Source organism: Vibrio sp. 10N.239.312.D08, from assembly GCF_041466145.1.
Classification (GTDB): Bacteria; Pseudomonadota; Gammaproteobacteria; order Enterobacterales; family Vibrionaceae; genus Vibrio; species Vibrio crassostreae_C.
This window is the reverse complement of the sequence record NZ_JBFSSD010000011.1, coordinates 71,064-128,734: the sequence shown is the minus strand read 5'-3', so window position 1 is coordinate 128,734 and position 57,671 is coordinate 71,064. Positions and strand designations below refer to the sequence as shown.

44 protein-coding genes, 2 pseudogenes and 1 riboswitch (1 of these 47 only partly in view) are annotated in these 57,671 nt (G+C 44.2%); of the genes and pseudogenes, 23 read left to right on the top strand and 23 right to left on the bottom strand.

The genetic code is table 11. From position 1 onward, the window contains the following. Positions 1 to 132, bottom strand: a pseudogene (locus tag AB6D58_RS08590) (carboxypeptidase M32) (its annotated part extends 138 nt beyond the left edge of the window); the annotation flags it as partial. Between the two features lie 1,372 nt (positions 133 to 1,504). Continuing rightward, positions 1,505 to 2,977, bottom strand: a complete 1,473-nt coding sequence (locus tag AB6D58_RS08585) for a carboxypeptidase M32 (RefSeq protein ID WP_372157000.1) — start codon at positions 2,975 to 2,977, stop codon at positions 1,505 to 1,507. A gap of 296 nt (positions 2,978 to 3,273) precedes the next feature. Here AB6D58_RS08585 and AB6D58_RS08580 point away from each other — a divergent pair, with 296 nt between their 5' ends. Beyond that, complete coding sequence (locus AB6D58_RS08580) at positions 3,274 to 3,909, top strand: LysE family translocator (RefSeq protein ID WP_017058961.1); 636 nt, start codon at positions 3,274 to 3,276, stop codon at positions 3,907 to 3,909. A gap of 106 nt (positions 3,910 to 4,015) precedes the next feature. Here the strand turns inward: AB6D58_RS08580 and AB6D58_RS08575 are convergent, their stop codons facing one another. From AB6D58_RS08575 to AB6D58_RS08560, 4 genes are all read right to left on the bottom strand, one after another. Beyond that, positions 4,016 to 5,491 (bottom strand): aerolysin family beta-barrel pore-forming toxin, encoded by a 1,476-nt coding sequence (locus AB6D58_RS08575; RefSeq protein WP_372156998.1) that lies wholly within the window; start codon positions 5,489 to 5,491, stop codon positions 4,016 to 4,018. A 559-nt stretch (positions 5,492 to 6,050) separates the two neighbouring features. Further along, positions 6,051 to 6,512, bottom strand: coding sequence for a hypothetical protein (locus tag AB6D58_RS08570; RefSeq protein ID WP_372156996.1), 462 nt, complete (start codon positions 6,510 to 6,512; stop codon positions 6,051 to 6,053). Further along, on the bottom strand, positions 6,509 to 7,321 hold the full coding sequence (locus AB6D58_RS08565) for a transcriptional regulator (protein WP_372156994.1): 813 nt from the start codon (positions 7,319 to 7,321) through the stop codon (positions 6,509 to 6,511). Before AB6D58_RS08565 ends, AB6D58_RS08570 begins: the two co-directional genes overlap by 4 nt. 370 nt (positions 7,322 to 7,691) lie before the next feature. Next, the gene (locus AB6D58_RS08560; protein ID WP_248401192.1) at positions 7,692 to 9,062 is read right to left on the bottom strand and encodes a sodium:alanine symporter family protein; all 1,371 of its coding nucleotides are present in this window, start codon (positions 9,060 to 9,062) and stop codon (positions 7,692 to 7,694) included. Between the two features lie 128 nt (positions 9,063 to 9,190). After that, positions 9,191 to 9,310, bottom strand: a riboswitch (glycine riboswitch). Positions 9,311 to 9,919: 609 nt separating this feature from the next. Between AB6D58_RS08560 and AB6D58_RS08555 the strand changes: the two genes are divergently transcribed. Together AB6D58_RS08555 and AB6D58_RS08550 are read left to right on the top strand one after the other, a co-directional pair. Next, a complete protein-coding gene (locus AB6D58_RS08555; protein ID WP_372156991.1) occupies positions 9,920 to 10,654 on the top strand; it encodes a chromosome partitioning protein ParA in 735 nt (244 codons plus the stop codon). 323 nt (positions 10,655 to 10,977) lie between these two features. After that, a complete protein-coding gene (locus AB6D58_RS08550) occupies positions 10,978 to 11,205 on the top strand; it encodes a hypothetical protein (RefSeq protein ID WP_372157008.1) in 228 nt (75 codons plus the stop codon). Positions 11,206 to 11,352: 147 nt separating this feature from the next. Here the strand turns inward: AB6D58_RS08550 and AB6D58_RS08545 are convergent, their stop codons facing one another. The 6 genes from AB6D58_RS08545 to AB6D58_RS08520 form a co-directional block, all read right to left on the bottom strand. After that, entirely contained in the window at positions 11,353 to 12,894 is a 1,542-nt protein-coding gene (locus AB6D58_RS08545; RefSeq protein WP_017059723.1) for a sodium:alanine symporter family protein, read from the bottom strand. Between the two features lie 561 nt (positions 12,895 to 13,455). Further along, positions 13,456 to 14,628, bottom strand: a complete 1,173-nt coding sequence (locus AB6D58_RS08540) for an ABC transporter permease (protein ID WP_372156989.1) — start codon at positions 14,626 to 14,628, stop codon at positions 13,456 to 13,458. Next, complete coding sequence (locus AB6D58_RS08535) at positions 14,625 to 15,929, bottom strand: ABC transporter permease (RefSeq protein WP_372156987.1); 1,305 nt, start codon at positions 15,927 to 15,929, stop codon at positions 14,625 to 14,627. Before AB6D58_RS08535 ends, AB6D58_RS08540 begins: the two co-directional genes overlap by 4 nt. 7 nt (positions 15,930 to 15,936) lie before the next feature. After that, complete coding sequence (locus AB6D58_RS08530; RefSeq protein WP_372156985.1) at positions 15,937 to 16,911, bottom strand: HlyD family secretion protein; 975 nt, start codon at positions 16,909 to 16,911, stop codon at positions 15,937 to 15,939. Between the two features lie 3 nt (positions 16,912 to 16,914). Next, on the bottom strand, positions 16,915 to 18,354 hold the full coding sequence (locus AB6D58_RS08525; protein WP_372156983.1) for a TolC family protein: 1,440 nt from the start codon (positions 18,352 to 18,354) through the stop codon (positions 16,915 to 16,917). 215 nt (positions 18,355 to 18,569) lie between these two features. Then, entirely contained in the window at positions 18,570 to 18,797 is a 228-nt protein-coding gene (locus AB6D58_RS08520; RefSeq protein WP_009846577.1) for a hypothetical protein, read from the bottom strand. A gap of 628 nt (positions 18,798 to 19,425) precedes the next feature. Between AB6D58_RS08520 and AB6D58_RS08515 the strand changes: the two genes are divergently transcribed. From AB6D58_RS08515 to gnd, 5 genes are all read left to right on the top strand, one after another. Next, a complete protein-coding gene (locus AB6D58_RS08515) occupies positions 19,426 to 21,078 on the top strand; it encodes an ATP-binding protein (protein ID WP_372156981.1) in 1,653 nt (550 codons plus the stop codon). A 69-nt stretch (positions 21,079 to 21,147) separates the two neighbouring features. Beyond that, positions 21,148 to 21,843, top strand: coding sequence for a response regulator (locus tag AB6D58_RS08510; RefSeq protein WP_017069356.1), 696 nt, complete (start codon positions 21,148 to 21,150; stop codon positions 21,841 to 21,843). A gap of 410 nt (positions 21,844 to 22,253) precedes the next feature. Continuing rightward, entirely contained in the window at positions 22,254 to 23,756 is a 1,503-nt protein-coding gene (gene zwf / locus AB6D58_RS08505; protein ID WP_372157006.1) for a glucose-6-phosphate dehydrogenase, read from the top strand. After that, the gene (gene pgl / locus AB6D58_RS08500) at positions 23,753 to 24,487 is read left to right on the top strand and encodes a 6-phosphogluconolactonase (protein WP_017066266.1); all 735 of its coding nucleotides are present in this window, start codon (positions 23,753 to 23,755) and stop codon (positions 24,485 to 24,487) included. The genes zwf and pgl overlap by 4 nt, the downstream gene beginning before the upstream one ends. 28 nt (positions 24,488 to 24,515) lie before the next feature. Further along, complete coding sequence (gene gnd, locus AB6D58_RS08495; RefSeq protein ID WP_017059712.1) at positions 24,516 to 25,964, top strand: decarboxylating NADP(+)-dependent phosphogluconate dehydrogenase; 1,449 nt, start codon at positions 24,516 to 24,518, stop codon at positions 25,962 to 25,964. 138 nt (positions 25,965 to 26,102) lie between these two features. Here the strand turns inward: gnd and AB6D58_RS08490 are convergent. Then, positions 26,103 to 26,309 (bottom strand): annotated as a pseudogene (locus tag AB6D58_RS08490) (metal-dependent phosphohydrolase); the annotation flags it as partial. 239 nt (positions 26,310 to 26,548) lie between these two features. Between AB6D58_RS08490 and AB6D58_RS08485 the strand changes: the two are divergent. Beyond that, positions 26,549 to 26,962: a VF530 family DNA-binding protein gene (locus AB6D58_RS08485; protein WP_010438513.1), complete on the top strand. Its 414-nt coding sequence runs from the start codon at positions 26,549 to 26,551 to the stop codon at positions 26,960 to 26,962. A gap of 117 nt (positions 26,963 to 27,079) precedes the next feature. Here the strand turns inward: AB6D58_RS08485 and AB6D58_RS08480 are convergent, their stop codons facing one another. From AB6D58_RS08480 to AB6D58_RS08460, 5 genes are all read right to left on the bottom strand, one after another. After that, complete coding sequence (locus AB6D58_RS08480; RefSeq protein WP_123283324.1) at positions 27,080 to 27,271, bottom strand: hypothetical protein; 192 nt, start codon at positions 27,269 to 27,271, stop codon at positions 27,080 to 27,082. Between the two features lie 226 nt (positions 27,272 to 27,497). Then, positions 27,498 to 28,256 carry a sulfite exporter TauE/SafE family protein gene (locus tag AB6D58_RS08475; protein ID WP_372106582.1) on the bottom strand — a complete coding sequence of 253 codons (759 nt, stop codon included), beginning with the start codon at positions 28,254 to 28,256 and terminating at the stop codon, positions 27,498 to 27,500. A 192-nt stretch (positions 28,257 to 28,448) separates the two neighbouring features. Continuing rightward, entirely contained in the window at positions 28,449 to 29,969 is a 1,521-nt protein-coding gene (locus tag AB6D58_RS08470; RefSeq protein ID WP_012603793.1) for a tripartite tricarboxylate transporter permease, read from the bottom strand. 10 nt (positions 29,970 to 29,979) lie between these two features. Further along, positions 29,980 to 30,480 carry a tripartite tricarboxylate transporter TctB family protein gene (locus tag AB6D58_RS08465; protein ID WP_136982896.1) on the bottom strand — a complete coding sequence of 167 codons (501 nt, stop codon included), beginning with the start codon at positions 30,478 to 30,480 and terminating at the stop codon, positions 29,980 to 29,982. A 244-nt stretch (positions 30,481 to 30,724) separates the two neighbouring features. Next, positions 30,725 to 31,696, bottom strand: coding sequence for a tripartite tricarboxylate transporter substrate binding protein (locus AB6D58_RS08460; RefSeq protein WP_108162216.1), 972 nt, complete (start codon positions 31,694 to 31,696; stop codon positions 30,725 to 30,727). Between the two features lie 449 nt (positions 31,697 to 32,145). Between AB6D58_RS08460 and AB6D58_RS08455 the strand changes: the two genes are divergently transcribed. The 11 genes from AB6D58_RS08455 to AB6D58_RS08405 all read left to right on the top strand — a co-directional run bounded on the left by AB6D58_RS08455 (position 32,146) and on the right by AB6D58_RS08405 (position 48,156). Next, on the top strand, positions 32,146 to 35,319 hold the full coding sequence (locus AB6D58_RS08455; RefSeq protein ID WP_372156978.1) for an HD domain-containing phosphohydrolase: 3,174 nt from the start codon (positions 32,146 to 32,148) through the stop codon (positions 35,317 to 35,319). A 393-nt stretch (positions 35,320 to 35,712) separates the two neighbouring features. Further along, positions 35,713 to 36,432 (top strand): GntR family transcriptional regulator, encoded by a 720-nt coding sequence (locus tag AB6D58_RS08450; RefSeq protein ID WP_372157004.1) that lies wholly within the window; start codon positions 35,713 to 35,715, stop codon positions 36,430 to 36,432. A gap of 96 nt (positions 36,433 to 36,528) precedes the next feature. After that, positions 36,529 to 37,425 (top strand): methylisocitrate lyase, encoded by an 897-nt coding sequence (gene prpB, locus AB6D58_RS08445; RefSeq protein WP_009846616.1) that lies wholly within the window; start codon positions 36,529 to 36,531, stop codon positions 37,423 to 37,425. A gap of 147 nt (positions 37,426 to 37,572) precedes the next feature. Continuing rightward, complete coding sequence (gene prpC / locus AB6D58_RS08440; RefSeq protein ID WP_102567523.1) at positions 37,573 to 38,787, top strand: 2-methylcitrate synthase; 1,215 nt, start codon at positions 37,573 to 37,575, stop codon at positions 38,785 to 38,787. A gap of 101 nt (positions 38,788 to 38,888) precedes the next feature. Next, a complete protein-coding gene (acnD, locus tag AB6D58_RS08435) occupies positions 38,889 to 41,525 on the top strand; it encodes a Fe/S-dependent 2-methylisocitrate dehydratase AcnD (protein WP_372156976.1) in 2,637 nt (878 codons plus the stop codon). A 9-nt stretch (positions 41,526 to 41,534) separates the two neighbouring features. Next, positions 41,535 to 42,707 carry a 2-methylaconitate cis-trans isomerase PrpF gene (gene prpF, locus AB6D58_RS08430; protein WP_372156974.1) on the top strand — a complete coding sequence of 391 codons (1,173 nt, stop codon included), beginning with the start codon at positions 41,535 to 41,537 and terminating at the stop codon, positions 42,705 to 42,707. 118 nt (positions 42,708 to 42,825) lie between these two features. Then, positions 42,826 to 44,730: a propionyl-CoA synthetase gene (locus AB6D58_RS08425; protein ID WP_102533675.1), complete on the top strand. Its 1,905-nt coding sequence runs from the start codon at positions 42,826 to 42,828 to the stop codon at positions 44,728 to 44,730. Between the two features lie 147 nt (positions 44,731 to 44,877). Beyond that, the gene (locus AB6D58_RS08420) at positions 44,878 to 45,324 is read left to right on the top strand and encodes a hypothetical protein (protein WP_372156972.1); all 447 of its coding nucleotides are present in this window, start codon (positions 44,878 to 44,880) and stop codon (positions 45,322 to 45,324) included. Between the two features lie 236 nt (positions 45,325 to 45,560). Further along, positions 45,561 to 45,962, top strand: a complete 402-nt coding sequence (locus AB6D58_RS08415) for a glycine zipper domain-containing protein (RefSeq protein WP_372156970.1) — start codon at positions 45,561 to 45,563, stop codon at positions 45,960 to 45,962. A 215-nt stretch (positions 45,963 to 46,177) separates the two neighbouring features. Continuing rightward, positions 46,178 to 46,657 (top strand): GNAT family N-acetyltransferase, encoded by a 480-nt coding sequence (locus AB6D58_RS08410; protein WP_017062299.1) that lies wholly within the window; start codon positions 46,178 to 46,180, stop codon positions 46,655 to 46,657. A gap of 86 nt (positions 46,658 to 46,743) precedes the next feature. Then, on the top strand, positions 46,744 to 48,156 hold the full coding sequence (locus tag AB6D58_RS08405) for an NUDIX domain-containing protein (protein ID WP_372156968.1): 1,413 nt from the start codon (positions 46,744 to 46,746) through the stop codon (positions 48,154 to 48,156). A gap of 100 nt (positions 48,157 to 48,256) precedes the next feature. Here the strand turns inward: AB6D58_RS08405 and AB6D58_RS08400 are convergent, their stop codons facing one another. Further along, the gene (locus AB6D58_RS08400) at positions 48,257 to 49,066 is read right to left on the bottom strand and encodes a Cof-type HAD-IIB family hydrolase (protein ID WP_102428957.1); all 810 of its coding nucleotides are present in this window, start codon (positions 49,064 to 49,066) and stop codon (positions 48,257 to 48,259) included. Positions 49,067 to 49,250: 184 nt separating this feature from the next. On the opposite strand from AB6D58_RS08400, the gene queE reads away from it, so the two are divergent. Both queE and queC read left to right on the top strand, forming a co-directional pair. Continuing rightward, positions 49,251 to 49,919: a 7-carboxy-7-deazaguanine synthase QueE gene (gene queE, locus AB6D58_RS08395; protein ID WP_346762947.1), complete on the top strand. Its 669-nt coding sequence runs from the start codon at positions 49,251 to 49,253 to the stop codon at positions 49,917 to 49,919. A 58-nt stretch (positions 49,920 to 49,977) separates the two neighbouring features. Beyond that, the gene (gene queC, locus AB6D58_RS08390) at positions 49,978 to 50,673 is read left to right on the top strand and encodes a 7-cyano-7-deazaguanine synthase QueC (protein ID WP_017063822.1); all 696 of its coding nucleotides are present in this window, start codon (positions 49,978 to 49,980) and stop codon (positions 50,671 to 50,673) included. On the opposite strand, the gene AB6D58_RS08385 is transcribed toward queC, so the two are convergent. The 4 genes from AB6D58_RS08385 to AB6D58_RS08370 form a co-directional block, all read right to left on the bottom strand. Continuing rightward, positions 50,633 to 52,660: a diguanylate cyclase gene (locus tag AB6D58_RS08385; protein ID WP_017062304.1), complete on the bottom strand. Its 2,028-nt coding sequence runs from the start codon at positions 52,658 to 52,660 to the stop codon at positions 50,633 to 50,635. The genes queC and AB6D58_RS08385 overlap by 41 nt on opposite strands. A gap of 162 nt (positions 52,661 to 52,822) precedes the next feature. Then, a complete protein-coding gene (locus tag AB6D58_RS08380; RefSeq protein WP_010438559.1) occupies positions 52,823 to 53,173 on the bottom strand; it encodes a DUF2750 domain-containing protein in 351 nt (116 codons plus the stop codon). 135 nt (positions 53,174 to 53,308) lie between these two features. Beyond that, on the bottom strand, positions 53,309 to 53,926 hold the full coding sequence (locus AB6D58_RS08375) for an OmpA family protein (protein ID WP_372156966.1): 618 nt from the start codon (positions 53,924 to 53,926) through the stop codon (positions 53,309 to 53,311). Continuing rightward, on the bottom strand, positions 53,926 to 55,191 hold the full coding sequence (locus AB6D58_RS08370) for a TolC family outer membrane protein (protein ID WP_372150686.1): 1,266 nt from the start codon (positions 55,189 to 55,191) through the stop codon (positions 53,926 to 53,928). Before AB6D58_RS08370 ends, AB6D58_RS08375 begins: the two co-directional genes overlap by 1 nt. A 441-nt stretch (positions 55,192 to 55,632) precedes the next feature. Here AB6D58_RS08370 and AB6D58_RS08365 point away from each other — a divergent pair. Beyond that, positions 55,633 to 57,671: Ig-like domain-containing protein (locus tag AB6D58_RS08365; RefSeq protein WP_372156964.1), on the top strand; the 2,039-nt coding region annotated here is incomplete at its 3' end.

Here is a 57,671-nt window from a genome sequence, read left to right as displayed (position 1 = left end):
GGATAGGTCACCGCTTTCAATCACTGAGTTCACATCCACTGTTTTCTTCATTGAAGCCATGAACTGAGCCGCGTACATCGCACCTAATGTGTAAGGTGGGAAGTAACCGAATGCGCCGTCCGTCCAGTGGAGAATGTGACCTGCATTTTAAGGTAGTTGCGGCTGTCCAAATTCTTGCTAACGGGGCGACTTAACTCACAAAGTACGAAAAGTGGGGGCAGAGTACAGTTCTTGACTCAAACGAATTCGCTAGTTTTTGCTCTGTAAATCGCACTGAAAGAGTCACACACATACAAGGTAGTATGAGCATAGCCTTGAACAAGCCCAAAATCCTCGCTGAGAGCGTTTGAGGCGGTCTGAGGGTTGTTTTTGGTAGCTAATTTACCCATTTACCATAATAAGAATGATGAACTCCGACTTTAATTGCATGAAACGAGAGCTATCTATTTAGTTTCACTGCTGCGACAATCTTAATTTCTTACTAAACTGGAATTAGTATTGAACTAATAAAAAAGGAATAGTTATGCGAATTGTTTTTTTTGTTTTTGCTCTTTTTTTTCTTCCCTTTCATTTGGAGGTTTTAAACCAATTCACGATAAAGCCTTAGAAGAAAAAGCACTCGATGCATTAGAAGTTCACTTAGTAGCTGAAGGTTTGATAAGAGATGATGCTGAGCTAGCTCTCGCGTATGAGGAGGGAGGGAAGAGTATTTTTTTCTTTCGAGTAAGAGAGCATGAAGGTGGGGATGAGTTATATAGGGTTTTTTGCTCAAAGGCTAGGTGCCGTTTTAGTTATAACTGACAATTGAAGTTGTAGTGGTCTAATGATCCCTGACAATCACGTAAGCGACTTTTTCTATCCTTTTAATTCATGCTTTGCTTAATTGGCAATCTTGCTAAAACGGAAATGTCCAGAGGCTTCATAAGCCTGAAGTTTTACTCGTGGCGCTTTTCTTGCAAAGTGCCTGCTAGCTCAGATCTGCCCCAAAATCACTTAGATTGAATACTCTACATCGTTTAGGATGCGAACATTTTCCCTACTAAAAGTCATCCATCCTTATGAACTTTAGTTGTGAACAATTGCTATGTATCACATCAACCATTTAGTCACTTTATCTTCACGGGCTGGGGGTAAAATCACAACAAACTGTATGATATCTTTTATATTATTTAAAGGTACAGGGAAAGTGACATGACTGAAGAGATAGTCAGCTTGATACTGATCTGCACCAGTGATACTGGACATTCGACTAAGCGAGTTGCCCTACTTCTGTTAATTCATGACTTACTAAATTAGATAAAACGCAACTCGGAAATGTCCAGAACCTTCACAGATGGCACTTCGTAACTCAGAAGTGCCCCTTTTCTAGTTAGAACCAAAGCTACCCTTCAGCCATAATTGTGACTTTTGACTTACAATACTTGTACTATGCTTTTTTCAGCTTGGTTCTACTTACACAGCAAGCTCTGCAAGTAGAACACTTCAATCTGGTTGGGCGTTTTATCTAAAGATAACGACTTCTCAAATGATCTTTGAAGTATTGCGCATTCAAGGTTTCGCCCGTTGCACCTTTCACCAAGTCATCGGTGGTCAGCAGGCTGCCTTTGCTCCAAATGTTCGATTCTAACCAAGTGAAGATAGGGGATAGGTCACCACTTTCAATTACAGAGTTCACATCCACCGTCTTCTTCATTGACGCCATGAACTGAGCCGCGTACATCGCACCTAGTGTGTAAGATGGGAAATAACCGAATGCTCCGTCTGTCCAGTGGATGTCTTGCATACAGCCGTTAGTGAAGTTACCTTGAGTGCTTAAACCAAGGTAAGACTGCATCTTGGTATTCCATAACTCTGGCATGTCAGTGTGTTTGATCTTGCCGTTGATCAAGTCACGCTCAATCTCGTAACGCAGGATAACGTGTGCAGGGTAGGTGAGTTCATCAGCATCGACACGGATGAAGTCTTTCTTCACGCGCGTGTAGATCTTCTGGAAGTTTTCTTTCTCAAATTCTGAGCCTGAGAATTGCTGACCAGCCAAGTTCGCTAAGTGTCCAATGAACGGGTCGCTGCGGCCGACTTGCATCTCGAAGAATAAAGATTGAGATTCATGAATGCCCATAGAACGAGCTTCCCCCGCTGGTTGTCCTGCTAGGTGTTTTGGTAAGCCTTGTTCGTAACGTGCGTGGCCTGTTTCATGCACAATACCCATTAAGCTTTGAACGAATTCCGCTTCGTCATAGCGTGTTGTGATACGCACGTCTGAAGGGACGCCGCCACAGAATGGGTGAACACTTTCATCCAATCGGCCGTGTTCAAAATCGAACTGAAGCAGCTTCATGACTTCTAAACCCAGTGCTTTCTGTTTCTCGGTCGAATAGATACCTGATGGTGCGTTAAATTGCTCGCTCGATTGTTTTTCGATCACTTCATCAATTAAACCTGGAAGCCAAGTTTTAACGTCTGCAAATAGGGTATCAAGTGAAGTAGAGCTAGTGCCCGGTTCATAAATATCCAGCATCGCATCATAAGGCGTTAGATTGGCTGCGTCTGCGCGAATCTGCGCTTCTTCACGAGAAAGCTCAACCACTTCACGCCAGTTCTTTTCGAATCCAACCCAGTCGTTGTTACCGCGTTGGCTACGCCACGCATGTTCACATTTTGAACCCGATAGAGATTTCGCTTCAACCAGTTTTTCTGGAAGTAGGTTTGCTTGTTGCCACTGGCGTTTTATTTCACGAAGTGACGATTGTTGCTCAGTGTTCAGCGCTTCATTTTCAGCGTCTGCAATCCAATCGCCAAGCTGTGGTTGAGTCATTAAGCTGTGAATATGAACAGAAAGCTCGGCCATCGCTTCACTACGAGCTTGGTTACCACCTGCTGGCATCATTGAAGCTTGGTCCCAACCACAAATAGAAGCTAGGTGTTGAAAGCGTGAACATTTTTGAGAGTGTTCGACTAGTTTTTTGAATGCGCTCATTTGACTACTCTTAATTTGGTTTCTTTAAATGATCCTTAGGGCTGCGTCAGCGTTAAGGTTCATCTCGTGTACTTTGATTATGGCTTTGCTTTTTAATGACGCCGACCTTCGCAGTCGAAGATATAGCGAGAAAAGCATGAGGCGGTACGATGCCTTGAATTTACTATTTCTTAACAAATCAAACTGTTCTATTGTGCACAAAATCAGTGAGTTGTATAGCTGGTGGCAATTGTTGCTTGCGAATTGTTCAGATACACGGTATTGATGATAGATCGCTGAACAAAAATGACAATGATATGGATATTTTGAACTTTGAGGCATTTCTAATTGCCATCACTATTTTAACGCTAACGCCGGGCTTAGATACGGCTTTGGTGATTCGCAATACTAGCCGCTCTGGCTTAGCTGACGGTTGTATGACGAGCTTTGGTATTTGTAGCGGCTTGTATGTACACGCGTTTTTCTCTGCTGTGGGTATATCTGCAATCCTCGCCCAATCCGCTGAACTCTTTCAAGCCGTTAAGATGGTAGGTGCGGTTTACCTCATCTGGCTTGGCTTAAGCAGTTTGCGAGCGTTGATGAAAAACGGTGGCGGTTTGAAGGTCGGAGAACAAGCTCAGCAGGCTTACAGTGCAAAGCGTTCTTTGCGTGAAGGCTTTCTGTCTAACGTTCTTAACCCAAAAACAGCAGTTTTCTATCTGGCCTTTTTACCTCAATTTGTAAACCCTGAAGGTTCGCCTTTATTGCAATCTATGTTGATGGCTTCGGTACACTTTATGATTGCGATGGTATGGCAATGTGGTTTGGCTGGCGCTCTTAACTCGGCTAAAAATTTGCTCAAAAACGCGAGTTTTATGAAGTGGATGGAAGGCGTGACGGGCATGGTGCTGGTTGGGCTGGGTGTTAAGCTTCTGATGGAAGAGCCTGTGTAGTTCACCGTTTTCAGTTGAACATGAATATATGAAAGCCCACGATGTGTCGTGGGCTTTGTGCTTTATTACTGGTAGATCTTTGTACCGATCTTATTCAACAGCGCAGTTATTCAACGACGCTAATGTTCATCTCAGCACCTTCGAAACCTAAGTCACTCAACTCATCGGCGTTAAAGTTGGTGGTAACTTCGATGTCGCCAATGCGCTCAGTAGATTCGTTGACGGAATCAGTACTTCTTTTGCTGCGTAGATTGTTAGTAATTGGTGTTGCTTGTCCAATTTCGATAGTACCTGCAAATTGAGATTCAGCGTAGAAATCTCCAGACACGTAAGAGTGGAAGGGGCGTAAGCTTCCGCCAGTCGCGTATTGCATGCTTGATAAGCCAGCTTCTTTAATCGCCCAGCCCCAATCCCACCATTTTGTTTCACCTGGGATGTAACGGTGATCCCATTGGTAGCGAATGTCGGCAGATTCACTGCTGCCACGACCCATCGTGAAGGTATGAGCCTTGTATGGGCGGTTATCTGGATGAGAGTGCCACGCGTTGCCACCCCAACGAAGGAAGCCGTTGAATTCAACATCGTAGCTAATATCGGCGTTGAATCGGTACGGGTAAGAGATGCTTGAACGATACAACTCAACTCGAATCGGCAGCTCCGAATTCGCAGGAACCATAGGACGAGCTTGAAGTGTTACTTGTTCGCTAGTGGAGTTGCCATTTGTTTCAGCGAAGCTTTGGTTAGCCTCGAACTTAACTGTGAGCTTAGTTTCACCAACCAAAGGCCACTTGAAGGTGTTCTCTGTTTGAACGCTTTGTGAGAATCCATAGCTGTTCGTTTTCGACCAGTTTGTTGATTCGTCTACTTTTAGGTCGACCACCACTTGTTGCGCGATATTGCTGTTGTTTCTTGCCGTCGCGTAAACCGTCTTCACTAATTCACGATCTGACTCGACAACATCACCATGCCAAAAGTTGTCGTCGTTAACGGTATAGGCAAAATTGTCGACGGTGATTTTGGTTTTTTCATCACAGCGATAGCCACTACAAGAACCATTGTTATTTCCCTGTATCACCCAACTGTTGCCAGAGCGCTTTATCGTCATGTCTTCGCCAACATACTGACTGTTATTACCGCCAACCCAAGCGTAACCTAGGTTGTGGGCTAAATAGCTTAATGGGCGAACGAAATCGGTACGGTTGTTCACTAATTCATACTGAACATCGATTTCGCTGCCTTCCTGAACCGATTTGGCGGAATAGTTAGGGATTTCAGATTGGTCGTTGTTTGGATAACAGAACGTTGACCCACTGCTTGATTGTTTAATTTCGCCATGATAACCCGGCCCCATGATTACCCAGTTTCCTTTTAACCCGGTGATCTGCCAAGTGCCCATACGAGCGACCAAAGCACTCTTCTGCTCTCCGGCTTCATAACGGTCTATAGGACGATAACCAGAGCGACATACATCTTCACCAAGTTGGTCAAACACTATTTGGTCTGGGTAAATCTTCGCATTTACACCGGTTGATAGAACAGACAACACTGCGGTTGCTAAGAGACTTCTGTTTACTGTGATCATTAACAATTCCCTCATTTGTAATTTTTCTATTTTGATAATGTTTTGTGTGCCGTGCAGTTAACAAGACAAGTTCACTTTTTCATGTTGATAAATAGATAGATACTGAAAAGGGTTGAATTAAATTACCCCGTAAATTCAATGGCTTGTATTGTCATTAGTGTTTTTACGGTGAAAGAGTATGCAACTAAACGTAAATTGTTTGATGGGGCTCAAACCGTTTTTAGAAAAATGAAGGCCTATTATTCGGGCTTAGACGGCAAAACTATTTGACGTTATTTTTGACGCTTGTATGAATGGTTAATTAGAAGAACAGATATAACCATTCACAATGCTCGTAGTTTAAGGTGGGCACGTAGTGAGTGACAAGGAGTAAAAATCTAACTTGAATATCTTGATTTGCTATCTGGTTTAAAATGTAAACACTTAAAGTAAGGAAGACGGTAATAATTGCATTACTGATAGAACAATGAAAATAACCATCCGTTTTCTATGTGTAATATAGGTAAAGCTTGCTATTTGATAATAGGGTACTTGTTACTAGTGGCTAAACTATCTGTAATTATCGTTTGGCCAGAAGTTGTGTTCGGCCTGTATTACACGTTTTAATGATGGCGAATAAATCATTTGAACTTAAGATATCAATCTTTACCGTTAATGGGTCATTGTTGATTAACAGGTAAGGCGACAATCGGCTGTCATTCATTGTTATATTTATTTTTTGCACAGAGACTAAGTCGATGGTGCCAGAAATAGAAAAGAAAAGTGATTGCGAAGGGCGGGCTGTTCCTCTGAATCGCAGAACAAGTGGGTCGGGCATGTTGTCGTCTTGAACGGACATCAGGTGTAGCACCTTGTTGTTACTTATTTTCGTTAATCCGTCGGTACGTAATACATTGTCATTCACTATCAGGTCCACCACGCTATGTTGGTAGCGATGCTCTTCTTTTGGTTGGGGCGAAGGGATACTCCATATGCCAACCAATAAAACGAATGCAGAAATGAGCGCAACGATTGGCATCATAATTGACCTCTTTCTAGGAATAACGCCAGTTCGGTACTGGCTTGATCTAGTTGGGTTGGAGTGTAAAAGATGTTGACGGACTGGCGTGTGGCTTTGTTGAGAATAGAGAGCTCTGAATATTCCGCTTCTTCGCTAATGTACGCCACACAATCACATTGATACTGATAGAGAATGCTTTCTAGCTCTGGCGTCATCGCCATTTCAGGGGCTTGGAAAACTTGTATTTGACCTATCCATTGCTCTCTGAGCCGGTTAACGGGGTTGATATCGCTGAGGTTTCTCTCATTAACCTTAGCAAAAGCCAATAGCGCTGATGCTAACAGTAAGCAGCCAGTGGTGAAGTAGCACAACTTGTTTCGGCTTTCAGCTGTGGGGAAGTAAGCCGAAGAACTTTGTTTAGGGTTAGGCTTAGGTTCGACTGCAACGGCTGCACCGATAGCAATACCATTATTGCCTACAGGTATTAGGTTGCTCGCAGCAGCAAGGGGAGTTGTGGCTCCATTATTGACGGGCGAGTCGATCACCACGCACTCATCGATAAGGCGATAGCCCACCTTAGGAACGGTGACGATTGGGGTTTCTTTGATGCCTAATCTAACGAACCCTTGGCGCAGTAAACTTATACTTTTCGCTAATGACGTATCCCCTATGAACTCGTTTCCCCAAGCGAAGCTAATAATATCTTGTTTGTTAACAATATCGGGTGAGTTTTTATGTAATAACTCCAGAACTCGAGTTTCACGGTATCCTACTTTAATAGAACGTTCATCGTTATAAATACGGTTTTTAATCGGGTCGAATCTGATCATATAGCCAACGTTTTATTTTTATTATAATTCTCTCTACAATGTAGATGACTATAAACTGACTAATATATGAATTAAAGTCACATGTTTTATTCTTCTGGTTTTTTGTGTCGTTGAAACAAAAAGAAATTTAATATGTTTTTGACAAAACGCCTGACACCAACACACAATCTGTTAAATATAAGTAATGTCTAATTAAGTGTTGGTTTTATTAGTCTTCTATTGGCTATATTAAATCGCATAGCAGTCGAATTAATATTCTCGTTATTTATAAGGGCATATGTGCTGCATAATAATTGAAGACGTTTCGCTATGTGATGAAAATAAAAAGGCCCGCAGTTGAAGTGCGGGCTTGGTATTCAATCAATTCAGGTTACGCTTTAACTGCTTCACAATCTTTTGAAGAAGTTAACGGTTTGAAGAATAGCTTGGTTTCTTCGATAACAACGTGGCGCAGCAAGATAAGCCCGATTAGGTTCGGAATTGCCATTAGGCCGTTCACGATATCAGCTATTATCCAGATCATGTCGAGCTTCAAGAATGCACCAGAAGCCACCAACGCAATGAAGATGATCTTGTAAGGCAATACTGCTTTGGTACCCAGCAAGAACACAACACAGCGCTCACCGTAGTAGTTCCAACCTAAAATTGTTGTAAACGCAAAGAAGATTAAGCCAACAGAAACCAACATAGGGCCAAGGGTATCTGCATTCAGACCAACAGCGAATGCGTGAGTGGTCATCGCAGCGCCTGAAAGATCCGTCTGCCAAGCACCCGTTAAGATAAGCGCCAAACCTGTCATCGTACAGATGATGATGGTGTCGAAGAAGGTACCTGTCATAGAGACAAGTCCTTGTTTCACACATGAGTCTGTTTTAGCCGCTGCTGCAGCCATTGGTGCGCTACCTAGGCCAGATTCGTTCGAGAACACACCACGAGCGATACCTGATTGGATAGCAAGCATGATGCTCGCGCCAAAGAAACCACCGGTAGCTGCTGTGTTGGTAAACGCAGAAGTAACAACAAGAGTAATGGCATTCAGTAGTTGGTCTGCATTTGAAATCAGGACGCTTAAACACGCAACGACGTACATAACCGCCATAGTAGGAACAACTTTCCCTGCTACTTTAGCGATAGATTGGATACCACCAAGGGTAACTACTGCAACCAATGTCGTAAGAACGACAGCAGACATCTCACGAGAAGCGCCAAATGAGATTTGAGTTGCGTCTAAGATAGCGTTGACTTGTGGGAAGGTACCGATACCAAAGCAAGCAACACCGAGCGCGAAGACAGCGAACATTACCGCCAAGATTCGTGAGCCGACACCGTATTGCAGGTAGTACATTGGGCCGCCAACCATTTCGCCATTGCTATCGGTTCTGCGGTATTTAACGGCAAGTAGACATTCTGCGTATTTGGTCGCCATACCAAATACTGCGGCAAGCCACATCCAGAATAGGGCACCAGGGCCACCAATCTTGATTGCGGTCGCTACACCAACGATGTTACCTGTACCAATGGTTGCTGAAAGTGCAGTACACAAAGCCGCGAAACTCGATACGTCACCCGTACCAGATTTGTCTTTGCTGAACACCATTTTCAGTGCAGTTGGGAGGTGTCTAAACTGGAGTAAGCCTAAGCGAAAAGTAAAGTAGATACCTGTACCCACTAGCAGAATAAGCAGTGGTGGTCCCCAAACGAATTGGTTGATGGTTTGTAGTGTAGCTTGTAGGTGGTTCATAGATTCCCCTTAATAAATTAAAAATTTAAGGAGAAGAGGGAAGGCAGTGCAGATCTCAGGGATCGGGCGCACTACTTAATACATACGGATTTCTAGATAGAATTCTTGTGTTAATTAAGGCTGTTGCTTTCCACTCCTCTGTCCTTTTGCCTGAGAGTTTCACTTAGCGAATCACTTATAGATAAGTAACGGGCACTAAGCTTGCTCCTTCGGCGACCGATCTAACGGTTCTCTCCAGAGGTTCCTCCAACGACAGTCCTCACTTTTCTGGATTTCTCCAGCATAAAGCACCTGAAAGATTTACTTCTTCGGCGGGTCAATCTAACTAAATGTTAATGTTTAGTTAAAAACCACTCTCCTGCAGTCTTCATCGGAACAATTGCCTAAATAATTAGGTAATCTGTAGGCGTATCCTAGATCATATAAAATGTGATGTCAGCTACAAAATATCTGTTTGCACAAATGTTGTTCAACTAAATGATCAAACAACGAGTCTCTGACGTAACTTGCTTATTTAAATGGTATAAAATAGAGAAACAAGGAGGAGTTATGACTCGACTAATAGCGATTGTTTTTTTATTGGCTTTGGCATTTGTACTATTTCGTTACCGGACAAACGAAAAACTGCAAAAATGGGTAGTGATAGTTATCGTTAGCAGTTTCCTTTTGTATACTGCCAGCTTGATGATTTCGGAGTTAACTCGTTAAGCCTGCCTGTAAACAGGTGGGATGAATGTGTTAGTAAAGCTTAAGTGCTTCTGGCTTGAGCGATAGGTTTAACTGAGCCTTCACAATCAGTATTGGCATTCGTGTCAGTAACCGCGTAACGTTAAACAAATTTTGGGGAGTACCCGCTAGTGAACCAGCAATCTGGACAAAGCGAACAAGATGAAGTGGTTGTTATAGAAGAACGCGATAAGCGCAGTCAGCTCTATATCGGCATTGCTGCGGTTATAGGTTTAGCACTGGGTGGCTTAATTGGTTCTACAGTTACGGCTTCTAAGTGGGAGTCCACTTATCAGGTACTCGAAACTCGTTATCAAGAACTGCATGACAGCAGAGCACAGTTGCTGACATCCGTTGAAACTAAAGTGGCAAAAGTTGATACCGAAATCGATGCGAAAGTAGAAGCCGCTCTAGTGAAACAAACGGAAGAGCATCAAAAAGAGCTCCAGGAATTAGCGAAGCAGTCTTCGGTTTTAGAGAAGGCGAACTACTCGTTAGAGCAACAGCTAAATGAACAGAAGCAAACGTTAGAGCAAACTCAGCAAGACAACCAGAAACTTAATCGTCAGGCTGACATGCAATCGACTTTGTTTGAGCGTGCGCGTGAAGTTTTCCGAAAAGAATTACAGATTTCTCAAGAACTTGAAAAACTTGAGAAAGAAAGAGATCAACTCGAGCAGAATCTTGGTTCTCTTAAGAAAGCGTGTGATGTTTACTTAGATGGTACATCATGGGACGCGAAATCTGACGCGTGTGAGAAGCAAGATAACGCTAACTCTCGACTGAGCGATATCAGACAAATGATTGAAGTGCACACAATGGATCTCAAGCAGATCAAAACTCTCACTGAAGAGATGGGTCTATAAGCCGAAGGCTTTACCAGCCTAATATTGGTTTTACAGTAAATATTGAAACGCCCACATCACACACGTGATGTGGGCGTTTTTCGTTTTCTCGGGAGCATAGATCCGGTTCTTTCTCATTATTGATTATTTACGTGTTTTCATTATTTGCTTAGATATTTGTGAATAGTTACGTATATCCACAATGATATGTCACTTGTTGTCTATTAAATGACTTTGCATACATATTTTCAGATCAGAGTCGCTGCATAATGGTGGTGTTCAGGATGAACACGCAGTCGATTGCTAGCTCGCATTTGGCCGCTTTGACGACAAGGGATGGAGTGATGCCAGAGTATCTTTGTGAGAACTGCACCGTAGCTTATTGTTTCGATGATTGTCGCTCGCCAATAGCGCAAAAAGAGATGATCGAAATAGAAGAATTAGTTCGTCGTGTCGACGTTGAACACGATGATGAAAAGAGTGAAAAGAGTGAAAAGGGTGAGCAGGGCATTGAGGATAGCAACTCGCCTAATCATTCAGACATAAAAAATCCCCACAAGCCAAGCTGGTAGGGATTTTGGAAAAGTTGAAGTCCTGTTCTCGCTTTCTCAAGCAAAGGGTCTTACAAAAATTTTTAGAACAGTTTCGTTTATTAGAGCTGTGTCGTTTCTTAGAATCCAGTTAGCTACTAGTAGAGCAAAATCTCATTCCACTAAACGTTATTTCTCATACGTTTTGATTTCGCCTGATTTCACACGAGCAACGAACGATTGCAGTTCTTTCTTCACAACTGGCATCAAGAAGTACAGACCAAGAATGTTGAAGATAGACATTGCAAAGATAGCCGCATCAGAGAAGTCGATTACCGCACCAAATTGAATCGTGGCACCAATAACAACAAACACACAGAACATCACTTTGAAAATCAGCTCCGTTGTTTTGCCTTCACCAAATAGGTAAGTCCAAGCTTTAAGACCGTAGTAGGACCAAGAGATCATGGTAGAAAACGCAAACATGATTACTGCGAGAGCGAGTGTGTATTTGAATACTTCTGCCGTTTCAGTAAACGATGCAGCAGTCAGCGTTACACCCGTTAAACCAGAGCCATCGAATGGACCTACGTTTAAACCAGCGATAGTGATAACCAATGCGGTCATTGTACAAATGATTACCGTATCAACGAACGGTTCTAATAGTGATACTAGACCTTCGGTGATTGGTTCTTTTGTTTTAACCGCTGAGTGAGCGATAGCTGCTGAACCTACACCTGCTTCGTTCGAGAACGTTGCACGTTTCAAGCCTTGAATTAACGCACCAATAAATCCACCAACAACACCTTCACCAGTAAATGCACCTGTAAAGATTGCGCTGAACGCAGGGCCAACTTGATCAAGGTTAGAACCGATAACAATCAGAGCCATACCGATATACAGAGCAGCCATCCAAGGAACAACTTTTTCTGTTACCGATGCGATAGAAGGCATACCACCAACAATCACAGAGAAAACTAAAGAAGCAAGTACAAGGCCAGTGATCACACCGTATTCACTTGGTACATCAAATGCGTAAGTTAACATGGCGTGTGCTTGGTTAGCTTGGAACATGTTACCGCCGCCCAATGCGCCCAAAATACACATTAATGCGAAACCAATAGCGAGCACTTTGCCGAGTCCGCCTAAACCTCTTTCACCGAGACCTTGGCTTAGGTAGTACATTGGACCACCCGAAACAACACCTGAAGGTAGGATAGTTCGGTATTTCACACCTAAAGTACACTCACAGAACTTAGAAGCCATACCCAGAAGGCCACACAAGATCATCCAGAATGTCGCGCCAGGACCACCAATCGCAAGTGCAGCACCCACACCGGCAATGTTACCAAGCCCAACAGTACCAGAAAGCGCCGTTGTTAACGCTTGAAAGTGAGAAACCTCGCCGTCCTCTTTAGAGTTAGGATCGGTATACTTACCTTTGATAATGTCTATCGCCATGCCGACACGTTTAAATTGAACAAAGCCAAAGTAAACAGTGAAGATGATTGCAGCGAGCAACAGCCAGCCAACAATCACGGGGAAGTTAGCTTCACCAATCGGTACACTTTTAAATATCAGCCCAACGAACCAACCTGTGTATTCGTTGAAAAACCCATCAACACTTTGACTTAAGTTGCTGATAGCTTGGTTAAATGATCCTTCTTCTGCAAATGCACTGGAACTAAACAATAATATAAACCCAAAAAATAATTCACGTATGTTTTTCATGGTTTTCCCTGTCTTTTTAATAAATTATGTTTGTTGCTGTTGTGTTTGTTTTCTATTTGATTTGTATATTTCAGCGGTATATCTACTTCATTCGACGGCAACATAAACGGCTGTAGCTAGGTCGAAAAACGAAATAAATATAAGTACTGATCTTGCTTTGTATGGATATCCTTTTGGTATGTGCACCAATAAGACTATGGTAGTCGGGCTACCAAGCCCTACTGATAATCCTATACATAAAAATAATGCCAACAAAGAAATTTTTACAATAAATTTACAATTGTTCGGGTTTTGTCATCATTTGGGAATAAGTCGGTGCTTTTTAGGCTGAGAAAAGTATATGCAGTAGCTGTTATAGAGTCGGGTGAAGGAGAATTCCGAGTGATGGGCTGTAGGGACATAGAGGTAACGTAGGGGAGTTCGAGTATTCGATATGTTGTGGTGATGGTTTAAATATTCTAAGGCTGAAGGTGTATTCGGATCTGAGGATATTAAAAAAGCCCTTTATCAGAGCTTTTTTGATGAGCGGAAAGTATGACTACTTTCCACTAGCACATAAAACTAAATGGCTCGATGACTATTGTTGTTGCCAACCGCGCTTTTGCTGGATTTGTGGTAGAGCTTAAGTGCCAATAACGAACCCCATAACAAAACTTGTCCCCAGAGTAATGTCCATTGAGATGCCACTTCTTGCCAAGATGCACCCATCTGATTAAGCGCTAAGAAACCTTGGATAGCCGGTGTGCTTGGGAACAGCTGTGATAATAGAACTAACCACTCAGGCATCATTTCAACTGGCCAGATAAAACCTGAAGAGAAGATCAGTGGCATTGAACTGATTAACACTACAACCGTGACTAGCTCTCTTCGTGGTACTAACTCACCAATAAAAATCCCGATCAAACAGCTGGCCAGTAAGAAGGGCAGAAGTAAGGTTAAGATCTGTGTTGTTGAGGCGAGCTGGTTTATCCCATACATCGAAAAGCTAGCGCCGAAGTAGTACATCGACAACAAGTAATAAATGCCGACTAAGGTACAACAGCGGGCAAGCATCAGTTTCGCTGGAGAGGTTTTGCTCCAGTAGCCAAACGTTGATTGAGCATTTTGGGTCGCTCCAACTAAACCAGAAGCCATGGCTAAAGTTTGTTGCAGGATCAACACAAAGACGGCTGGAACCACGTAATCGATGTATCCCATGCGACTATTAAACGTTGGTTTCAGGTTCAAGCTGAATGCACTGTAACCTTTGGCTGCTGATTCTAAAGGCACGCCTTCGACTAACAAATGACTGACCTTAACTTGCGCAGCTAACGTGCCACCGGCCTTGGCAAGCCCTTCAACAATGGTTCCGTAGACCAAGAAGTAAGAAGCATCACCAGCGTAAGAAAGCGTCGGGCTCTTACCGAGCAGCAAGTCCTTATAGAAGTCTTCTGGAATGACAAGGAATCCGCCAATCTCTTGGTTAAGCACGGCTTGTTTTGCATCGGCGATGGTGGAGTCTCGACGGACCAATTCGATTTGAGAGGTGGCATCGACCATTCGTTCTAATTGGTAGCTGCTTTGACTCTTATCCAAGTTCACAACCGAGGCTTTCAGTTGTTGAGGAACTTGGTTCGCGTAAGGCAATGGATACAAGAATGAATAGAAGACCACACCACCAAATACCGTAAGAAGCACGACAGGATTGCGTAATACCGCTAAGAGTTCTTGTTTGAGCAGTTGAGTAAAGCTCATCGTTTTACTCCTTGTTGTGCTGATGCTTCTGGCTGTGTTGACGGCGTTGTTTTTGCAGATAAAGCTGCTTTTGCTGATAGACCTGCTTTTGTAGATGGATCTGCTTGTGCAGTTAGAGTTGATTGCGCCAAGTGTTTCTTAATTAACAACATCACCACCAAAGCAGGAACCGCGTACCACAACATGGAAGAGAGGCTGATCAAAGACTGTGCGGCGCTCACACCATAACTAGACTGCGCCGTTTGTACTTCGATGTAATGACTCACGGGCAATAAGCTTCTCCAAATTTGAGCAGCTGTGTTCATGTCTGTCACCGGAAAGGTAATACCCATGAACGCAAAACTTGGTGCCGTAAATGCGCCAGCGAAACTCATCGCCCTTGCCGGATCAAGTGTTAAGAAGAAAAACAAACAACCCATGATGATACAACTGATGACGGTTAGCAGTTGGGCAATGGTCAATGCCACAAAGCTGCCGTTAAATGGCCAGTCTAAGAGCACATAGAACCAAAAGCTAAACGCAATACCAAACATCAAAAACAAGACAAGGTAGGGCGTTAATGTTGATGCGAGTGACTTCATAGGGGCGTTGGATAACCAAGCGTGAAGGCCGCGAGCTCTCACGTTTGCCGTCAAAACCAATATCGTGCCCACCACAATCATGATTTGCCACAGTGCAGGAATAACCGCAGACACCAAGAACTGAGCATAACTGGTGTTCTTGTTGAACAGTGGTGTGATCTGGCTTTGCACTGTTACTGCTTGGCCTAATGCGGATTGCACCGTGGTATCACCGTGTGACAGTTGTTTAACCACTTCAAGTTGAGCGTTAAACGTACCTTGAGCTTGTAGCAGAGCCGAGTTCACTAATTTGCCGATCAAGATAAATTGGCTGTTGTAGAACACGGATACCTGCGGGTTTAAACCTAGGTAAATATCTCGGTCAAAGTGTTTAGGTATTACAACATAGCCGTAGATATCACGTTCGATCATCGCTTTTGCCGCTTCACTCGCTGAGCTGTATTTCTGAGTGACTTGCAGTGTTGGTGAAGCATCAACGAGGCGCGTGAACTGCTGTGAAATTTGGCTGTGTTCAAGATCAACAACAGCCACCGGTAAATCACGAGCGATACCTTGTGCAAATATAAGCCAAATGCTTGCAGCAAGAAGTAAAGGAATCCAAGTTAGGCAAGACAACAACCATTTATCTTTACGAACAATAGCCCATTGCCTTAGTAATGGGCTCGTCACTTTGTGATGCTCAGTTGATTGCGAGCCTGTAGATCGGAAGTTAGCAGACATAGGTCACCTAAAGCTCAACCACAAGGCTCATACCCATTCGTAGTGTCTCGCCGGTATCGACAGGCTGCGCTTCTACTTCAAAAGTACGTAAATCGAAGCCTTGTGCTGCGTCTGTTGAGCGCCAAGTTGCGAAATCACCCATTACGGCGATGTGAGTTACTTGGAAAGTTAATGATTTATCCAGAGCCGGTAGGTACGCCTCAAACTGGCTGCCTTTCTCGAAATGCTTAAGCATGTCTTCACGAACATTGAGCACAGCCCAAGCATCCTTGGTGTCGATAACAGTCACAACAGGGAAGCCTTGTGGTGCAAGTTCTCCACTGCTCAATAGAACCTGAGAGACTTCGCCATTAAACCAGCTGTGGATCTGTGTGTCTTTTGCGTAAGCTTCAACTTCCGCTACCGCACCCGCTGCCATTAACGCTTTTTGAGTGGCGGCCACTTTGGTTTCGTCACGCGCACCTTCTTGCGCTAATTGATACATTTGGAATGCAGCGCTTTCGGTGTACTTCGCCGCTTGCCACTGTGTTTTGGCTTCATCACGCTTCTGCTCGGCAACCACACCATCGTTGTAAAGGTTGTTTACACGTTGGTACGTTTTGTCCATCAGATCAGCTGCAGCCTTGGCTTTCAGCCATTGATCTTTGGCTGCTTGGATCTGTTGAGTACGCGCGCCATTCTCTGCTTCTTGTGCTAATGCACCAGCGGCTTTCTGACCGGCTTTTGCTTGCTCTAGCTTCGCGTCAATCTCAGGGCTAAGAAGAGAAAAGATCAATTCGCCTTTTTCAACTGAATCGCCTTTGCGCACGAATATTTCATCAATTCTGCCAGGTACTTTCGATGAGATACTGTATTGCTGCGCATCGATTTGGCCTTGAAGCTTAACAGGCTGAGGTTGATAAGCTTGGTAAAAACTGTATCCGACCCAGCCAATGACGCCGATACCAACTAAAGATAGAAGAAGGGGCTTAATAGGTTTCATGAATTATCCTTTTGACTGGCTATCGGTGTCTGTTCTTGAATCGAAATCAGACGAAACAGAAGACGTTAAGTAACTTGAGTAAGCATTCATTTCGCTGGTTAGCGCTAACAGCTTGTTGAGAGAGATTAGGTATTTGAAGCGAGCAGCAGATTGCTGGGTTTTAATGCTCGCAAGATAAAGCTCGGCATCAACCACTTCTAATGAGTTAGATAACCCTTGTGTGAAGGCTTTTTTACGAAGTAATAGGTTTTCCTGAGCTAAAGACAAGCTCGAGTTTAGGCCTTGAACCTCTTCAATCGCTTGGTTTGCTTCAAGGTAAGTCTTTTGTACCAACACGGTTAAGTCTTGCTTAGCTTGTGACTTAAGGAATTGAACCTGTGATACGGCACTGTGAGCCGCAGCGACTTTGTCGGAACGGCCAGAGGTATCAAGCAGTGGCACATTCACACCAATGCCAACCAACCAATCGGGTTTCATTTCACTGGCTAGAGAGTCATCTTCATACAGGCTGTAATCACCATAAAGGTAAACCTCTGGGTAGTATTTACCTTTCTCGGCTTTAATTAAGCTGCTTGCTTGTTTCTCTTTTGCATCAAGAATCTTAAGGCCGGGGTAGGTCATGAGTGTCTGGTCAATGAACACGTCCATATGAGGCAGGTTCTTATTGATAAACAGTTGTTCAGAGGGTTCTACACTTTCATTTTGACCAAGGATTTGGGTCAACGCCAATTGCGCAATTTTAAGATCGTTCTGAGCTTTCGTGCGCTCTACAATCGCTTTATCTAAAGAAGCATCGGCTTGTAGGCGCTCTACTCGGGCGATTTGTCCTTGCTGTTCAAGCTTGATGGCGAAATCACGATGCTGAGTTAAGCCTGCTTCAACGGCTTGACGCGTTCTCACCACGTCTTCCGCTAAGATCACCGAGAAGTAATACTTACTTAAGTCTTCGTAGCGAGCTTGTTTCTCCATCAACAGTTGGCTTTGCGCTTCTTCGCTTTTACCTTCAGCGGCATTTTGCGCAGCGGTTATTCGACCACCAGTGAAGATAGGCCACACAGCACGAATGGAAGAGCTAAAGATGTCTTGTTCGGTAATCGTTGAGGTAACGCCACCAACTAGAGGGCGCAAAATCGCGGATATAGCAGGGTTTACTCCACTCAAGCTATCTGAAAACTGTTCACCATTAATCGTCACATCACTATCAAGGTGCGTGTAGTTAGCCCCTAAGGTAATAGAAGGAAGATTGAGGCTACTTGTTGAGTTCTGAAGGTGTTGATAACGTTCAACGTTGGCTTGTTGAGCCGCAAGAGAGTTGTTGTTTTCTTGCAATATTTGCCACGCTTCAGAAAAAGTGAGCGGAGCTGCATAGCCTGGCGAAGCCATAGTGCCGAGAAGCATACTGGCGATCGCAAGGTATCGGAATTTTGGTTTGGTCATCTGCATTAAATACCAATTAGAGTATTAACTCTAATGTTAACAGGGCGATAGTCATTTGTCTTGAATAGATTGTCTCATATGAATAGAAATTTTCATAACTCGTTAATCAAGTGTAAATAAGATTGAGTGACGTGAATATCAAAGATAAATGAAACTTAAAAAGCACGCATAAGCGTGCTCTTTAAGTTCAGTATAGAAGTGTTTTTACAAAATGAAGTGGCTTATTTAAAGCTAGGACAATGGTGATCGGCGCGCCATACCAATTGTCTTGAACCTTGCATTGTTTGTAATAAATCTCTCCCTGACATTTGCGGGAATGCTAACAATACCTTGAGATCGAGTGGGGAGGTGCCATCTTTCTCATAGGCTCTTACGTGAGTAAAAGTCGATTGTAAGTGTTTGAACAGCATAGTCTTAGTAAGACAAATTCCAAAGTTATCGCGTTTCATTGCCTTGTTTTCCTTTTCAACAATGTTTATACGTTATGTTTGTTATCCTGTTTCTATTGGACGTTGCCACTGGTTGCCACTGATCGATACTTCCTGCTCATCAATGTTTTATTATTGGGTGATGCTTTTATCAGTCACCTCTTCGTTGTCTGGCTAGCCGAGTTTGAAATAGCGATGGATGAATAGGGGAGAATACTTAATCCGTTTGTTCATCATTCGTAACGGCGAGCGTGCAACTTTTAGTTATAGATACGTCCAGCGAGCGAAGGGTTGTTGCTATTTTGTTAATCGAAGTTTCGATTCAAAGCGCGGTCTGAAAATCATGACCTATGGCTTAGCAACAATAAACTTCTTCATATGCAACCATTATAATTGTATTTATTTTAAACAACCTAAAAAACACCTAAAATCTTAGTGATCTAGCTCAATATTTATTCGTTTATTTTGGTTTTTAAGCTAATCAGTCCTAAAAATGAACGATTAATCGAGATGAACAACGTAAAGGATTATCAATTAACAATCTGCTCAATTATTTAGTTGAGTAGCAGTCACAAATTCACGTCCCTAGAAAGGTCATGCGATTAACTTGGTGTTAACATTGATCGTCTAACACTAGGGACGGTGGAATATGAAATGGAGCAGTATCAGTTTCCGTAAAAGGTTACTGATTATCATGACGGTCACTGGCCTCGTTGAACTTTTGATTCTTGCAGCGGCTGGTTTTTACTACATCAAACAATCTCAAGAACAAGAGATGGGTTTGAAAGCGTTAGGTGTTGCTGAATTTCTATCTGAATCGCCGCTTGTCACCAGCATTATTCAAGAAAATGGAACGTTGGACCCTAATGGCGTTCCCTACGTTTTGTCTGAAGAAACCCAAGTTAAATTTCGTAACCTTACTCAGCTCATTGGCGCGGCGTTTATCGTTGTTGGAGATGATAAAGGTATCCGCCTGATTCACCCTTATGATGACAGGCTCGGTAAACCCATGCGTGGTGGCGATAACCAAAAAGCATTGGTATTGGGCGAGTCTTATGTGTCGACAGCCAAAGGATCGCTGGGTTTTTCAGTTCGTGGTAAATCCGCGGTAAAAGACACCCAAGGTACCGTTATTGGTGTGGTGTCAGTTGGTTACTTATTGGATTCGTTGCAAGATCGAATCGAACCTTACTTAGCCTTTTTGATTGTGATGGCGTTGCTGGTGGTTGCGGTCAACGCTTTGATTTCGAGTTATGTATCTCGCCGTTTTCAACGCGCTATTTTGGGCTTTGAGCCTGAAGAGATAGGTCGGTTGTATGTTGAGCTAGATGTAACCATGAGTACCGTGAAAGAGGGCATTCTGAGCATCGATAAGCACGGCATTTTACGTTCAATTAATAAGAGTGCCTGCGATGTTTTATCGATAGACAGGGATAAAGCACTCAATCAACAGCGCCTTTCTGATGTATTGCCAGGCAGTGATTTAGAACAACTGCTATCAACCGGCGACACCGACCACGATGTTGAGTTGTATTTAAACAATAAGCGAATCATTGCTAACCGAAGCCCGATTATAGTGGCAGGTGAGGTGGTCGGGGCGGTATCGAGTTTCCGATTACGAGATGAAATCAACGATTTAACAGACCAGCTCTCACAAACCAAAGAATATGCTGATCTACTGCGTTCACAAACCCACGAGCATCAAAACAAGCTTAACACTATTAGTGGCTTGATTCAGATGGGCGAGTTGGATTCTGTTCAACAATTGATTGGTCAAGAAACCGCTCATTACCAGAGCTTAATTGAGTTCTTAAGAGAGACGGTGAAAGACCCTCTTATTGCAGGCATGCTTTTAGGCAAAACAGAGCGAGCTCGAGAGATTGGGTTAGAGCTTAAAGTGGAAGAGGGATCAAGGCTTGAAGCTCTGCCTAGCTGGTTAAACGCGGATGACGTTGTCACAATTCTTGGCAACCTGATTGATAACGCCTTTGATGCCACCATGACGGCGATTAAGCAAGAGGGTCAAATCGCACCAGCGCGTCGGGTTATTGAAGTTTCAATCAGTGATTTTGGTAATGAAATTATCGTAGAAGTAGAAGACAAAGGGTGCGGTTTGCCGAAAGAGTTGGCAACCAAAGCACTTACCGAAAAAGGCGTATCGAGCAAAGCGAAGCAAAATCGTGGTGTGGGTTTGTATCTGATAAAGCAGCTGGCAGACCGATATCAAGGGCAGCTTGAAATGGTCGACAACCAAGATTTTGGCACGCGAATGACGGTTTATTTGCCAAAAGAAGAACAATAATAATTAAGCACGAAGCGATCTTGTGAAGATCATCGTGACGGAAAAAACATGGTTAAAGGAAGAACATAAATGAACGCAATCACGAGAGTCATGGTCATTGAAGATGATATTGCGATTGCAGAGCTACACCATCGTTATTTAGAACAGATGGGTGGCTTTGACGTGGTCGGCATTGCCACTACACAGTCTGAAGCGCTGATGCAACTGGACATCTTAAAACCGAATTTGGTGTTATTGGATGTGTATCTTCCGGACGGGTGTGGGCTCGATATTCTTAATCACGTAAGAGGGAGCAATCAAGGCTGCGACGTTATCTTGATTACTGCTGCTCGGGATGTCGATACGCTGCAGCAAGCAATGCGTGGTGGGGTGGTCGATTATCTATTGAAACCAGTAATGTTCCCTCGTTTGGAAGCGGCACTGAAAAAGTATCAATCTCAACAGCAAGAGTTTGAAAGTGTGTCGGATTTGAATCAAGGTTTGGTTGATAAGATGCTGCAAGCCAATGCCAAAGCGGACTCTGGAAAAGTATCCACCTTACCCAAAGGCATTGATGGCGTAACGTTGGATAAGATCAGAGCCATTTTTCAGCAAGCTGATGCCGTTAATATTACCGCCGATGAAGCCGGAGAACGAATTGGTGCTAGCCGAACCACCGCCAGACGCTATTTAGAATTTTTGATTACCACTGGTGAGTTAGTCGCAGACTTAAATTACGGTACCGTAGGTCGCCCGGAGCGCTGCTACAACAAAGCGCAAAGATAAACACGACACCATCAAAATAAATATAAAGCCAGTTGAATAAGCTGGTTTTACCTTTTTCTCCCTTTCCTATTGCTCACTCCACCGACCAGATACCGTTCTTTCTTGACTACACTGTTTGAGAATGCCGATTTGCTTCTCCCTCGGGTCAAATGAACGGAACTATCGATTAGAATTTGTTCGAAATGAGTCAATATTTAATCGATTGCTTTCACAGTGGTTGATGTAAATCAAATAGTCATAGACAATACTGTCCCGAATAGAGGTGATAGCTTTCACCCTCGTTTACCAAACGCATTCTCAAATTTAATAGGCGCTTACTATTGATGTAATAGTTAAGACCTATTATCTATTTTCGTATGTCGCTGATACCTTTGGCGAATACTAAAAACCTTGTTTTTATAGGAAAGATGATGGTAATACCTGAAAACAGCAGCATCGTTATTTTTGGTGCGTCGGGAGATCTAACTTACCGCAAGTTAATTCCTGCTCTATACCACCTGTATGCTAGCAATCAACTACCAGAATCCTTTGCGATTCTTGGAGTGAGCCGTACTGAGTACAGCGATGAGTCTTACCGTGAGAAGCTGAAGAAGTCTCTTCAGGAAATGGAAAAAACTGAACCAGAGACGCTGAATGCATTTATTGAACATCTGCATTACCAAGCGATCAATACTTCAGATGTAGACGACTATGCTCGTTTAGCACAACGTCTAGACAAGCTTGAGCAAGACTACCAATTCGAAAACAATAACACATTGTTCTACTTGGCAACCCCGCCAAGCCTATACGGTGTGATTCCAGCAAACCTTGCTGCGCATGGCCTGAACGATGAAAAGAACGGCTGGCGTCGCCTGATCATCGAGAAACCATTTGGTTACGACTTAGCATCAGCTCAAGCATTGGATGAAGAGATCCATCATCACTTCCAAGAACACCAGATCTACCGTATCGACCATTACCTTGGTAAAGAGACGGTACAAAACCTTCTAGTGCTTCGTTTCTCAAACGCGATGTTTGAACCACTGTGGAACCGTAACTTTATTGAATACGTTGAAATCACAGGTGCTGAGTTCCTTGGCGTTGAAGAGCGTGGCGGATACTACGACGGTTCTGGCGCAGTTCGCGACATGTTCCAAAACCACCTGCTGCAAGTGCTAGCGATGGTAGGTATGGAGCCGCCTGCACAAATTAACGCTGATTCTATTCGTGATGAAGTGGTTAAAGTGCTTCAGTGTCTGAAACCATTAGAAGAAGATGATCTGCGTAAAGACTTAGTATTAGGTCAGTACACAGCATCAGATGTTCGTGGTCAGCACCTACTAGGTTACCGTGAAGAGCATGGTGTAGCGGATGATTCTCGTACCGAGACTTACATCGGCTTGAAAGCTCACATCAATAACTGGCGTTGGAATGGTGTTCCTTTCTACGTACGTACAGGTAAACGCTTACCAACACGTGTGACTGAAATCGTGATTCACTTTAAGAACACGCCACACCCAGTATTTGGTCAAGATGCACCAGAGAACAAGCTGATTATCCGCATCCAACCGGATGAAGGTATTCAGATGAGCTTTGGTTTGAAAGAGCCAGGCGCAGGCTTCAAAGCAAAAGAAGTGAAAATGAACTTCTCTTACTCTGACTTGCCTGAAACTCAGATGCTGACGGCTTATGAGCGTCTTCTTCTTGATGCACTGAACGGTGATGCGACTCTGTTTGCACGTACCGATGCGGTAGAAGCATGTTGGAAGTACGTTCAACCAATCTTAGACTTCAAGCAAGATCCTCAAGCACTGTTTGGCTATGCTTGTGGTACTTGGGGCCCACAGGAAGCAGATGAACTTCTGCAACGTGATGGCCGCGCATGGCGTTTCCCATGCAAAAACTTAACAGACACGGATTACTGCGAACTATGATCAATCACAAGATCTTTGCAACGCCTGAACTGGTTGTTGAAAACCTAGCAAATGAAATGAAAGCATACAGCGAGCAGGGCAAACCTGTTCACATTTCACTGTCTGGTGGCAGCACGCCAAAAATGCTTTTCAAACTTTTAGCACAGGCGCCATACGCGGAAGGTATTCAATGGAATAACCTTCACTTCTGGTGGGGCGACGAACGTTGCGTTGTACCAGACGACGCTGAAAGCAATTTCGGTGAAGCAAACGCGCTCTTATTTTCAAAACTAAAAGAGTTTACTCAAGTAAACCTTCCTGCTGAAAACATCCACCGCATCCGTGGTGAAGATGAACCAAAAGCAGAAGCAGAGCGTTTCGCAAAAGAGATGGCAGACGTAATCCCAACAGAAAACGGCACGCCTGTATTCGATTGGATTCTGCTTGGTGTTGGCGCAGACGGCCACACAGCTTCACTATTCCCAGGTGCAACCAACTACCAAGATGAGAACCTATCTGTATTAGCTTCTCACCCTGAGTCTGGTCAAATCCGTGTTTCTAAAACAGCGAAAGTTTTAGAAGCAGCAAAACGAATCAGCTACCTAGTACTGGGTGCAGGTAAAGTTGAGATCGTTAAAGAAATTCATACAACTCCTGCTTCAGAACTGCCTTACCCGGCAGCGAAAATCCAGTCTAAAACTGGCGAAACAGAGTGGTTCTTAGATTCAAATGCAGCAAGTGCTATCGCATAAGTGCGAATAGCCGCAAGGAGATAAAATAATGAAAGGTGATATCGGTGTAATTGGCCTAGCAGTAATGGGTCAGAACCTTATCCTAAACATGAACGACCACGGCTTCAAAGTTGTGGCTCATAACCGTACTGCTGCTAAAGTAGACGAGTTCCTAGAAGGCCCAGCTAAAGGTACTAACATTGTTGGTGCTTACTCTCTAGAAGAGCTAGTTGAGAAGCTAGAAGCGCCACGTAAAGTGATGCTTATGGTTCGTGCTGGTGACGTTGTAGACACGTTCATCGAAAACCTAATCCCACTTCTAGACGAAGGCGACATCATCATTGATGGTGGTAACACTAACTACCCAGACACTAACCGTCGTGTAGCGCATTGTCGTGAGAAAGGCATCCACTTCATCGGTACTGGTGTATCTGGTGGTGAAGAAGGTGCTCGTTTCGGTCCTTCAATCATGCCAGGTGGTGCGGCTGAAGCTTGGGAAGCGGTTAAGCCAATCTTCCAAGGTATCTCGGCAAAAACTGACGCTGGTGAGCCTTGCTGTGACTGGGTTGGTAACGACGGTGCTGGTCACTTCGTTAAGATGGTACACAACGGCATCGAATACGGTGACATGCAGCTTATCACTGAAGCATACCAGTTCATGAAAGATGGCCTAGGTATGTCTGCTGACGAGATGCAAGCAGTATTCGCTGACTGGAACAAGACTGAGCTAGACAGCTACCTAGTTGAAATCACTGCTGACATCCTTGGCTACAAAGATGAAGACGGTGAAGCGCTAGTTGAGAAGATCCTAGACACTGCAGGCCAAAAAGGTACGGGTAAGTGGACTGGTATCAACGCACTAGACCTAGGTATCCCACTAACACTGATCTCTGAGTCTGTATTCTCTCGTTGCCTGTCTGCTCTTAAAGACCAACGTGTTGAAGCTGAAGCTTTGTTTGAGAAGACAATCACTCCAGTTGAAGGCGACAAGCAAGAGTGGGTTGATGCACTACGTCAAGCTCTACTGGCTTCTAAGATCATCTCTTACGCTCAAGGTTTCATGCTAATGCGTGAAGCGTCGAACGAAAACGGCTGGGACCTAAACTACGGTAACGTAGCGCTAATGTGGCGTGGTGGTTGTATCATCCGTTCTGCATTCCTAGGCAACATACGTGATGCGTACGAAGCAAACCCAGACATCGCGTTCCTAGGTTCTGACGAGTACTTCAAAAACATCCTACAAGGCAGCCTAGTGGCATGGCGTAAAGTAGCAGCGAAATCTCTAGAGTCTGGTATCCCAATGCCATGTACGATTTCTGCGCTATCTTTCCTAGACGGTTACACAACTGCACGTCTACCAGCGAACCTGCTTCAAGCTCAACGTGACTACTTCGGTGCTCACACTTACGAGCGTACTGACCGTCCACGTGGTGAATTCTTCCACACAAACTGGACTGGTACAGGCGGCGATACTGCTTCTACAACTTACGACGTATAACCGTTAGTTAGAATCAGTTAAGAACCTTGTTGTTCTTATTAGCTGTAAACTAGAAAACAAAAGGATGCCAACTGGCATCCTTTTTTGTTGGTTTGCGTATTTTTAGATGGTCACTTCAAACACACAACTAATTATCGCTTAGGCGGTCATGATATGTGGTTGTACATCGTCGTTGTATTGATCTCGAATGGCCATAAAGCTGTCTAGGTTTTGTTTAGGCGCTTCAACCCACTCTGGGTCAAACATTGAACCAGTGTTTGCTTCTATATAGGCCATCACCTCATTCAGTGACCAAGCGTGTTTATAGGCTCTTTTACTCATTAACGCATCGAATACGTCTGCCAGTTAATAGCGTATGCGCTATTGCTTAACTAAAGTGCTGTTAATGATGATCTGGACGTTAAATAACCATTTTAAAATTAAATGAAAAGATAAATAGGATAACGCACATGCTTTATGCCATCATAAAGACATAAACAAGGGCAATGGAAATAATGCCCAAATGATTGAGCTAGAAATGGTCAGTGATGACGGTGTTCTAGAGTAAATTCAAGGCCTTTAGTTGCCTTGAAAAAGGTAATGTTATGACTGAAGAAGAAAGAATCGAACTGCAACAAAATAACCCGCTACACGGCTTAAAGCTTGAAACCATGATCACTGAATTAGTGGATCACTATGGTTGGGAAATTTTAGATGCGGCCATGCGTATGAACTGCTTTAACACTAAGCCTACAGTGGCAAGTGCAGTTAAATACCTGAAGAAAACCGAATGGGCTCGTGAAAAGGTTGAAAACTTCTACCTTTACCGTTTCAAGCGCATGCCTAAAGCATCGGACATCGAATACCAGATGCCTCCGCGTTCACGTACATTCCGCCATGGGCTAGAGCCTCGTGAGCCAATGGAACTAACGGTTGAGTCTATCCACGCTTCTCAAGCTAAAGCTGCGTCTGCATTTAAAGAGCGCCGCGGCGGTAACGGTCGTAACTTCCGTCGTTAATAAGAAGGCGTCGTTAGATAAGGCGTCGGCGATTAGCACGGCTAATTAGATAAGCGCAAACCACAAAAGGAGCCTATGAGCTCCTTTTTTAATTCGTTCGATTTAAACCGTAAATGGCTAAGCTTCGCGGTTCTTTCTTTGATTCTTCCAAAGATCGGTTACATAAACGATCGCACTGATAAGTAAGAATAGCGCTGACACAGAAAACAGAGCGGGCATTTTTAGGATCCACGCGAATGTGGCAGCAAGAAAAGCGACAAAGCAAATGAGTCGACTTGATGACATGACATGACCGAGTTTAGTGTTCATAACGCCTCCTAATGAAGTCTCACTTTCGACAGGAGAATTATCCTACCTTTGGCAAAATAAAGGCTAAAAAACAGTCTAAATTGTTATCAAATTTGCTAATTGAAGGACTCGTCTCACACATTTTGGCTTGGCTATTTTATAAGTAATAAAATAGCCAAATCGGTATGAGCAGGGTGGAGTCTTTTGGCTTTATCTTTTCAGTTGCAAGTCTTATTAAACCGAACGTCTAATTAGCATAGAAAAAGTAAGCGGTGATCAAAAAGCTCGCGATGATCACTGTGGTTCGAACATAGTGTTGAGGGATGCGGCGAGAGATTTTTGCTGAATAATAACCACCAACCAATGTACCCAATAATACAGCCATGCCAGACGGCCAATCAATCGAACCATTGACGATAAAAAATACGATCGCTGCGAGGGAAGCACACGCGGACACGAGCAGTTTGATGCCATTCATCACGTTGATGTTGGTGTAACCAGCCAGCGCCAAATAGCTCAATGTCACAATGCCCAAACCTGCATTAAAATACCCACCGTAGATACAGACAATCAAAAGTAATAAAGCGGAAAAGAATGCGCCTGCGCTAGTGGCGTGCTTATGTTTTGCTGTAGCTTGTTTAAGCCATTTATTGAGCGTGCCGCCAAACGTGAAAAGCAGAGCAGCATACAGCAACAGCCAAGGGACAGATTGAGTGAACAGAGCTTCTGGTGTGTGCAGCAGTAAAAATGCCCCGATACCACCGCCAATCACACATAAAGCTATAGTCAGTTTTAGCTGCTTAGTACCAGATTGAATTTCGTGGCGCAGAGCGTAGGCTCCGCTAATGTATCCAGCACACGAAGCAAAGGTATTGGTCGCGTTGGCTGCTATTGGTGGAACGCCAGCAAATAACAAAGCAGGGAAAGTGATGAAGCTGCCGCCACCCGCAATGGAGTTAAGCACACCGCCAACCACCCCTGATAAGAATAGAATCAACCAATCCATAGTTTTAGAATCCAATACGTTAACTAACTGGTTACCTTACTTGAATTTGTTATGAATATCAGCGCCATGTGTGTTGTAAAGATAGGTTTGTGAGTTTGCTACCATCTTTAACCGCTGGTTTTAATTGAGGCTTTAAATGAAAAAAGGAGCCAATGGCTCCTTTCGTTGAGGTTTAGTTGATTCGATAAAGCTTTACACTTCTACTGGCTTCGCTCTAAAACTCTTAAATAGCTTCACTAGAATCGGGCTAGACAGCACCAATACCGCCAGAATAGTGAAGGTCATCGTAATAGGGCGTTCCCATAAGAAGTTCAACTCACCATCGCTGATCATCAATGCTCGTCTTAAGTTCTCTTCCATCAAGCCGCCCAATATGAAGCCTAACAGTAATGGTGCCAATGGGAAGTTGGCTAGCCTTAATGCTATCGCAGCCATCGCTACCAGTAGCATCACAAATACGTCCATCGTGTTGAATGACACCAAGTACACGCCAGTGATTGAGAAGAAGATAATCATTGGCAGTAGAACCGTTCTAGGTACCGCTAGCAGTTTAGAAATATAAGGGATTAAAGGCAGGTTCAAGATAACCAGTACGATGTTGCCAAAGTACATAGAGATGATGACTGACCAAAATACATCTGGGTGTTCAACGAACAAGCGAGGACCAGGCTGAATACCGTAGGCAATCAATGCACCAAGCATAATCGCAGTTGTACCAGAGCCCGGAATACCCAGCGTTAGTAGCGGAACGAATGAACCACTTGAAGCGGCGTTGTTTGCTGATTCAGGAGCAACAAGACCACGGATACTGCCTTTACCGAACTCTTTCTGCTTGTCTTTTGGCGCGAGGCTACGCTCCATACCGTAGCTTAGGAATGCCGCAATAGTGGCACCTGCGCCCGGTAGAACACCGGTAAAGAAACCGAGAATAGAAGATCGAATTGAAACTGGTGCCACTTCTTTGAACTCTTCTTTGGTGACCTTCATGCTACCAATATCCGACATCTTTTGGCTTTCTTCCGCGCTGGTGTCTTGCTCTGGTTTTAGAATACCCATCAAGGTTTCACCCAGTGCGAATGTTGCCATCGCTAATAATAGGAAGCTAAAGCCATCCATCAGATCCGTAAGGCCAAAAGTGAATCGTTCAACGCCAACACCTTTGTCGATACCTACAGTTGATAGCATCAAACCAAGAATAGTCATCATCCACGCTTTGATTACCTGACCTGGGCCTGCAAACGCCGCTACAGCGGACAAACCTAATAGCATCAACGCAAAGTAGTCTGAAGACTGGAAGCTCAGTGACACGCTTGCTAGAGCCGGTGCGGCAATCAAAAGCATGATTGCTGAAAGCGTACCGCCTGTGAAAGAAGAGTAAGCCGCGAGAGCAAGTGCTTTACCTGCTTGGCCTTTTTGAGCCATCGGGTAGCCGTCAAACGCGGTTACTACCGTTGAAGAACAACCCGGAGCATTGATTAAGATGGATGACGTCGAGCCACCAAATACAGCGCCGTAGTACACACCAGCCATCAAGATTAGGCCAGAAGAAGGATCTAGGCCGTATGTAATCGGGATCATCAACGCGATTGCTGAAATTGGACCGAGTCCCGGTAGCATTCCAATAAAGGTACCAACAAAACAGCCAACAATTACCATCATGATGTTCATTGGCATCACGGCGGTAGAAAGTCCTTGTAAAATTCCGTCTAACATAATGTTATCCCTACCAAAGAGTGAAGATTAAACCAGGCTCTAGGTAGATATCTAAGCCTTGAGTTAATAAAAGAAAGAACGCGATAACGAAAGGAAACGACGCGCCAAATAAGACAGCTTTGCGGCGCTCACCCAGTAGGTAAAAGCCTGCAAGTAAGAAGAAGCTGGTTGCTAAAACAAAGCCAAGATAAGTCAGCCCAACACCGTACAGTGCCATTAACACCAAGAAGCCAATCAGCAGTTTCCAGTTTAGCGGTGTTGTGTCACATGTGACTTTCTTATCCGGTTGTCCTGTTATTAGCAGGATCAACGAAAGGCCAATGCCGATAAACGTCAACAGGGTAGGTAAGGTTCTTGCTGTGAAGGGTTCGTACTCGTCACCGGGGAACAGAGGAATCAGCGTGGTTTGATAGCCGTAGCACAAGCTCGCCAGCATAAAGATCATGGCTCCGATGCGATCCTTCGAAAGCAAAGATTCTTTACTCAGAAATTTGGTTGGTAAGTCCGACATATCCAACTCCATTTGGGGTGGTATAAAAAGTAAAAAAGCCGCACATGAGCGAGTCAATGAAATGTCTGGGATCACTAACCAAAGGTAAGCGAATTACGGTACTGGTTTATCAGCCACTTGCGTTTACAACGAATCGGCAAGCGTTAGTAATACGTCTACGAATAAACAAAGGAGTTTGAAGTTAACTCATGCACGGCGAAACAGGAAAGAGTAAGAGGGCACATAAGCCCTCTATGGTTGTTGGTTATTTCAAGAAACCAAGCTCACGCATTAGGTCGCCCATCTGTTTTTCTTGATCTTCTAGGAAGGCGTAAAAATCTTTGTCAGCTTTGTAGTTGTCGATCCAACCGTTACGGTCACGAACCACTTGCCACTCATCGGTTTTGTACATTTTGCCTAGCGCTACATTCCACTCGTCGATTTTTGCTTGGCTTGTACCCGGTGCCGCAAAGAAACCACGCCAGTTAGCAAATACTGTCTCGTTGCCGTATTCAGTCAGTGTTGGGATGTTAGGCGCAGCGTCAAGACGCTTTGGAGCCGTCACAGCAAGCACTTTTACTTGGCCAGATTTAGACATCTCTAGTACTTCACCAAGGCCCGTTGAAAGCAGCTGTGTTTCGCCAGAAAGCAGTGCCGCCATCGCTTTACCGCCAGCATCGTAGGCAATGTAACGCACTTTCTTCGCATCAAAACCTTCGCCTTTGAACGCTGCCGCAACCACAAGGTGATCCATGCTGCCACGAGCGGAACCGCCAGCAATCTTAACTTTACGTGGGTTAGTTTCGAACTCTTTAACGACGTCTTCCCAAGTGTTGTACTTAGAATCCGCAGACGCGACGATTGCACCGTAATCGGCAATGGTTGCTGCTACCGGAGTTAGGTCACGGAAAGATTGAGGGAAGATACCTGTTAGTGAACGAACAACGATAGGCGTTGAGTTCACCATTAGCGTGTCTTCTTGGCGTTGTGCTGTTTCGATTAGGTGAGCAATCGCTTTACCGCCACCGCCACCAGACAGGTTTTGGAAAGAGACATTTTCTACGATGTCTGATTTCACCAATACATCACCCGTACCACGAGCTGTCATATCCCAACCGCCACCAGCGCCGCCAGGGATTAGGAAGTGGATTTTTTCTACGTCAGCAGCAAAAGTGTTGAAAGAAAAGGTTGCTGCGATAATAGAAGCCGTAAGAGTAGGTTTCAGTGCCTTGAACATGGTTCACGTTCCTTATGTAGGGGATCTCTTCAATGGAGAGAAACTTATGTTTTATATCCAGCTACTAAATACACGAATAAGGTGTTGGTTAGTAGATGACGTTAAAGTTAACGGTGTGTTAATGAAATGTCTGTAATGCGGCGATATTGAGAATAAAGAACATTGGATTAATATTGTTCATAAAGTTCACGGGGAGGTGGCTGTAGGATTCCTCTAGCAATAATAACTAGGTTTTTCTTGAGTTTATGTGAACAATTTTTTGACTGCTGGTCGCTTTATACTGCTGTGTATCATTAAAGAGGGTACTTATTGCGACACAAAGAGTGATATGGAGAGGCGCTCTTTAATATATAGAATAATATGTTGCTAGGTGTGCAGTGCTACTGTAATAATATGATTATAGCTGGCACGTTACATTTCTGAGCTAGTGGTTATTCAAGGATCGAATAATGACAGACAAAAAAATTTCGTTACGATTTACTGTTGGAGGAATGTTTTTACTCGCGACATTTCTTACCGCTGTTGTTGCGGTTTCACTGCAATATTACTTCAGTAAAAAAATGGCGACTGAGAATACCCTATCAAAGTTGACGATGGTGTCCCAAGAGCTGAGTAACTATATCGGCGCGGTTGATTCTGACGCAGCCAATACCGCGCGTTTACTTTCTTCAGTGAAACGTTCTATAAGTAACAAAATATCGAAAGAAGAGTCGCGTACTATTCTTTCAGAAGCAATTAAAGATAACCCTCTCTTTTATAGTATTTACATTGGCTCGTCTAATGAAAACTTCTTCCAAATTATTAATCTAGAATCTGCCCCTGTCGTTAGAGAAAAAATCGGTGCACAACAAACGGACCGTTGGGTTGTGGTTGAGATTCATAATATAGGGGAGGAGCGCGTCCGTACGACGAAATATTTTGACCAAGAGTTTACGCTAAGAAACTCAACTACGGAGCAGAGCAACTACCTTCCAACGACCAGGCCTTGGTATGTTTCTGCTAATGTTCAGTCGGTCGAAAAAACTCAGCCATATCTTTTCCAGCATTTACAAATTACCGGGCAAACTTATTCTTTAGCGTTTGATTCAAAAATAGAATCTGAAGTTCAACATGTGATTGGTATTGATATTGTGTTGTCTTCTTTGGCTAGCAAACTATCAAGTACGGCGCTTGGCTTAGCAGAAGACAGTAAGGTTGAGTCTTTCTTATATTCGAAATCGGGTAATATTATTGCGTCTAACCTCAAGGTTAACAATCAGAAATCGGAGTTTGATGTACCAACATTGATGCTATCGTCTGAGCAGCAAGCCTTGGTTAACGATACCCCTCCGCTGTTAGTGTCTAATCAAAATGATTGGGGGCCGATGGACTTTTCAGTGGCGGGAAAACCAAACGGCTATGCGATAGACCTTCTTAAAATGATTGGTGAGATGACAGGGATCAGGTTTGAATTTGTTAATGGTTTCTCTTGGGGCGAGCTTGTCAGTAAGTTTCAAGAAGGAAGTATTGATGGCCTGCAATCGGTTCAAAATTATAAAAATAATGGCATAGATGGCCTATACACGGCTCCAATTTATGAATTGCCATTTTCTATCGTGACAAGGGTCGGCGCGAAGGTTGTCACTAATTATGCCGAGCTTGAGGGTAAAAAAGTTGCCATTTTATCTGGGTGGTCAATTATTCCTAAGTTGAGAGAGGATTTTCCGAACATTGATTTAGTTGAATTTGAAAACCTAGAGTCTGCATTTAATTCAATTGAAAGCGAAGAGAACTTTGCTTTCTTAGAAGCAGAACCCGTACTCTCGTTTGCATTAGATAGGTTTTTCCAGCCAGGCCTTGTTGTCAATGGGACTCTAGAAGATCTAAAACAGAACTACTCAAACCAATTCTATTTGGTGCTGCAGAGCAAGCATAAACAATTGCTTCCAATCATTGATCAAGCTATCAGCAAGTTAAGTGGTGAACAACTTGATGCCTTAGCGAAAAAGTGGCTGCATGATACCGGCTTTAATACGAATACGACGGTTCCTTATACTGAACTTTATGATTTGACTAAGGAAGCAACGGTTGAAGGCAGTATGGTAAGGGTAGAGTTAAATGGCGAGATCAAGCATCTTTATTTAAAGAAAATAGACACGGGCGAACACTACTCTGAGTATTTTGCGGTATTGATTCCCGAATCTGAAGTCTTCAGTACAGTCAATAAACGTCTAGCAACCTCTGTTGGTGTAACGGTGTTACTGATGAGTTTGACGCTGCCTATTGCTTGGGCTTTTGGTGCGCCGATAGTGCATCCAATTCGCCAATTAGAGGAAGAGACTCATAAGGTTAAGCTGCGTGATTATGACAACGTGACAATTCTTGATACTCGAATCAAAGAAGTGTGGGAATTATCTGTTGCCGTAAAAGATATGGCTATGGAGATTAAACGACATGAACAGATGCAAGAGGCGTTTGTTGAGTCGTTTATCAAGCTCATCGCTCAAGCGATCGATGATAAGTCCGCTTATACGGCAGGGCATTGTAATCGTGTACCAGAACTCGGCTTGATGCTGGCTGACGCGGCGGAACAATCGCAGTCTGAGCACTTCAAAGACTTTGAGTTTAAAAATGATGACGAACGCCGTGAGTTTAGAATTGCGGCTTGGTTGCATGACTGCGGAAAAATAACAACGCCGGAACACATCGTCGATAAAGGTACGAAGCTTGAGGCCAACTACAACCGAATTCACGAGGTGAGAACTCGATTTGAGGTATTGTGGCGTGATGCTGAAATAATAGCATTAACGAAACAGCTTGAAGGCAAGCTAGCGAACAAACAAATCCAAACAGAGTTGGCTGAAGCGCAACAGAAGCTACAAGATGATTTTGAGTTTATCGCGACGTCTAATGTTGGTGGTGAATTCATGAGTGATGACAAAGTTGCTCGTATTCGCTTGATAGCTGAAACGACTTGGACGCGTAACTTTGATGATCAACTTGGTCTATCACCGATAGAGGCAATGAATCGAGAGCCGAGTTCAAGTTTACCAGCCACAGAACCACTTTTGAGTGATAAGCCAGAGCACATAGTGAAAAGAGATAGGCCGTTAGAATTTGACCCGAAACATCAAATTAAAATGGATGTGCCTGAGCACTTATATAACCTAGGCGAAGTCTACAATCTGAGTATTGCACGCGGTACATTGACTGCTGAAGATAGATTTAAGATAAACGAGCACATGCTTGGCACGATTAAGATGCTTGAGAATCTGCCATTCCCGAAAGAGCTAAGCCGTGTTCCTCGCTATGCTTCGACGCATCATGAAACACTCAAAGGTACGGGATATCCAAGGAAGCTGACTGGTGATGACCTTTCAATCCCAGAACGTATTCTGGTGATCTCCGATATTTTTGAGGCGTTAACTGCTGCGGATAGGCCTTATAAGAAGGCGAAGCCAATCAGTGTTGCTGTCGACATCATGTACAAAATGGCGTTGGACGAGCATCTCGATATCGAACTGTTTAGATTGTTCTTAACCAGCGGTACTCACCTGCGTTATGCAGAAGAGTATCTCAAACCGGAACAGATTGATTTCGTTGATATCAACAAATACCTAGAAGTTACTCGTCAGATAGCTTGATTAAAGGTTGGCTTGTTAGAACGGGTTCGATGAATGAAAGGCGCACATGAGTGCGCCTTTTTTATATCTGTTTATCGGTGAGCTGGTGGATAGATACGAAGGGGGCTGCTTTTGACAAGTTTCGGCTATAAGTTGTCGACATATCGGTTTCAAATGATTTTAGGGTAGATAGGGGGTTAGTGACTCTTACTCTGATTAAATCGATAAATAACAGATGGTTGAGTTGTTTGTAGTGTCCTTTTGGATTAGTTTTAATCGTCTATGAAAAATACTACCTTAGTCTAAATTGTCGACAATTGGCTTGATTGTCGACAATTCAATCGTGTATTTTATGTTCATGTTATGAAATTGTTGACAATTAAGGTTCAGCAATCAGAAGTGAGCAGCGTGAATATGAATACTGCGATAAAAGATCTCAGCTTAAATGCAAACACGAAGACACGTGTGAACGATAAAGAGAACACTAAATCAGAAAACCTCACTGAGTACCTCGTTGAGGCGATTGTTAACGGTGAATTAGCACCGGGCAGTAAGATCTCGGAGCCTGAACTGGCTAAACGCTATGAGGTAAGCCGAGGCCCATTACGTGAAGCGATAATGCGTGTTGAAGGGCTTGGCTTGATTGAACGCATTCCTCATGTAGGGGCTCGAGTTATTACTTTTTCGGCAGACAAACTACTCGAGTTGTACGCGGTGCGAGAGGCATTGGAAGGCATGGCGGCTCGCTTAGCAGCAAGACATATCACACAAGAAGAGCTTGTCGGGCTTGAAGGATTATTGTCGACACACTCAAAATACATCGATGAAGTCGAAGGTTCTTCTTACTTTCATCAACATGGGGATTTCGATTTCCATTACCGCATTATTAAAGCGAGTCGTAACAGCAAACTGATTTCGCTGCTGTGTGATGAGCTTTATCACCTATTACGCATGTACCGCTATCAATCGCCTGGGGCTCAGTCTCGGCCCAAAGAGGCGCTCGATGAACACAAATACATCCTACAAGCGATTCGCAACCGTGATGAAGAGCTAGCAGAAATGCTAATGCGAAGACACATCTCGGGAAGCCGATTACTTATAGAGCAACAAATTCAATCCAAAGATCTTGATTAATTGGCGACTGGTATTTGCTAGCGGTTCTTCGCTGGCGAGAGCTAAACATCAGTAGTCATAAAGATTAGAAATTAACAATTAACAGGGAGCGTCATTATGAAGTTATCAGCAGGAGCTAAGTTCCGACAAGCTGTGCAAGACAACGACCCATTACAGATCGTCGGCACGGTGAATCCGTATTGCGCGATGATGGCAAAGAACTTAGGGCATCAGGCGATCTATTTGTCGGGTGGAGGTATCGCCAATGCGTCTTATGGTTTGCCTGATTTAGGTATTACGACATTGAACGATGTGTTGGTGGATGTTGAACGTATTACCAACGCGTGTGATCTGCCATTGCTGGTGGATATCGATACGGGATTTGGTGGCGCATTCAATATTGCACGTACGATTCGCGCTATGGAGAAGGCAGGCGCAGCAGCAATCCATATGGAAGACCAAGTCGCGCAAAAACGCTGTGGTCATCGACCAAATAAAGCGATTGTGAGCCAACAAGAGATGGTCGATAGAGTAAAAGCGGCAACCGATGCTAGAACCGATGAGAGCTTTGTGATTATGGCGCGTACGGATGCATTGGCGGTTGAAGGCATTGATAGTGCGATTGAAAGGGCGATTGCTTGTGTTGAAGCGGGCGCTGACATGATTTTCCCTGAAGCTATGAATCAACTCGATCAATACGTGAAGTTCTCGGCAGCGCTGAAATCAGCAACGGGTAAACACGTGCCTATTCTTGCGAACATCACTGAGTTTGGCCAAACACCGCTCTATAACTGTAACGAGTTGGCCCAATCAAGTGTCGATATGGTGCTTTATCCACTGAGTGCATTCCGTGCGATGAACAAAGCGGCGGAGAATGTTTACAAGCACTTGTTAGTTGAAGGCAATCAAGAAGCTCTGTTGGATTCAATGCAAACCCGTAAAGAGCTTTACGAACACCTTAATTACCACGACTACGAGAACAAGCTTGATCAGTTGTTTTCAAGTGAAGGGTAAAACCAGTTTCAATTAATCAAAAATCAACTTAATCCAATAACGTGAAATGGTTAGTCGCCATATCCAGTACCGATGATAAAGATCACCGGACACATAAACAGGCAGCACCAAAGAGTGCAGGCGGCTAACACAGAAAAGGAGTTCACCATGTCTGTATCTTTGAGTGATAAAGCAGCTGTCGATAAGGCTTCAACAGAAAACCAACAACAAAGCGCAAAAACAGCAAGTACACCAGTAAGCGCACCTGCAATCGGTGGTGCTGGTCTACGTGGCCAAAGTGCGGGAACTACGGCGCTATGTACCGTAGGCCAGTCAGGAACCGGCTTAACCTACCGTGGTTATGATATTACTGACCTTGCTAATCATGCTCAGTTCGAAGAAGTGGCGCATCTGCTACTAAGAGGTCATTTACCCACTGAAAAAGAGCTTGATGATTACAAAACATTGTTGGTTGGCCTACGCGGCTTGCCTCAATCTTTGAAAGTAGCATTAGAGCTTATCCCTGCTGACGCTCATCCGATGGATGTGATGAGAACGGGTTGTTCAATGCTAGGTAATCTAGAGCAAGAGACTGATTTTTCTGAGCAACTGCCTGCGACTGAACGAATGCTCGCGCTTTTCCCTGCCATTATTTGTTATTGGTACCGCTTTAGCCATGATGGCGTGCGAATTGATACTGAAGATCAAAGTGAAGCCTGTCTGGGTGGCTACTTCTTGAAAATGCTAACGGATAAAACACCTAGTGAACTTCATAAGAAGGTGATGCACTGCTCGCTAACCCTTTACGCAGAACATGAGTTTAATGCTTCAACCTTTGCCGCTCGTGTGTGTGCATCCACACTGTCAGATATCCACTCTTGTGTCACCGCAGCGATTGGCACACTGCGAGGCCCATTGCACGGTGGAGCAAATGAAGCGGCGATGGAAATGATCCAAGATTGGCAAACCGCTGATGAAGCAGAAACTAACATCATGCAGATGCTTGCTAACAAAGACAAAATCATGGGCTTCGGTCATGCCATTTATCGTGAGAGCGATCCACGAAATGCTCTAATCAAGTGTTGGTCAAAAGAGCTAGCTCAAGAGGTGGGTGATAAACAGCTTTACGCCGTTTCAGAACGTGTTGAAGCGGTAATGAAGCGCGAGAAGGGACTGTTTTGTAATGCGGACTTTTTCCACGCATCGGCCTACCACTTCATGGATATTCCAACCAAATTATTTACTCCGATCTTCGTGATGAGCCGCCTTACGGGTTGGACGGCGCACGTGTTCGAACAGAGAGAAAATAATCGCATCATTCGTCCAAGTGCAGACTATACCGGCCCAGAGCATCAAGACTGGCTACCTATTCATCTACGTTAGTCCTCTATATCGAGCCGACTTATATCTCGAGGTGACTTTTCTCTTCATGTGATAAGGCCTCGAGAACCAACGAATAGAATTTAACAGATAATGGTGGATGTATGTCTGATGTAAAACTTGAAAGAAACCAAGATCTTGATGAAAACAAGTATCGAAAGGTTCTACCGGGAACGGGCTTAGAATATTTCGACGCTTGCGAAGCGGTAGAAGCAATATCCCCGGGCGCTTATAAAACCTTGCCTTATACGTCGCGAGTGTTGGCGGAACAATTGGTAAGACGCTGTGATTCTGAAACGCTTGAAGACAGCTTAAAACAGATCATTGAACGCAAGAGCGACTTAGATTTTCCTTGGTATCCTGCGCGCGTTGTATGTCATGACATTCTTGGTCAAACAGCCCTAGTAGATTTGGCTGGTTTACGCGATGCAATTGCCGACCAAGGCGGAGACCCTGCCAAGGTAAACCCAGTGGTCGAAACCCAACTGATTGTTGATCACTCTCTGGCAGTGGAACACGCAGGCTTTGATAGCGAAGCCTTTGATAAAAACCGCGCGATTGAAGAGCGGAGAAACGAAGACCGTTTTCATTTTATTGAATGGTGTAAAACCGCGTTTAAAAACGTGAGTGTGATCCCTGCTGGTAACGGGATCATGCACCAGATTAACTTGGAGAAAATGTCTCCAGTTATTCAATCTAAAGAAGGCATCGCGTTTCCTGATACCTGTGTTGGTACCGATAGCCATACACCGCACGTTGATGCTCTGGGCGTTATTGCGATTGGTGTGGGCGGCTTGGAAGCTGAGACAGTGATGCTCGGTCGTCCGTCGATGATGCGATTGCCTGATATTGTCGGCGTTAAACTGACGGGTCAACGACAAGAAGGGATAACTGCAACGGATATTGTGCTTGCGATTACTGAGTTCCTTCGCAATGAGAGAGTGGTCTCAAGCTATTTGGAATTCTTCGGTGAAGGGGCTCGTGCTCTGACCATTGGTGACCGCGCAACCATCTCCAACATGACGCCAGAGTACGGTGCGACAGCGGGTATGTTCTATATCGATGAGCAGACTATTCAATACCTGAAGCTCACCGGTCGAGAGCCTGAGCAGGTTGAATTAGTTGAACGCTACGCCAAGCAAACCGGGTTATGGGCTGACGATCTCGATTCTGCTCAATATGAGCGTGTATTAGAGTTTGATTTATCGAAGGTTGAGCGCAATCTTGCAGGGCCATCCAATCCCCATCGTCGTTTGCCAACCAGAGAGCTGGCTGAACAAGGCATCAGTCAAGCATCTTGGAAAGAGCAGCATGCTAAGGAGTACAGCGATGATCAGATGCCCGATGGTGCCGTAATCATTGCGGCAATTACTTCTTGTACCAACACCAGCAACCCAAGAAACGTGGTCGCCGCAGCATTAGTGGCTAAGAAAGCCAATCAGCTTGGATTAGTTCGTAAGCCGTGGGTGAAAACGTCATTTGCGCCGGGCTCTAAAGTTGCCAAGCTCTATCTCGAGTCGGCAGGTTTGCTTCCCGAACTTGAACAATTAGGCTTCGGTATCGTGGGTTATGCGTGTACTACCTGTAATGGTATGAGCGGAGCCCTAGATCCTGCTATCCAACAAGAGATCATCGACCGCGACCTGTATTCAACCGCTGTGTTGTCAGGGAATCGCAACTTCGATGGTCGAATCCATCCCTATGCCAAACAAGCGTTTTTAGCATCACCGCCATTGGTGGTTGCTTATGCCTTGGCTGGCACGATTCGCTTTGATATCGAGAAAGACAGCTTAGGCACTGACAGCAACGGCAAGCCAATCTACTTAAGTGATTTATGGCCGAGTGATGCGGAGATCGATGCTGTTGTCGGTGAACATGTTAAGCCTCAGCAATTCCAACAAATCTACGTGAAAATGTTCCAGCCAGACGAGGAACAGGTGACGACTGAACCGCTTTATGACTGGCGACCTCAAAGTACCTATATTCGCAGACCACCTTATTGGGAAGGTGCTCTTGCAGGAGAACGAAGCCTATCTGCCATGAGGCCTTTGGCTATTCTGGGTGACAATATCACGACCGATCACTTATCTCCTTCAAATGCGATTCTCGCTTCGAGCGCTGCGGGGGAATACCTCACAAAAATGCTAGTGCCGGAAGAGGATTTTAACTCTTACGCGACCCACCGAGGTGATCATTTAACCGCGCAACGAGCGACGTTCGCCAACCCGAAGCTGTTTAATGAAATGGTGAAGGACGCTGGGGAAGTCGTGCAAGGTTCATTAGCAAGAGTTGAACCTGAAGGTCAAGTTACGCGAATGTGGGAAGCGATTGAAACCTACATGAACCGTAAACAGCCTTTGATTGTCGTGGCGGGTGCGGATTATGGACAAGGTTCATCACGTGACTGGGCTGCCAAAGGTGTGCGTTTAGCGGGTGTTGAAGTGATTGTGGCTGAAGGATTTGAAAGAATTCACAGAACCAACTTGGTTGGCATGGGCGTGCTGCCTTTGCAATTCAAAGCGGGGACCAATCGCGACACCTTAGAATTGGACGGTACCGAGCTTTACGACGTTTATGGTGACATCCAAGCAGGTTCTGATTTGGCTCTAGTCATCACTCGTAAAAACGGTGAAAAGCTTGATGTTCCTGTGACCTGCCGACTAGACACGGCAGACGAAGTGAATGTGTACAGCGCTGGTGGCGTATTGCAACGTTTCGCCAAAGACTTTCTTGCAAATTAGGAGCTAGTTATGAACATCAAACAGATAAAAGTACCTGCTACCTATATGCGGGGTGGAACAAGCAAAGGTGTCTTTTTCAACTTAAGTGACTTACCTGAAGATGCGCAAGTTGCCGGAGAAGCTCGAGACGCATTACTTCTGCGCGTGATTGGTAGTCCAGATCCTTATGGCAAACAAACCGATGGCATGGGTGGTGCAACATCCAGTACCAGTAAAACCGTTATTGTTTCGAAAAGCAGTAAAGCCGATCACGATGTTGATTACCTATTCGGCCAAGTAGCAATAGACAAGCCGTTCGTTGATTGGAGCGGTAACTGCGGCAATCTGTCTGCTGCAGTGGGCCCATTTGCTATTCATAGTGGCCTAGTCGACTCGAATCGTATTCCAGAAAACGGCGTGGTCGAGGTGCGAGTATGGCAAGTGAACATAGAGAAAACCATCATTGTTCATGTGCCTATCGCTGGTGGTGAAGTCCAAGAACTGGGTGATTTTGAGCTTGATGGTGTCACTTTCCCCGCTGCTGAGATCCAAGTCGATTTCCTAGATCCAGCCGATGCGAATGGCTCTATGTTCCCAACAGGGAATGTTGTCGATTTTTTAGATGTTCCAGATCTGGGTTGCATCAAAGCGACATACATTAATGCAGGGATTCCGACCATTTTTATTGATGCTGAATCGGTTGGTTACCAAGGCACTGAACTTCAATCAGATATCAATAGTGATACCAAAGCCTTGGCTCTGTTTGAATCCATACGAGCACATGGTGCAGTAGCGATGGGTCTGATTGATTCTTTAGAACAAGCTGAATCACGTCAACATACACCTAAAGTCGCGTTTGTTGCTAAGCCTCAAGCGTACCAAGCCTCCAGTGGTAAATCGGTTGCTGTCGAAGATACTGCCCTTCTGGTGCGTGCTTTGTCTATGGGACAACTGCATCACGCCATGATGGGTACGGCAGCGGTCGCCATTGCTTCAGCGGCGAGTGTGCCAGGTACGTTAGTGAACTTGGCAGTCGGTGAGGGTTCCCGAGATTTTGTGACCTTTGGTCATCCATCAGGAACCTTAAAAGTGGGTGCTAAAGCTATTCAGACGGAAAGCGGTTGGAAAATAGAACGGGCAATTATGAGTCGTAGTGCTCGAGTGATCATGGAAGGTGCCATTCGAGTGCCTTTTCCTAAGTAAAGCGATTGTCGTGAACGGTTAAATGTTCACGAACACAACGCTGAGAAAAGAGTGCAATCAAGTGCTACAGCCAAAAGCTAGGCGCTTGGACTAATGGATAAATCATGGAGGAGGCACTATGTCTGCTACGAATCGAATGAACAGAAAAACAGACTATATCACCGAGTATCAATGGGCTAGGGAAGACCCCAATTCGTTCTGGGAAACACAAGCACAAGCGATCGATTGGTTTGAACCACCAAAAACGATATTACAAACTGACGATAACGGTATTGAACGTTGGTTTCCTGATGGGGTGATGAACACCTGCTGGTTGGCGCTTGATTACCATTGTGAAAATGGGCGAGGTGATAATACCGCGCTGATTTACGACTCTCCTGTTACAGGACATCAATCTTCGTACACCTACGACCAACTGCGTAACCAAGTGGCTAAAGTCGCGGGGATGTTAGCAACGCAAGGTGTTACCAAAGGCGATCGTGTGGTGATTTATATGCCAATGATTCCTGAAGCAGCAATGGCAATGCTAGCCTGTGCACGACTAGGCGCGGTTCACTCCGTGGTGTTTGGCGGATTTGCTCCTCATGAGCTTGCCGTTCGAATTGAAGATGCTGAACCCAAGGTCTTGATTACCGCCTCATGCGGTGTCGAGATAAACAAAGTCTTGCCATATAAACCGATGGTTGATCGAGCGATCATGGACAGTCGTTGGAAGCCTGAGAAAGTGGTGGTATTCCAAAGAGAGCAGTCTCTAGCCGAATTGAACAACGAACGTGATGTACTTTGGCAGCAAGCTGTTGAGGATGCTTTGCCTCACGTATGTGTGCCTGTTCTAGCTACTGACCCACTATATATCTTGTATACATCAGGGACGACGGGTAAGCCAAAAGGCGTGGTGCGTGACAATGGTGGTCACGCGGTCGCCATGAAATACTCGATGAGCACTATCTACGATATGCCGCAAGATGGTGTGTTTTGGGCAGCTTCCGATGTCGGCTGGGTAGTGGGGCATTCCTATATTGTGTATGCGCCACTGATTCACGGTTGCACCTCTATTCTGTTTGAAGGCAAGCCGGTAAGAACACCCGATCCAGGCGCATTCTGGCGTGTTTGTGAAGAATACAATGTTGATGTGCTGTTTTCTGCCCCAACAGCGTTTAGAGCAATCAAGAAAGAAGATCCTGAAGGTGAGTTGCTCACCAAGTATGACTTATCATCGCTCAAGTCGATTTTTATGGCGGGAGAGCGTTTGGACCCGCCAACATTGGATTGGGTCGAGTCTCATACCAATAAACCGGTTATCGACCACTGGTGGCAAACCGAAACGGGTTGGGCTATTTCTGCCAATCCAACAGGGCTTGAATCTTTGCCAGTGAAAGCGGGTTCTTCAACCAAGCCAGTACCCGGTTACCAAGTGGAGATCCTCAATGAATTGGGTGAAATCGCACAAACGAATCAACAAGGGTTTGTGGCACTTAAACGACCATTACCGCCTGGTTGCTTACCTACGGTATGGCGCAATCATGATCGGTTTGAATCCGGCTATTTGAGTCAGTTCCCGGGCTATTATGTTTCTGGGGATGGTGGCTATCTTGATGAAGATGGGTATCTATTTATCATGGGTCGTATCGACGATGTGATAAACGTGGCGGGACACCGTCTGTCGACCGGAGAAATGGAAGAGATAGTGGGTGGTCACCCAGCCATTGCAGAATGTGCGGTAGTCGGTATCCACGATGACTTAAAAGGGCAGCTACCTCTTGGTTTAGTTGTGCTGAAAGATGGCGTAAAAGTCGATGGCATTGAGTTGCAAGCGGAGTTGGTTGGCAAGGTTCGCAATGAGATTGGCGCGGTCGCCTGTTTTAAGCAAGCCTTGGTTGTTGAGAGGTTACCTAAGACACGTTCAGGTAAGATCTTACGCAGAACTATCCGACAGATCGCAGAAGGTGAACAATATGTGGTGCCTTCGACGATTGACGACCCTACCAGCTTAACTGAAATTGCTGAAAAGCTAGGTAAATAGACGTCGTAGTTTAGGAAGTATCATTTTCGGCTTGTTGATTTATACATAAGCCAGCGTGATGGTTTACCTAAACTCTACTTTATTCATCCGCTTATCCATTACGTTTACTATGACCTCATTATGAATCCCACATATTGAGGTCTTTTTATGCGAGCTTACTTTTTGTTGATTGCTTTACTGGTCAGTAGTGCTGCTAGTGCCAGTATTTCAAAGGATGAAGCGAGTAGAGCGTTGTTAGAGCCTTTGAGCCATCCCAAGGTATTTAAATGCGAATCCAAGACTGGCGTCGATCTCTATCAAGCGGTTTTTGATATTGGTGTGGGATATGAAGCCGACCCTATTAACTCGAAGATGATCGTTAATTCAAGGAAAGGCCGCTACGAATATCAAATCTTAGGCGCAGTAAGGTCTGAAAGAGCTGGTGAAATTGTCGTGTTAACTCGCCATGTGGGAGACGGTGTTAAAGTTGCGGCTATGATTGATGACGAAAATGGCAAGATACTGGGGATCGGCGATAAAAATCATTATCGAGATTGTGGTGTTAGGCCACCACCTAGCGTAGCAAACATGCAAAACTTTTGGTCTAAAGGCTAAGAGATATGTGAAAGGCAAGAATTATAGAGAAAGCGCGATTGAGGCGACCTTATTGGTCGCCTTTTTTGTTGGTGAGGATAAAGCGAGCTCAAAGCTATATATCATTAATCAGTTATGCGATGGCTGAATAATACATAGCTGAACATGATGTATCGTCTAAACGTGGCTTTATTTATCTCATTAACGGCTCTGCTTAAGATGGTTCTACTCAAAACGAAGAACTAAGCGAGACTCCTATGAAATTCACTAAACCTTTTCTTTTAGCGACACTGATTGTGACTCTTTCTGGTTGCGCATCACCAGCAATGGATAACGAAAATGAGAATGCCGCACGTAATCGTGGTGCGGTAGGTGGTGCTTTATTAGGAGCAACAGCCGGCGCTCTAACTGGAGATGCGAGTTTAGCCGTTAAGGGCGCTGCATTAGGTGGTGAGACCGGTGGTGTTGCGGGTTCAATGAAAGATACGGACGATGCAAGAAACGCACAACGAACCCAAGTTACTGCTGATGGTCTAGCGCAAGACAATCGCACCGATGCAGAAAAGCGAGTTGCGGAAGTAGAGGCGGAAATTAAGCTTATTGAACTGGAACAACAGCTTGCTGATCTCAAAGAAGAGAAAGAAGATAACGGTGCATAAAGCTGAAGCTACAGCAAAAGCCACAGCAAAAAACATAGCTTCGATATTCGTTTAATTCAAAATCATTCAAACAGAATGGCCACGTAATGTGGCCGTTTTTGTATCTAAAATACACACTTCAAACAATGAATTAATTCAATAACTTGTATAGATACTCACGGCAAGTAAACTAGACTCAGTTTAGATATTAATTTGGTTTGAGAAGCGCAATAGTCATGAATGTCACCTTAAGGGCCGCAAAGCACGCGGATTTGGAACAACTTAACGAGTTAATGTTCGATCTCCACCATTATCACCACCTTGCTAGCCCAGAGCACTTTAAAACGGCAGAAGAGATTGAGCAGGAAAAAAGCATTGCACGATACTTGGATGACCCTGAATGTTTGGTTTATGTGGCATTAAAAGGAGAGCTCATTGTTGGCTTTATCTCTGGGCATTTTTGTGAGCTTATCTCAACGGTCAGCAAACCAGTGCCGATGGGAAGTGTCGATGAACTGTTTGTCTTGCCTGATTATCGAAAAGAATCGATTGCTGAAAAGTTGTTTAACAAAGTTGAAAGTACTTTTGATGATTATGGGGTTGAACAAGTCTTTGTAGAAGTTTGGGACTTTAACTCGCCTGCCAAGGACTTCTATCAAAAAATGGGGTTCACACCTCACATTCAATGGATGAGGAAGGCTTTGCACAAAACGTAGACAGCGATTTTGTGTGGCTTTGATTACAATAGTTCAACTGCAACAGCAGTCTTCAATATTCTTCTATTATTTTTTAGGTAAACTCGTTGGTTATTCGATATTTATTAGTTTTCATACTGTCTCTTTTGAGTACTACTTCCGCTTGGGCAAACGACACTTTGCCCGATCATATCGCGGGCGCCTTGTGTGTAGTACGTGCTGATAACCAAATCGTGTTGGTTGATGAGTTGATCACCGGTCAATTGTCTCTACCGGGAGGCACTGTTGTTTCAGGTGAGCCGCCAGGCGTCGCGGCGCAACGTGAAACGTGGGAAGAGGCTGGTTTGTCGGTAACGGTCGGTGATGTGCTAGGTTATACCGACAGTGCCGTCGTGTTTGATTGTATTTCTGACTCTGAAGTGATCAGTTACAAGGCTCGAAATGAGTTAGGTGGCTTTGAGCTGCCGATTTGGTTTGCTCCTCATTATGGCGTGGAAGTCAGCCGAGCGATGTTACTTCCTCCTACTGAATTGCAAGATCACCAATACCGCTACCCAGAACAGTGGTCTGAGATTAACGAGCTGTTTTTATCTGCGACAGATCAACCGGTGACGTATGTGACTGAGCTGGTGGGCGCGGCACCCAAAGTCCATCAAGTTGAATTAAATTGGATTGTGTCACTTCAAAACACGTTCGATAAGATGCCAAGCGTATTTGCGAATACTGTGCTTTTGACTGACTTGTTGGCCAAGCCATGGGTCTTCATTGTGATATTGCCGTTAATTGCTTGGTACTTTGGCCGTAACTTCGCGTTGAAGTTTTGCTTCACTTTGATCTCGGTGACACTACTTACTTTAATCGCGCACCAAGGTTTTGGTTTTCCAGGTCCACACGCTTACATGCCAACATTGAAACTGGTGATGAGCAGTGGGTATAGTTTTCCAAGTCTGTTGGCTGCCTTGTGGGTCAGTTTAACCTTGTTAGTCTTTTGGAAACTAAAGCGCCTCTTGGAGCAAAAAGCCATTCTGGTAGTGCTCGCTGGCCTGCTGTGGATCATGCTATTTAAGTCTTATTCAGGTAGTGCGTTTTTTAGTGATGTATTAATGGGTGGCGTATTAGGCGCTTTAACGACGTGGCATATCGTGAGATTAGACGCGAAACCGGATGTTGATATTAGCGCCTTATTGAGTTCTAAAGGTGTTTGGTGGGCATTGTGCTTACTGTCGATTGTTCTGACGGTGATATGGCCACTGCCAACATTCTCATTCTGGGTGGCGATTTTGATGACGATTGCATGCCTAGTGACGTTAACAGACTCGAAACCTTTGGTTGGCCAGTTCTCATTCAAGATCGTTCTTGGAGTGATGGCGATGTTATTAGCGGGAAATCTGCTGATTAGCTGGGCTGGAAGCTTTGTCTCTTTCAGCGGTATTGCTTCATTTATTGTTGAAACGTTACGTTTCCCAATCTTGATTCTGTTTGGTGTGGTGGCATTTCGTCTGCCATGGAAAAGAGAGTAAGCGACTCGACTAACACAAAATCAAAAAGGCTGTGCCGTGCACAGCCTTTGTCATTTCTGAAACAAGCAAAAAGTAATTCTTATTAGAACCTGTTGAGCGTTTATGAGTTGAAGATAAACTTCTCAATCGCGACCGCTACACCATGGTCGTCGTTGCTAGCTGTGATGTGATCCGCCAGTTTCTTGGTTTCTTCCATTGCGTTTTCCATTGCAATGCCAAGGCCTGCGTATTCAAGCATATGGTGATCGTTTTCAGCATCACCCATGCAGATGACTTCTTCCGCTTTAATGCCTAAGTGTTTCGCTATCGCTTCAATACCGACACCCTTGTTTGATTTCGGGTTTAGGAACTCTAAGAAGAATGGTGCACTTTGTACGATAGTAAACTGAGTCTTAAGCTCTTGTGGCAACTTACCGATGATTTCAGTCAGCTTGCTTGGTTCAGCGACAATCATAGTTTTGATGATTTCGTGGTCATCTTCTAGTTGAGAAAAGTCGAACTCGGTTATATCTAAGCAATTAATACGCGCTTCAATACCAGTGTACTCATTGTTCTCAGGTGTGATTAAGCCGTGGATCTTGCTGAAAGCATGGACATAACCACCAAGCTGTTGAGCGAGGGCAGCAATCTCTTTTGCGGCTTTGCCGTTGCTGATCTCACTGTGAATGATCTCTTTTGTCGATACGTTCTGAACCATAGAGCCGTTGTAGAAGAGTACAAAGTCATCTTCGCCGTCAATCGAAAGCTCATCTAATTTGCTTTGCATGCCTTCTAAAGGGCGACCAGAAGCGAGAACTACTTTCACACCTGCAGCTCGTGCTTTGGCGATTGCGTCTTTGTTCTCTTGAGAAATCACTTTTTCACTGTTGAGTAGTGTGCCATCCATATCAAGAGCAATCAGTTTGTACATGTTGTTCCTTACTAAAAAATTAAAAGCTAACGAAATCTATGGGCGAAAGGATAAGGGAACTTGAAAGTTCAGGCTAGGGCTTTGATCAACTCATTTATCAGTACTCATTTGTTTGACCAAAAGGGGGAAGTGCTTTAAGGTCTGCGGTTGATTAATTTCATCAAATGATTGAGCTGAGGGAAAGTTGTACAAGATTAATGAAATGTTTGAAACCATTCAGGGTGAGGGCGTGTTTACTGGCGTTCCCGCTGTTTTTGTTCGTCTGCAAATTTGCCCAGTGGGCTGTTCTTGGTGTGATACCAAGCAGACCTGGGAAGCGTTGCCAGAAGAGGAAACCAGCCTTGGCGATATTATGGTTAAGACAGAAGATTCACCTACTTGGTCAGCAATCGATGCTCAAGGAATCGTGAATGAATATATCAAGCAAGGTTACACTGCTAAGCACATTGTGATTACTGGTGGTGAGCCATGCATTTATGATCTTGTTCCTCTTACTGAAGCGTTTGAGCAGCACGGTTGTCGCTGTCAGATTGAGACTAGCGGAACATCAGAAGTTAAAGCCACACCGGACACTTGGGTTACGGTGTCACCGAAAGTGGCGATGAAAGCGAAACTGGAAATCTTAGATAGCGCCTTGCAACGTGCTAACGAAATTAAGCATCCAGTAGGTACAAGCAAAGACATTGAACAACTTGACGGTTTATTGGAGCGAGCAGCAGTTCCTAACGACACTGTTATCGCTCTGCAACCAATCAGCCAAAAAGACCGCGCTACTCAGCTTTGTATTGATACCTGCATTGAGCGCAATTGGCGCTTATCAATACAAACTCACAAATATTTGAGCATCGCATAGGTTGTATTTTTACTGGGCAAGATAAGTCGCTAGTAGAAGGTTCTCGTAAGGATTTAAGATGAAAAAAGCAGTGGTAGTATTCAGTGGTGGTCAAGACTCAACAACGTGTCTTGTTCAAGCATTAAAAGAGTATGATGAAGTTCATGCGATTACGTTTGATTATGGTCAGCGCCATAGACTCGAGATTGAAGTTGCTGAGTCATTGTCGAAAGAGCTTGGTGTGAAAGCGCACAAAGTGATGGATGTGACTCTGTTGAATGAACTGGCTATCAGCTCTTTGACTCGTGACGATATTCCTGTGTCTCATGAGCTGCAAGAGAATGGGCTGCCGAATTCATTCGTTCCTGGTCGTAATATTCTATTTCTGACTCTAGCGGGTATTTACGCTTACCAAATCGGTGCTGAAACCGTGATTACAGGTGTGTGTGAAACAGACTTTTCTGGTTACCCTGATTGTCGTAATGACTTTGTGAAGGCGATGAACTCTGCACTTGTACAAGGTATGGACAAGCAGCTTGATATCAAAACACCGCTAATGTGGTTAAACAAGGCTGAGACATGGGCGCTAGCAGACCAGTACTCAGCACTTGAACTTGTTAGAAACAAAACACTGACTTGTTACAACGGCATTGTTGGTGATGGCTGTGGCGATTGTCCGGCATGTGAACTGCGTAAAGTTGGCCTTAACGATTACCTCGGTGATCGCGAAAGCATCATGGCTGAGTTGGTTCGCAAACAGGCTGAGAATAAATAATTTCAGGTAAATCAATCGGTTCGTTATATGCATCAATAATGCAGTTTCGGCCGTTGCTTTTGGCTTGATAGAGTGCTTGGTCGAGCACTGAATACAAGTCATCAAAGTCACTTAATGCGTTTGAGGTTGCTAGATAAGCAAAACTCGCGGTCACATTAAGTGACTTTTTGCTTTCTGATAAAAAGACAGTGCTTGAAATGGCGTAGTGCAACTCTTCAACGCGTTCTCGTACCTCTGCTGGTGGGGTATCGGTTAACATGATGACAAATTCTTCACCCCCTAAGCGACCAAACAATTCACCATTCACTAAGTGTTTTCTAATTTGATCACTAATATGGACCAGTGCCCGATCACCAGTAGGGTGCCCATGCTCATCATTAATCTTCTTAAACTTATCTAGATCGAGCAGCACGAGCACATGCTGTTTGTCCGTCCCTTTACAGCGTTTCACTCTTTTGATTCTTCGAATTATCTCAGTTCGGCTATATGCTTTCGTTAAGCCATCAATTGCTGCTTTTGCGCGAACCGTTTTGTTTATCAATACCGTGAAGCTTGCAGCGCAAAGCAACAGAATAACAACGATGTTGTACATCCATCTTTGATGTTCCATTTTTTCAATTTGAACGCGGTCGAGTTTCGTCTGATGTGTCAGGAAAGAGCTTTCTAGTTCTTGTTCATATTTGGCGTGCGTCAGGCCGAGCGCTTCGAGTGCGAGTCGATTGTCGATATCTCTAGCTTCCATTTGTATTGACGAGTATCGCTGGTAGAAATAGAAAGCTTGTTGGTAATCGCTGAGTGATTGATGAATATCAGAAAGCTGAAGAAGTGACTGCGCGATGTATTTATGCCTTGTGACTTGTTCAGCTAATTCTAGCGCTTGTTGAGCATAGTTGAGTGCTTCCGTTGGCAGTTTCTGTTCTTCGAACATATCGCTGATCGCCAAGTAAGCATTGATGCGAATGACATCATTGCTCAGTTCGCTCGAAGCTGAAAGAGACTCAATTAGGTAGGTTCTCGCCACATCATAGTTTTTCGTTTGAGTGTACGCTTTTCCTAAGCCAAGACTTGTGAGTGCAATACCGTAGCTATGCGACGTTGAGCTCAGCAGTGTTCTTGCTGTCTGAAAGTGGTGAATTGCTAGTTCACTTTGCTCTTGGTTAAGGTAGAGATCCGCAAGGCTGTGATGCACTTGTGCTTTCATTAAATCTGAAGCGTTTACTCTGAGAATGAGAGCTTGCTCTAGATACTCCGCCGATTTTTCATATTGCTTTAATTCTTTGAGCAAGTTACCCACATCGTTGTAAACCCCTGAAATATCATGCCCTTGTGGAAACACGTTTATTAGTGATAGGTAGGTGTCTAGTGCAGCTTGATAGTCACTGCGGAAATGATGATTGTTCGCGATGACTCGATAAGTCCCGAATTTTGGTAATACAGGGTCAGCGATGTCATGTAAATCTGACTGAAGGGCAGAGCAGTAATAGTTCGCTTGATGGTATTTAGCTTGCTCGTTAAGCGATCGGCATAGCTGGTACTTTAGTAAGGCTTTACCAGTTAAATCACTGCGAGATTGCATTTTCGCTAAAAGTGTTAGAAAGCCTTGTTGTGCTTGTTCATATTGGCCTTTGCCGTCTTTCCTCAGAGCAGAAATAAACGCTGTTTCTATCGCTTGGTAGTCATTGTCGTTTGAAGCGATTCCGTAGAACGGCTGATCTCGGTGGCTCATGTATTGATACAGAAGAGACGCAAGGTAAAGCTTATCTCCATAAACCGTTGAGCCGATGTAGCGTGTTTGCAGCATGTTTAATGCGCGCTCAGGAGAGTGGTTTAAAGTAGAGAGATAAAGCGCGTTCCAATCAGCATTTGGAGTAGAGCTTAGATTGGAGGTATAGACTGGTGAATTGTGGTCACGATCTGATGTTGATACTTGGCTATAAGAACAAAAGCTAATGAATAGTAGAAAGGTAACAAAAACGAAGTGATTCACAAGAGACGATCAATCAGATAAAGAACGATATTCTATTATTAGTTTGATGTTGCTTCAAATTTTGAATGGTGCGACTACGTGGTTATGCGAGGTAGGTCTCTAATTTATTGATACTAATCAGAGGTATATCGGTCGCGCGAATCGTGCGACCGATATCGGAAATTAGATGTATAATTTCGCTAGGTCAGAAGGCTCAAGTTCTTTGCCTTCTAATGTTGCATTCCAGTTCGTACCAACAAGAACGCCGTCTTCAGCAAGAGTCAGTAGCCAGTCTTCTACAAAGATATCTAGTGGGATTTCTAATACTTCAAAATCAGCCCACTCTTCAACGTTGTGAGTCTGAGCATCTTCTTTTGAAGACCAAAATGGCATCACTTCGCTGCTTTCGAATTCACTTGAGTCACATGCTAGCCAACCTTCTTCGTTACGAAGGCCCCATACAAGTTTAGTTTCTTGTGTTTCAGAAACGAAAAGTTCTAGATTTGCTTGAGTATCAGCGGTTAGTTTGCTCATGGATTAATTCTCTATGTTGATAACGTGACAAGATTAACATTATAGACGGCTTAGGTATATGCTATTTAAGGAATTATAAGCGTACTGAAACGCTACCTAAAGATAACGTTTCAGATGAGGCATAACTAAGAGTGGTTACTTTCCAATTTTTGTAAAAATATGCCATTCTTCTTTGATGTTGCCTTTGAATCCGGCGACAGAAGCGACAACTTTTCTATTGAGCGCATGGTTGATTTTGGTTCCCTCTTCATTAGAAACGGTATCCCCGTAGCCAACGATTGTCACTCTAGATGGTTGTATACCATTACTTATTAGGGCTCGCCTTACATTTGATGCTCGTTCTTTCGATAAGTCTAAGTTGTGAGCCGCGTTTCCGACTTTACTCGCGTAGCCTTGTAGACGAATGGTTGTGCTTTCATACCGCTTTAAAAACGCGGCCATTTGACGAATTTGGCCAAGAAAAACAGGATTGATTTCTGTTGAATTGTTGGCAAATAAGATGTGAAGTTCTTTCTGTTCCGATGACTCGAAATATGATCCACAACCGTCGTTATCGATCTCGGCACCAATTTGTGTATCGGGACATAAATCTCGCGCGTTTATTACACCGTCATTGTCATCATCTTGAAGATCGTAAATTTGAGTGACCGGCGGTAGAGCGCGATATTCGAATTCATCTTCGTTGTTTTCAGCTAAAGCATTGGCAGATACAACCATGAAGCAAAGCGATAATACTGTGTTGGTAAGCTTCATTAATATTCCACCTTTTCATTCCATTCTTCTGGGATCTCAACTCGTAAACCGATGAGTAGGTTACCAGTTGCGTTCATTACGCGATATTTTGCGTATTGCTCGTCATACTTAGCATCTAAATAGCCTTTACGAGCTTCGAATAATTCATTCTCAGTGTTAAGTAAGTCGAGAAGGGTACGTTTACCGATACGGTATTGTTTCTCATATGAGATTACCGTGTCTGATGCCGAGTCTACGTGGTCAGATAGGAACTCTTTTTGCTGAACCGTTAAATCAAGTGCGCTCCATGATAGACGTAGACTCTCTTCTACATTGCGGTAAGTACTTTCGCGAAGGTCCTTGGCTTTGTTGAGTTGGTAGGCTGCACTTTCTGTGCGGTCTTGATCCGAACCACCATTGTAAAGGTTGTATCTTAAACGAACCATGGCAGAAAACTCATCGCTGCTGCCTTCTGTACCACCGGCGTCATCACGCCAAGTTTGAGCGGCTTCAAAAGAAACAGTCGGGTAGTTGGTACTCTTAGATTGTTTGTATTGGAACTTCGCTGAGTCAACATCGGCTTGTGCAATCTTAATGACTGGATGCTGGTTAAACGCTTTTGCCAACGCACCATCAACGGTATAAGGAATTGCACCCGCATCTGCGCGAGGGAAAGTTAACCCTAAAGGAGATTGACCAACAAGTCTTTTAAACTGAGTATGCGTATCAAAAAGGTTGTTTTGAGCAGCAAGCAAATTCCCGTGCGCTTTCGCAATACGAGCTTCAACTTGTGACATATCTGCGGTTGAACCAATACCTGATTCCACGCGCTTACGAATATCGTTATATATCTCTTTGTGCGTCGCTAAGTTACTTTCCGAAAGAGAAAGCACTTCATAGGCTTTCACTGCATCAAGATAAACCTTTGTTACTTCTAAAGCGATGTCTTGCGCGTTAGATAGTAGTTGATAGCGCACGGACTCTGCATCAGCCGCAGTACGGTCAATATCATTGGATGTATTAGCGCCATCCCATATTAACTGGGTCAAGGTGATCGTTGCTTCTTTTCTAGTCAGATCGGTAGTGTCTTGGTTGGTTGCTAGATCAGTATGTTCATAACCAATCCCACCATCTAAGTCTATACTTGGTCGATAAGCACCACCAGAAGCGTCGTTAAGATAACGCTTACTGATATATTCGTTATAAGCACTTTTGATTTCAGGGTTGCTTTCCAACGTAGAAGCGACAGCTTGCTCTAAGGTTTGTGCTGTAGCTGGAAAGGTCAGTGCTATAGATAGCCCTATGGTCGTCGTTTGAATCCTGTTCAATTTGCATCTCTCCAAAATGAATCACACCTGAGTCTTAATTTTGCACGATAATATACAAAATTCAGATGAACCGCCAAAAAATTTACGATCGCTACAATTGGTGCTCGTAAATGGTTGTAAAGTTGTTAACCGATCGCTGTGCGTATTGTGATGTTTGATGCACTTTGAACCCTATTAATATGTCAATTATTTTTCGTTAGCACAATAACTTATGTAAAATTTGAGAGCGCTTTCGATATTGATGTATGTGACCGTTGTCATCATGGTGTATACGAACTTGTTAAAATATGCATTCATAACTATGAATTATATAGTGTTAGGTGTTATATTTTGTCTAATATTATAAATACAATGTCACTATTTTGACGTTTTGATTGAAAATGGGTTTTAGGGGTTTATATGGACATGACAGTATTGAATGTGAGCGGTGCATTAGCACTTGGCCAACGCATTGTTATTTCGGTAGATGGTACAATTAAAGTCCTAGAAGACGGCCAGCCATTGCAAGCGGGGGATGTCATTCTTGAATCCCTAAATGCCCCTAATACTCCGGAAGTATCAGCGAAGCGTTTTTCACCCGAAGCTGGGGAGATCGAACTTGACCAAGATATCGCTGATATTTTTGCTGCATTAGAAGAAGGCCAAGACCCAGCTGAACTCGGTGAAGAGTTTGCGACAGCTGCCGGTCAAAATGGCTCGAGTTTAGGGACTAGCGGAACTATTGAGCGTGATGGCGAAGAAACAATCCCTGGTACTGAGTTCATCACTACGGGTTTTGAAGCGCTAGGCATGTCTCGAACTCAAAGCTTGAGTCTGCTAGATGCTTTCCGCTCGATTGAGCAATCTGGTAGCCAAGGCACAGACAGCGAGACCATCGGTGACACAACAGCGCCAGATGCGCCAACACTGACACTGGATACGGACTCTGGCTCAGCAGCGGATGACTTCTTAACCAACGACGGCAGCTTCACAGTCGATGGCACCGAAGATGGCGCGACAGTCGAATACCTTGTTGACGGAAACTGGACGACAACGGCTCCAGTACCAACGGAAGGTGACAACACGATCACCGTTCGTCAAACCGACGCAGCAGGTAATACTTCAGGCAGCTCAACGCTGACGTTCACTCTTGATACACAGGCAGAATCAGGAAATGTGATCGTAGATAGCATTACATCAGATGATGTTGTTACTGAGACTGAAAAAGAGCAAACAATTTTTGTTACAGGTACTGCTACCGGTGGAGACATACAACCTAACGACGTCGTAACTGCTGTCATCAATGGAGCGACATATACTAGTGTTGTAAAAGAGAATGGTATTTGGGAACTAAGTGTTAATGGTGAGGACCTAGCAGAAGACACCGAGTTCACTGTTTCTGTTAGTTCAACCGATAGCGCAGGAAACAGTGTTTCAAGCTCAGGAACTTCTACTCATATTTATGACTCGACTCCGGTTAATGTAAACATAGATATTGATCCGATTACTGAAGACTCAGTCATTAACGCAACTGAAGCTCAAGGGACGGTTACGATTACAGGTTCTATTACTGGTGAGGATTACGTTTCTGGAACAGTAACACTGACCATCAATGGCGTTGTGTATACAGGCCAAGTAATCGACGGGAAATATAGCATTGACGTCAATGGGTCTGACCTAAACTCCGATAGCGATAACATCGTCGACGCGAAGGTAGATGTCGTAAATGAAGCTGGAAATGTTGGCTCGGCTACTTCGACAGAGTTCTATCTAGTTGATTTAGCTGCTAGAGGAACGATCTTTATTGAATCCATCACTGACGACAATGTTATCAATCAAAGTGAAAGCGAAAGTACCGTTTCAGTTAAAGGTACTGTTGGAAGAGATGCGGATACTGGTGACCAGGTATCAGTCGTAGTAAATGGTGTGACTTATCTGACTGTTGTCCAAAGTGATAAAACATGGAGTGTAGATGTTCAGGGCAGTGATCTTGTAGCTGATAATTCAGTGACAGCTACTGTTACCGGACAAGATTGGGTTGGGAATGAGTTTAGTTCTAGCACCGACAAAACATACTCAATTGATATGGTTATACCGACAATCGACTTGACGACCGTAGGCGACGGCAACATCAGTGTTGACGAAGCAGACGAAGTGACCTTGTCAGGTACCACAACGAATGTCGAAAACGGTCAGACAGTGACCTTGACCGTGACTGACAGCCAAGGCAACACAGCTCAGTTCACAGCGACCGTGACGGATGGTGCGTTCAGCACGACAGCAGACCTAACAGGTAAGGGTCTGGTTGATGGTGCGATCACCGTGAAAGCGGACGTGACGGATACAGCGGGCAACGCGGCGACAGACAGCGAAAACGCGACGTTGGATGCGGACAATGCGGATCTACCGACAATCGACTTGACGACCGTAGGCGACGGCAACATCAGTGTTGACGAAGC

Coding starts and splice junctions, on each gene's coding strand:
- AB6D58_RS08485 (WP_010438513.1), top strand. CDS start 26,549: ATGACTGAAGAAGAAAGAATCGAACTGCAACAAAATAACCCGCTACAC.
- AB6D58_RS08455 (WP_372156978.1), top strand. CDS start 32,146: ATGACAGACAAAAAAATTTCGTTACGATTTACTGTTGGAGGAATGTTT.
- AB6D58_RS08520 (WP_009846577.1), bottom strand. CDS start 18,797: ATGAAACGCGATAACTTTGGAATTTGTCTTACTAAGACTATGCTGTTC.
- AB6D58_RS08510 (WP_017069356.1), top strand. CDS start 21,148: ATGAACGCAATCACGAGAGTCATGGTCATTGAAGATGATATTGCGATT.
- AB6D58_RS08560 (WP_248401192.1), bottom strand. CDS start 9,062: ATGAACCACCTACAAGCTACACTACAAACCATCAACCAATTCGTTTGG.
- gnd (WP_017059712.1), top strand. CDS start 24,516: ATGAAAGGTGATATCGGTGTAATTGGCCTAGCAGTAATGGGTCAGAAC.
- AB6D58_RS08575 (WP_372156998.1), bottom strand. CDS start 5,491: ATGATCACAGTAAACAGAAGTCTCTTAGCAACCGCAGTGTTGTCTGTT.
- pgl (WP_017066266.1), top strand. CDS start 23,753: ATGATCAATCACAAGATCTTTGCAACGCCTGAACTGGTTGTTGAAAAC.
- AB6D58_RS08420 (WP_372156972.1), top strand. CDS start 44,878: ATGCGAGCTTACTTTTTGTTGATTGCTTTACTGGTCAGTAGTGCTGCT.
- AB6D58_RS08515 (WP_372156981.1), top strand. CDS start 19,426: ATGAAATGGAGCAGTATCAGTTTCCGTAAAAGGTTACTGATTATCATG.
- AB6D58_RS08530 (WP_372156985.1), bottom strand. CDS start 16,911: ATGAAACCTATTAAGCCCCTTCTTCTATCTTTAGTTGGTATCGGCGTC.
- AB6D58_RS08580 (WP_017058961.1), top strand. CDS start 3,274: ATGGATATTTTGAACTTTGAGGCATTTCTAATTGCCATCACTATTTTA.
- AB6D58_RS08565 (WP_372156994.1), bottom strand. CDS start 7,321: ATGATCAGATTCGACCCGATTAAAAACCGTATTTATAACGATGAACGT.
- AB6D58_RS08400 (WP_102428957.1), bottom strand. CDS start 49,066: ATGTACAAACTGATTGCTCTTGATATGGATGGCACACTACTCAACAGT.
- queC (WP_017063822.1), top strand. CDS start 49,978: ATGAAAAAAGCAGTGGTAGTATTCAGTGGTGGTCAAGACTCAACAACG.
- AB6D58_RS08375 (WP_372156966.1), bottom strand. CDS start 53,926: ATGAAGCTTACCAACACAGTATTATCGCTTTGCTTCATGGTTGTATCT.
- prpC (WP_102567523.1), top strand. CDS start 37,573: ATGTCTGTATCTTTGAGTGATAAAGCAGCTGTCGATAAGGCTTCAACA.
- AB6D58_RS08550 (WP_372157008.1), top strand. CDS start 10,978: ATGCCAGAGTATCTTTGTGAGAACTGCACCGTAGCTTATTGTTTCGAT.
- AB6D58_RS08380 (WP_010438559.1), bottom strand. CDS start 53,173: ATGAGCAAACTAACCGCTGATACTCAAGCAAATCTAGAACTTTTCGTT.
- AB6D58_RS08425 (WP_102533675.1), top strand. CDS start 42,826: ATGTCTGCTACGAATCGAATGAACAGAAAAACAGACTATATCACCGAG.
- AB6D58_RS08525 (WP_372156983.1), bottom strand. CDS start 18,354: ATGCAGATGACCAAACCAAAATTCCGATACCTTGCGATCGCCAGTATG.
- AB6D58_RS08410 (WP_017062299.1), top strand. CDS start 46,178: ATGAATGTCACCTTAAGGGCCGCAAAGCACGCGGATTTGGAACAACTT.
- acnD (WP_372156976.1), top strand. CDS start 38,889: ATGTCTGATGTAAAACTTGAAAGAAACCAAGATCTTGATGAAAACAAG.
- prpF (WP_372156974.1), top strand. CDS start 41,535: ATGAACATCAAACAGATAAAAGTACCTGCTACCTATATGCGGGGTGGA.
- AB6D58_RS08480 (WP_123283324.1), bottom strand. CDS start 27,271: ATGAACACTAAACTCGGTCATGTCATGTCATCAAGTCGACTCATTTGC.
- AB6D58_RS08535 (WP_372156987.1), bottom strand. CDS start 15,929: ATGTCTGCTAACTTCCGATCTACAGGCTCGCAATCAACTGAGCATCAC.
- prpB (WP_009846616.1), top strand. CDS start 36,529: ATGAAGTTATCAGCAGGAGCTAAGTTCCGACAAGCTGTGCAAGACAAC.
- AB6D58_RS08585 (WP_372157000.1), bottom strand. CDS start 2,977: ATGAGCGCATTCAAAAAACTAGTCGAACACTCTCAAAAATGTTCACGC.
- AB6D58_RS08570 (WP_372156996.1), bottom strand. CDS start 6,512: ATGATGCCAATCGTTGCGCTCATTTCTGCATTCGTTTTATTGGTTGGC.
- AB6D58_RS08470 (WP_012603793.1), bottom strand. CDS start 29,969: ATGTTAGACGGAATTTTACAAGGACTTTCTACCGCCGTGATGCCAATG.
- AB6D58_RS08475 (WP_372106582.1), bottom strand. CDS start 28,256: ATGGATTGGTTGATTCTATTCTTATCAGGGGTGGTTGGCGGTGTGCTT.
- AB6D58_RS08465 (WP_136982896.1), bottom strand. CDS start 30,480: ATGTCGGACTTACCAACCAAATTTCTGAGTAAAGAATCTTTGCTTTCG.
- zwf (WP_372157006.1), top strand. CDS start 22,254: ATGGTAATACCTGAAAACAGCAGCATCGTTATTTTTGGTGCGTCGGGA.
- AB6D58_RS08540 (WP_372156989.1), bottom strand. CDS start 14,628: ATGAGCTTTACTCAACTGCTCAAACAAGAACTCTTAGCGGTATTACGC.
- AB6D58_RS08415 (WP_372156970.1), top strand. CDS start 45,561: ATGAAATTCACTAAACCTTTTCTTTTAGCGACACTGATTGTGACTCTT.
- AB6D58_RS08460 (WP_108162216.1), bottom strand. CDS start 31,696: ATGTTCAAGGCACTGAAACCTACTCTTACGGCTTCTATTATCGCAGCA.
- AB6D58_RS08545 (WP_017059723.1), bottom strand. CDS start 12,894: ATGAAAAACATACGTGAATTATTTTTTGGGTTTATATTATTGTTTAGT.
- AB6D58_RS08450 (WP_372157004.1), top strand. CDS start 35,713: ATGAATACTGCGATAAAAGATCTCAGCTTAAATGCAAACACGAAGACA.